The 57,671-nt window shown below is 73.3% G+C and carries 44 protein-coding genes and 1 riboswitch (1 of these 45 only partly in view); of the genes, 14 read left to right on the top strand and 30 right to left on the bottom strand.

Annotated elements, in window-relative coordinates:
• Both ACIRSU_RS30490 and ACIRSU_RS30485 read right to left on the bottom strand, forming a co-directional pair.
• Positions 1-409, bottom strand: the 5' portion of a protein-coding gene (locus ACIRSU_RS30490; RefSeq protein WP_403798899.1) for an inositol monophosphatase family protein. It extends 392 nt beyond the left edge of the window; only the first 409 of its 801 coding nucleotides appear in the window; the start codon lies at positions 407-409; its stop codon lies beyond the left edge, outside the window.
• 48 nt (positions 410-457) lie between these two features.
• Entirely contained in the window at positions 458-1,585 is a 1,128-nt protein-coding gene (locus ACIRSU_RS30485) for a ferrochelatase (RefSeq protein WP_403798896.1), read from the bottom strand.
• 131 nt (positions 1,586-1,716) lie between these two features.
• On the opposite strand from ACIRSU_RS30485, the gene ACIRSU_RS30480 reads away from it, so the two are divergent.
• Both ACIRSU_RS30480 and ACIRSU_RS30475 read left to right on the top strand, forming a co-directional pair.
• On the top strand, positions 1,717-2,994 hold the full coding sequence (locus tag ACIRSU_RS30480) for an MFS transporter (protein WP_403798894.1): 1,278 nt from the start codon (positions 1,717-1,719) through the stop codon (positions 2,992-2,994).
• Complete coding sequence (locus tag ACIRSU_RS30475; RefSeq protein ID WP_403798891.1) at positions 2,969-4,282, top strand: D-arabinono-1,4-lactone oxidase; 1,314 nt, start codon at positions 2,969-2,971, stop codon at positions 4,280-4,282. The genes ACIRSU_RS30480 and ACIRSU_RS30475 overlap by 26 nt, the downstream gene beginning before the upstream one ends.
• Positions 4,283-4,289: 7 nt before the next feature.
• Here the strand turns inward: ACIRSU_RS30475 and ACIRSU_RS30470 are convergent, their stop codons facing one another.
• The gene (locus ACIRSU_RS30470) at positions 4,290-5,051 is read right to left on the bottom strand and encodes a hypothetical protein (RefSeq protein ID WP_403798889.1); all 762 of its coding nucleotides are present in this window, start codon (positions 5,049-5,051) and stop codon (positions 4,290-4,292) included.
• A gap of 378 nt (positions 5,052-5,429) precedes the next feature.
• Between ACIRSU_RS30470 and sepH the strand changes: the two genes are divergently transcribed.
• On the top strand, positions 5,430-6,485 hold the full coding sequence (sepH, locus tag ACIRSU_RS30465) for a septation protein SepH (RefSeq protein ID WP_403798886.1): 1,056 nt from the start codon (positions 5,430-5,432) through the stop codon (positions 6,483-6,485).
• A gap of 73 nt (positions 6,486-6,558) precedes the next feature.
• Here the strand turns inward: sepH and ACIRSU_RS30460 are convergent, their stop codons facing one another.
• Positions 6,559-7,392 (bottom strand): sulfurtransferase, encoded by an 834-nt coding sequence (locus ACIRSU_RS30460; protein ID WP_403798883.1) that lies wholly within the window; start codon positions 7,390-7,392, stop codon positions 6,559-6,561.
• Between the two features lie 180 nt (positions 7,393-7,572).
• On the opposite strand from ACIRSU_RS30460, the gene ACIRSU_RS30455 reads away from it, so the two are divergent.
• Positions 7,573-8,358, top strand: coding sequence for a VOC family protein (locus ACIRSU_RS30455; protein ID WP_403798880.1), 786 nt, complete (start codon positions 7,573-7,575; stop codon positions 8,356-8,358).
• Here the strand turns inward: ACIRSU_RS30455 and ACIRSU_RS30450 are convergent.
• Genes ACIRSU_RS30450 through ACIRSU_RS30440 form a run of 3 tightly spaced genes read right to left on the bottom strand, consistent with a single transcriptional unit; the run spans position 8,355 to position 13,305 of the window.
• Positions 8,355-9,638, bottom strand: a complete 1,284-nt coding sequence (locus ACIRSU_RS30450; protein WP_403798877.1) for a polysialyltransferase family glycosyltransferase — start codon at positions 9,636-9,638, stop codon at positions 8,355-8,357. The two genes, ACIRSU_RS30455 and ACIRSU_RS30450, sit on opposite strands and share 4 nt — an antisense overlap.
• A gap of 3 nt (positions 9,639-9,641) precedes the next feature.
• On the bottom strand, positions 9,642-10,616 hold the full coding sequence (locus ACIRSU_RS30445) for a glycosyltransferase family 2 protein (RefSeq protein WP_403798875.1): 975 nt from the start codon (positions 10,614-10,616) through the stop codon (positions 9,642-9,644).
• Between the two features lie 40 nt (positions 10,617-10,656).
• Positions 10,657-13,305, bottom strand: coding sequence for a YfhO family protein (locus ACIRSU_RS30440; RefSeq protein ID WP_403798872.1), 2,649 nt, complete (start codon positions 13,303-13,305; stop codon positions 10,657-10,659).
• Positions 13,306-13,530: 225 nt separating this feature from the next.
• Here ACIRSU_RS30440 and ACIRSU_RS30435 point away from each other — a divergent pair, with 225 nt between their 5' ends.
• On the top strand, positions 13,531-14,529 hold the full coding sequence (locus tag ACIRSU_RS30435) for a GlxA family transcriptional regulator (RefSeq protein ID WP_403798869.1): 999 nt from the start codon (positions 13,531-13,533) through the stop codon (positions 14,527-14,529).
• 97 nt (positions 14,530-14,626) lie between these two features.
• Here the strand turns inward: ACIRSU_RS30435 and ACIRSU_RS30430 are convergent, their stop codons facing one another.
• From ACIRSU_RS30430 to ACIRSU_RS30415, 4 genes are all read right to left on the bottom strand, one after another.
• Positions 14,627-15,277 (bottom strand): thymidine kinase, encoded by a 651-nt coding sequence (locus tag ACIRSU_RS30430; RefSeq protein ID WP_403798866.1) that lies wholly within the window; start codon positions 15,275-15,277, stop codon positions 14,627-14,629.
• Between the two features lie 83 nt (positions 15,278-15,360).
• Positions 15,361-16,569, bottom strand: a complete 1,209-nt coding sequence (locus ACIRSU_RS30425; protein WP_403798863.1) for an alkaline phosphatase family protein — start codon at positions 16,567-16,569, stop codon at positions 15,361-15,363.
• Complete coding sequence (locus ACIRSU_RS30420) at positions 16,569-17,171, bottom strand: DUF5998 family protein (protein ID WP_403798860.1); 603 nt, start codon at positions 17,169-17,171, stop codon at positions 16,569-16,571. Before ACIRSU_RS30420 ends, ACIRSU_RS30425 begins: the two co-directional genes overlap by 1 nt.
• A gap of 44 nt (positions 17,172-17,215) precedes the next feature.
• Entirely contained in the window at positions 17,216-20,125 is a 2,910-nt protein-coding gene (locus ACIRSU_RS30415) for a GNAT family N-acetyltransferase (protein ID WP_403798857.1), read from the bottom strand.
• Between the two features lie 91 nt (positions 20,126-20,216).
• Between ACIRSU_RS30415 and ACIRSU_RS30410 the strand changes: the two genes are divergently transcribed.
• Complete coding sequence (locus ACIRSU_RS30410; RefSeq protein ID WP_356073485.1) at positions 20,217-20,498, top strand: HPr family phosphocarrier protein; 282 nt, start codon at positions 20,217-20,219, stop codon at positions 20,496-20,498.
• A gap of 174 nt (positions 20,499-20,672) precedes the next feature.
• Here the strand turns inward: ACIRSU_RS30410 and ACIRSU_RS30405 are convergent, their stop codons facing one another.
• The 4 genes from ACIRSU_RS30405 to ACIRSU_RS30390 form a co-directional block, all read right to left on the bottom strand.
• Positions 20,673-21,356: a GntR family transcriptional regulator gene (locus tag ACIRSU_RS30405; protein ID WP_403798854.1), complete on the bottom strand. Its 684-nt coding sequence runs from the start codon at positions 21,354-21,356 to the stop codon at positions 20,673-20,675.
• Between the two features lie 165 nt (positions 21,357-21,521).
• Positions 21,522-22,292 carry a M23 family metallopeptidase gene (locus ACIRSU_RS30400; protein WP_403798851.1) on the bottom strand — a complete coding sequence of 257 codons (771 nt, stop codon included), beginning with the start codon at positions 22,290-22,292 and terminating at the stop codon, positions 21,522-21,524.
• Positions 22,293-22,304: 12 nt separating this feature from the next.
• Positions 22,305-22,470: riboswitch (cyclic di-AMP (ydaO/yuaA leader) on the bottom strand.
• Between the two features lie 196 nt (positions 22,471-22,666).
• Positions 22,667-24,034 (bottom strand): M16 family metallopeptidase, encoded by a 1,368-nt coding sequence (locus ACIRSU_RS30395; RefSeq protein WP_403799291.1) that lies wholly within the window; start codon positions 24,032-24,034, stop codon positions 22,667-22,669.
• Positions 24,035-24,060: 26 nt separating this feature from the next.
• Positions 24,061-25,413, bottom strand: a complete 1,353-nt coding sequence (locus ACIRSU_RS30390) for a M16 family metallopeptidase (RefSeq protein WP_403798849.1) — start codon at positions 25,411-25,413, stop codon at positions 24,061-24,063.
• Positions 25,414-25,608: 195 nt separating this feature from the next.
• On the opposite strand from ACIRSU_RS30390, the gene ACIRSU_RS30385 reads away from it, so the two are divergent.
• Complete coding sequence (locus ACIRSU_RS30385) at positions 25,609-28,065, top strand: DNA topoisomerase (ATP-hydrolyzing) subunit A (protein ID WP_403798847.1); 2,457 nt, start codon at positions 25,609-25,611, stop codon at positions 28,063-28,065.
• 100 nt (positions 28,066-28,165) lie between these two features.
• Here the strand turns inward: ACIRSU_RS30385 and ACIRSU_RS30380 are convergent, their stop codons facing one another.
• Positions 28,166-28,828 (bottom strand): TetR/AcrR family transcriptional regulator C-terminal domain-containing protein, encoded by a 663-nt coding sequence (locus ACIRSU_RS30380; RefSeq protein ID WP_403798844.1) that lies wholly within the window; start codon positions 28,826-28,828, stop codon positions 28,166-28,168.
• Between the two features lie 90 nt (positions 28,829-28,918).
• On the opposite strand from ACIRSU_RS30380, the gene ACIRSU_RS30375 reads away from it, so the two are divergent.
• Positions 28,919-30,418, top strand: coding sequence for an FAD-dependent monooxygenase (locus ACIRSU_RS30375; RefSeq protein WP_403798841.1), 1,500 nt, complete (start codon positions 28,919-28,921; stop codon positions 30,416-30,418).
• Here ACIRSU_RS30375 and ACIRSU_RS30370 read toward each other — a convergent pair.
• Positions 30,415-31,482, bottom strand: coding sequence for a CobW family GTP-binding protein (locus ACIRSU_RS30370; protein ID WP_403798839.1), 1,068 nt, complete (start codon positions 31,480-31,482; stop codon positions 30,415-30,417). The genes ACIRSU_RS30375 and ACIRSU_RS30370 overlap by 4 nt on opposite strands.
• A gap of 172 nt (positions 31,483-31,654) precedes the next feature.
• On the opposite strand from ACIRSU_RS30370, the gene ACIRSU_RS30365 reads away from it, so the two are divergent.
• Both ACIRSU_RS30365 and ACIRSU_RS30360 read left to right on the top strand, forming a co-directional pair.
• Entirely contained in the window at positions 31,655-33,376 is a 1,722-nt protein-coding gene (locus ACIRSU_RS30365; protein ID WP_403798837.1) for an ATP-binding protein, read from the top strand.
• A 5-nt stretch (positions 33,377-33,381) separates the two neighbouring features.
• Positions 33,382-34,083, top strand: coding sequence for a response regulator (locus tag ACIRSU_RS30360; protein WP_403799289.1), 702 nt, complete (start codon positions 33,382-33,384; stop codon positions 34,081-34,083).
• Positions 34,084-34,204: 121 nt separating this feature from the next.
• Here ACIRSU_RS30360 and ACIRSU_RS30355 read toward each other — a convergent pair whose 3' ends face one another.
• The 3 genes from ACIRSU_RS30355 to ACIRSU_RS30345 form a co-directional block, all read right to left on the bottom strand.
• Positions 34,205-35,812, bottom strand: coding sequence for a cation acetate symporter (locus ACIRSU_RS30355; RefSeq protein WP_403798834.1), 1,608 nt, complete (start codon positions 35,810-35,812; stop codon positions 34,205-34,207).
• Positions 35,809-36,291, bottom strand: coding sequence for a DUF485 domain-containing protein (locus ACIRSU_RS30350; protein ID WP_403798833.1), 483 nt, complete (start codon positions 36,289-36,291; stop codon positions 35,809-35,811). Before ACIRSU_RS30350 ends, ACIRSU_RS30355 begins: the two co-directional genes overlap by 4 nt.
• 180 nt (positions 36,292-36,471) lie before the next feature.
• On the bottom strand, positions 36,472-38,589 hold the full coding sequence (locus ACIRSU_RS30345; RefSeq protein ID WP_403798830.1) for a type IIA DNA topoisomerase subunit B: 2,118 nt from the start codon (positions 38,587-38,589) through the stop codon (positions 36,472-36,474).
• Positions 38,590-39,022: 433 nt separating this feature from the next.
• Between ACIRSU_RS30345 and ACIRSU_RS30340 the strand changes: the two genes are divergently transcribed.
• Entirely contained in the window at positions 39,023-39,253 is a 231-nt protein-coding gene (locus ACIRSU_RS30340; RefSeq protein ID WP_403798827.1) for a hypothetical protein, read from the top strand.
• Positions 39,254-39,412: 159 nt separating this feature from the next.
• Here the strand turns inward: ACIRSU_RS30340 and ACIRSU_RS30335 are convergent, their stop codons facing one another.
• The 7 genes from ACIRSU_RS30335 to ACIRSU_RS30305 form a co-directional block, all read right to left on the bottom strand.
• Entirely contained in the window at positions 39,413-40,231 is an 819-nt protein-coding gene (locus ACIRSU_RS30335) for a serine protease (RefSeq protein ID WP_403798824.1), read from the bottom strand.
• Positions 40,232-40,390: 159 nt separating this feature from the next.
• Positions 40,391-41,938, bottom strand: coding sequence for an RNA polymerase sigma factor (locus ACIRSU_RS30330; RefSeq protein WP_403798821.1), 1,548 nt, complete (start codon positions 41,936-41,938; stop codon positions 40,391-40,393).
• 431 nt (positions 41,939-42,369) lie between these two features.
• On the bottom strand, positions 42,370-43,254 hold the full coding sequence (locus ACIRSU_RS30325; RefSeq protein WP_403798818.1) for a FadR/GntR family transcriptional regulator: 885 nt from the start codon (positions 43,252-43,254) through the stop codon (positions 42,370-42,372).
• 160 nt (positions 43,255-43,414) lie between these two features.
• The gene (locus ACIRSU_RS30320; RefSeq protein ID WP_403798816.1) at positions 43,415-45,388 is read right to left on the bottom strand and encodes an ATP-binding cassette domain-containing protein; all 1,974 of its coding nucleotides are present in this window, start codon (positions 45,386-45,388) and stop codon (positions 43,415-43,417) included.
• Positions 45,389-45,566: 178 nt separating this feature from the next.
• Entirely contained in the window at positions 45,567-46,337 is a 771-nt protein-coding gene (locus ACIRSU_RS30315; protein WP_403798814.1) for an NUDIX domain-containing protein, read from the bottom strand.
• A 141-nt stretch (positions 46,338-46,478) separates the two neighbouring features.
• Positions 46,479-48,539 (bottom strand): glycogen debranching N-terminal domain-containing protein, encoded by a 2,061-nt coding sequence (locus ACIRSU_RS30310; RefSeq protein WP_403798811.1) that lies wholly within the window; start codon positions 48,537-48,539, stop codon positions 46,479-46,481.
• Positions 48,540-48,717: 178 nt separating this feature from the next.
• A complete protein-coding gene (locus ACIRSU_RS30305) occupies positions 48,718-50,166 on the bottom strand; it encodes a DUF4192 domain-containing protein (RefSeq protein WP_403798808.1) in 1,449 nt (482 codons plus the stop codon).
• A gap of 134 nt (positions 50,167-50,300) precedes the next feature.
• Here ACIRSU_RS30305 and ACIRSU_RS30300 point away from each other — a divergent pair, with 134 nt between their 5' ends.
• Entirely contained in the window at positions 50,301-52,484 is a 2,184-nt protein-coding gene (locus ACIRSU_RS30300; RefSeq protein ID WP_403798806.1) for a RecQ family ATP-dependent DNA helicase, read from the top strand.
• Positions 52,485-52,700: 216 nt separating this feature from the next.
• On the top strand, positions 52,701-53,327 hold the full coding sequence (locus ACIRSU_RS30295; RefSeq protein ID WP_403798805.1) for a hypothetical protein: 627 nt from the start codon (positions 52,701-52,703) through the stop codon (positions 53,325-53,327).
• Between the two features lie 61 nt (positions 53,328-53,388).
• Here the strand turns inward: ACIRSU_RS30295 and ACIRSU_RS30290 are convergent, their stop codons facing one another.
• From ACIRSU_RS30290 to ACIRSU_RS30280, 3 genes are all read right to left on the bottom strand, one after another.
• Positions 53,389-53,997, bottom strand: coding sequence for a hypothetical protein (locus ACIRSU_RS30290; RefSeq protein ID WP_403798802.1), 609 nt, complete (start codon positions 53,995-53,997; stop codon positions 53,389-53,391).
• 178 nt (positions 53,998-54,175) lie between these two features.
• Positions 54,176-54,886, bottom strand: coding sequence for a ribonuclease HII (locus ACIRSU_RS30285; protein WP_403798799.1), 711 nt, complete (start codon positions 54,884-54,886; stop codon positions 54,176-54,178).
• Between the two features lie 311 nt (positions 54,887-55,197).
• Positions 55,198-55,842 (bottom strand): TetR/AcrR family transcriptional regulator C-terminal ligand-binding domain-containing protein, encoded by a 645-nt coding sequence (locus ACIRSU_RS30280; RefSeq protein WP_403798796.1) that lies wholly within the window; start codon positions 55,840-55,842, stop codon positions 55,198-55,200.
• A 148-nt stretch (positions 55,843-55,990) separates the two neighbouring features.
• Between ACIRSU_RS30280 and ACIRSU_RS30275 the strand changes: the two genes are divergently transcribed.
• Positions 55,991-57,526: an MFS transporter gene (locus ACIRSU_RS30275; RefSeq protein WP_403798793.1), complete on the top strand. Its 1,536-nt coding sequence runs from the start codon at positions 55,991-55,993 to the stop codon at positions 57,524-57,526.
• Positions 57,527-57,671: the final 145 nt, after the last annotated feature.

Genomic DNA, 57,671 nt, shown 5'->3' with positions numbered 1-57,671 from the left:
CGCCGCCGCCGAGGACCGCGTGGAAGGTCTCGCCGCGCATCGGGACCTCCACGACGCCGACGACGGTCTCGCCGTCCCGCTCGGCGGCGATGGAGACGGACCAGGTCGGCAGCCCGTAGAGGTAGTTCACGGTGCCGTCGAGCGGGTCGATGACCCAGCGCACCCCGCTGGTGCCGGGGGTGGCCGCGCCCTCCTCGCCGAGGAACCCGTCGTGCGGGCGGTGCTCGGCGAGGAAGCCGGTGATCAGCTTCTCGGCGGCGATGTCCATCTCGGTGACCACGTCGATGGCGCTCGACTTGGTCCTGGCCACCGCCAGGTCGTCGGGCCGCCCGTCGCGCAGCAGGGCGCCGGCGTGGCGCCCGGCCGCCAGGGCCAGGTCGAGAAGTTCCTGCAGCAGGGGATCGGTCACGGAAACGGTCTCCTTGTGCGTGCGGATCACGGGTGCGAGCGAGTCGGGTCAGGCGTACGGGCTGTCGGCGCCTGCCGCGGCCGGGCGCTCCGCGCGGGCGGGGCAGCAGCCGATCGGGCAGAGGTCGTGGGACGGCCCGAGCGCGCCCAGGGCGCAGCGCTCGACCCGCTGTCCGCGCTCGCCGGCGGCGCGCTCCAGGACGAGCTCGCGCACGGCCGCGGCGAACCGCGGGTCGGCCCCGACGGTGGCCGAGCGCCGCACGGGAAGCCCGAGCTCGGCGGCCTTGGCGGTGGCCTCGGTGTCGAGGTCGTACAGGACCTCCATGTGGTCCGAGACGAAGCCGATCGGCACCATGACGACGGCCGGGGCCCCGGCGCCGTGCAGTTCCTCCAGGTGGTCGCAGATGTCGGGCTCCAGCCACGGGATGTGCGGGGCGCCGCTGCGCGACTGGTAGACGAGCTGCCAGGGGTGCTCGACGCCGGTCTCCTCGCGGACCGCGTCGGCGATCAGCCGGGCGACGTCGAGGTGCTGCTTCACATAGGCGCCGCCGTCGCCGTGGTCGGCGACGGGGCCGGAGCTGTCGGCGGCGGAGTCGGGGATGGAGTGCGTGGTGAAGGCCAGGTGGGCCCCGTCGCGCACGGACTCGTCGAGCTCGGCGAGGGAGGCGAGGACGCCCTCGATCATGGGCCGGACGAAGCCGGGGTGGTTGAAGTAGTGCCGCAGCTTGTCGACGCGCGGCAGCGGCAGCCCCTCCGCCTCCAGCTCGGCGAGGGAGTCGGCCAGGTTCTCCCGGTACTGCCGGCAGCCGGAGTACGAGGCGTACGCGCTGGTGGCGAGGACGGCGATGTGGCGCCGGCCGTCGGCGACCATCTCGCGCAGGGTGTCGGTGAGGTACGGCGCCCAGTTCCGGTTGCCCCAGTAGACCGGCAGGTCGAGGCCGGCCCCGGCGAAGTCGGCGCGCAGCGCGTCGAGCAGGGCGCGGTTCTGGTCGTTGATGGGGCTGACGCCGCCGAAGAGGAAGTAGTGCTGCCCCACTTCCTTCAGCCGTTCCTTGGGGATGCCGCGGCCGCGGGTCACGTTCTCCAGGAACGGGACCACGTCGTCGGGGCCCTCGGGGCCGCCGAAGGAGAGCAGCAGCAGGGCGTCGTACGGGGCGGGATCGAGCTCGTCGGACATGGCACCGATCCTCCCACCCGGGTCCGACAGCCGAGGTCTCGGCCCGACTGAAAAAGTCGAGTGACCAAATCAGTTCAACACCGTAGGCTTTAGCTATTAATTACACGAGCCACGGAAGCCCGGAGATCCCCTTGCCCAGTCCCTATCGCGCGATCTTCGCGGCACCCGGCACCCGGGCCTTCTCCGTCGCGGGCTTCCTCGGGCGGATGCCGCTGTCCATGATGGGCATCGGCATCGTCACGATGATCTCGCAGGTCACCGGGCGGTACGGGCTGGCCGGCGCGCTCTCCGCGACCCTCGCCATGTCCGCCGCCGTGCTCGGCCCGCAGATATCGCGCCTGGTCGACCGGCACGGTCAGCGGCGGGTGCTGCGCCCGGCGACCCTGATCTCGCTCCTGGCGGCCGCGGGACTGCTCCTGTGCGTGCAGTTCGGAGCGCCGGACTGGACGCTGTTCGTGTTCACCGCCTTCGTCGGCTGTGTGCCGAGCCTCGGCGCGATGACCCGCGCCCGCTGGGCGAACATCTACCGGGGCGAGGCCCGGCAGCTGCACACCGCGTACTCGTGGGAGTCGATCGTCGACGAGGTGTGCTTCATCTTCGGCCCGATCATCTCCATCGGCCTGTCGACCGTGTGGTTCCCGGAGGCCGGTCCGCTGCTCGCCGGGGTCTTCCTCGCCATCGGAGTCTTCTGGCTGACCGCGCAGCGCGCCACCGAGCCCGCCCCGCACCCGCGCGAGGGGCACTCCGGCGGCTCCGCGCTGCGCTCCCCCGGCCTGCAGATCCTGACCCTGGCCTTCGTGGCCACCGGCGCCGTCTTCGGCTCGGTCGACGTCGTGACCGTCGCCTTCGCCCAGGAGCAGGGCCACAAGGCGGCGGCGAGTCTGGTGCTGGCCGTGTACGCGCTCGGCTCCTGCGTCGCCGGCGCCGTCTTCGGACTGCTCCACCTCAAGGGCGATCCGTCGCGGCGCTGGCTCGTGGGGGTGTGCGCGATGGCCGTGAGTATGATCCCCCTCCTACTGGCCGGGAACCTGCCGTTGCTGGCCGTGGCGCTCTTTGTCGCGGGCCTGTCCATCGCGCCGACGATGGTGACCACGATGGCCCTCGTCGAAGCGCACGTACCGCAGACCAAGCTGACCGAGGGCATGACCTGGACAGGGACCGGGCTCGCGATCGGTGTGGCGCTCGGCTCCTCGGCCGCCGGCTGGGTGGTCGACGCGTCCGGAGCGGAGTCGGCGTACGTGGTGCCCGTGCTCTCGGGCGCGGTCGCGGTCGCGGTGGCGCTCCTGGGCTTCCGCCGGCTGGGCAGGCCGGCGCCGACGCGGGAGGGGCAGCGTGAGCAGGACGAGCACACAGGGGTCGCGGGGGCAGGGGTCGGGGAGCGCCGTGACGACGGGCAGCCCGTGGCGTAACTGGGCGGGGAACGTCACCGCCCGTCCGGTGCGGGAGGTCAGCCCGGCCTCCGCCGAGGAGGTCGCCGACGCGGTGCGCAGGGCCGCCGAGGACGGCCTCGCGGTGAAGACGGTCGGCACCGGCCACTCCTTCACCTCGATCGCCGCCACCGACGGCGTGCTCATCCGGCCCGGGCTGCTCACCGGCATCCGCCGGATCGACCGCGAGGCGATGACCGTGACCGTGGAGTCCGGCACGCCGCTCAAGCGGCTGAACGTGGCGCTGGCCCGCGAGGGCCTGTCGCTCACGAACATGGGCGACATCATGGAGCAGACGGTGGCCGGCGCCACGTCCACGGGCACCCACGGCACCGGCCGCGACTCGGCGTCCATCGCCGCCCAGATCCGCGCGCTCGAACTGGTCACCGCCGACGGGCGCCTGATGACCTGCTCGAAGACGGGGACCGAAGAGGAACGCGCGGTCTTCGCCGCCGCCCGGATCGGCCTGGGCGCGCTCGGCGTGGTCACGGCGATCACCTTCGCCGTGGAGCCGGTCTTCCTGCTCACCGCGCGCGAGGAGCCGATGTCCTTCGACCGGGTGACTTCGGAGTTCGACGCGCTGCACGCGGAGAACGAGCACTTCGAGTTCTACTGGTTCCCGCACACCGACAACTGCAACACCAAGCGCAACAACCGCAGTCAGGGCCCCGCCGCCCCGGTCGGACGGCTCGGCGGCTGGTTCGAGGACGAGTTCCTCTCCAACGGCGTCTTCCAGGTCGCCTGCGCGCTGGGCCGCGCGGTGCCGCCGGTCGTCCCGACGGTGGCCAGGATCTCCAGCCGGGCGCTCTCGGCCCGTACCTACACGGACATCCCGTACAAGGTCTTCACCTCGCCGCGCCGGGTGCGCTTCCTGGAGATGGAGTACGCGCTGCCACGGGCGGCGGCGGTCCCGGCGCTGCGCGAGCTCAAGGCGATGATCGAGCGCTCGCCGCTGAAGGTGAGTTTCCCGGTCGAGGTGCGTACGGCGCCCGCGGACGACATCGCCCTGTCGACGGCCTCGGACCGGGAGACCGCGTACATCGCGGTGCACCTCTACAAGGGCACGCCCCACCACGGCTACTTCACCGCGGTCGAGCGGATCATGACCGAGCACGGCGGCCGGCCGCACTGGGGCAAGGTGCACACCAGGGACGCGGCCTACTTCGAGAAGCTCTACCCGCGCTTCGCGGAGTTCAGGGCGCTGCGGGACCGGCTGGACCCGGAGCGGCGCTTCGGCAACGACTACCTGCGGCGGGTGCTGGGCGACTGACGGGCGGTCACCCGGCCGGGGGCGTCCCGGTGCTCGCCGGCGGGGTGGTCGGAGGCTCGGTCGTGGGCTCTTCGGTGGGTTCGGTGGTGGGTTCGGTGGTGGGTTCGGCGGTTCCGGTGGACGCGGAGGGCGTGGGCGTCGGGGTCCCGGTGGGGTCGGGGACGGCCGAGCCGGTACCGCCGCCGCCGGGGGTACGGCCCGGGGACGGCGCCCCTGGACCGGCACCCCGCTCCCCCTCCGGCTTCCGTGGCGGCGGCTCGTCCTTCCCGGTTCCACCGCCCCGCACCGCCGAGCCGAAGGTCGTGCTGCCCTTGGTGCCGCCGAGGTCCTGACCCGAGGTCAGCTCGTACGCGGTGATGCCGCCCATCGCGAGCAGGAAGACCGCGGCGGCGGCAAGGGCGGGGCGCTTCCAGCCGCGCATCCGGGTGCCGTGCGTGGTGGGCTCGCCGAACTCCCCGGTCTCCGGGGCCCGCTTCGGCTGCCTCGCCGGGGCGGTGGCGCGCATCTGCTCGCCGGTGCGCTTGAAGAGGTGCTGGAGGACGGGGCCGCCGCAGGTGGCGATGACGCTGATCACACCGGCGCCGAGGATGGTGCCGTAGACACCGAGGCTGGAGGCGAGCTTGGCGGCGACCACGGCGGCGACGGCGCTGCCCGCGACCTGAGGGACGCTCAGGTCGAAGCGTTTCCTCACTTCCGTGTTGCCGCGACCCGTGCCGCTGTGCGTGCCGTTGTCCGGCGTGTGGCGCATGTCCAGCCCCTGCTTGTTCATCAGTTCCACCGTGCACCCAGAAGGGACATATGGGCGAAGGGATTAGTTCCGTTTCCGGTGGTTCTGTGAAGAGCGACACCCGGCACGCCGGAGCCCGCAGACTCAACTCCCGCGCACCCCGAGAAGTTGGGCGGCGCGCCTGTCCACCCACATGGCCCGAATGGAGTACTGTGGCGAGCCCTGGGTCCGGATTCCCTCATGGGTGTCCGCACGGCGACCCGCGACTCAGTGTGACGGCCCGTCACTCTGTGTCGTGAACTGGTAACCGTGCCATAACGGCGGTTCAGGGTCCAGGCCCGACACGCCGGGCAACTCGGCAGGGTTGTGGCAGGCTGCACCCGGGCAGGCCACACTCGACTAGCGGAAGCAGCGACGCACGTGACGTCGGCAGGCACCACCCGGGAGGTTCCCATGCCCGAACTGCGTGTCGTGGCCGTCTCGAACGACGGCACACGACTGGTGCTGAAGGCTGCGGACAGCACGGAGTACACGCTTCCGATCGACGAGCGGCTGCGTGCCGCGGTGCGCAACGACCGCGCGCGGCTCGGCCAGATCGAGATCGAGGTCGAGAGCCACCTCCGCCCCCGTGACATCCAGGCCCGGATACGTGCCGGTGCCTCCGCTGAGGAGGTCGCGCAGCTCGCCGGCATCCCCGTCGACCGGGTACGCCGCTTCGAGGGCCCGGTGCTCGCGGAGCGCGCGTTCATGGCCGAGCGCGCCCGCAAGACCCCCGTGCGCCGGCCCGGCGAGAACACCGGACCGCAGCTCGGCGAGGCGGTGCAGGAGCGACTGCTGCTGCGCGGCGCCGAGAAGGACACCGTGCAGTGGGACTCCTGGCGCCGGGACGACGGCACCTGGGAGGTGCTGCTCGTCTACCGGGTGGCCGGCGAGGTGCACACGGCGAGCTGGACGTACGACCCGCCGCGACGGCTCGTCCAGGCCGTCGACGATGAGGCGCGCGCCCTGATCGGCGAGACCGACGACACCCTGGCCGCCGTACCGGAGCCGAGCTTCCCCTTCGTCCCGCGGATCGCCCGGCTGCCCCGGGACCGGCCACTGGACCGCGCGCTCGACCGCCAGATCGACCGGACGCCTGCCCCGGCGCCCGAGCCGGAGGAGGAGCGCGACTCGCTCACCAGCCTCCTGGAGGCCGTGCCGAGCTTCCGCGGCGACATGGTCGTCCCGGAGCCGTCCGACACCGAACCCTCCGACGAGGTCGAGGCGGCGGAGCCCCCGGCCCCGGCGGCCTCCGCGGGCGCCGGCTCCGCGTACGCGGACGTCCTGATGCCCCGCGCGGTCTCGGGCCACCGCGACCGGCTGCACGGTGCCACCGACCGCCAGGCCGAGGCCGACGGCGTCCGCCCGGGCCGCCGCGCGGCGGTTCCCAGCTGGGACGAGATCGTCTTCGGCACGCGCCGCAAGAAGCAGGAGTGACCCACGCAGGTCGTACGAGAAGGGGCCCGCGCCACGCCGGTGGCGCGGGCCCCTTTCGCGTGCGGGCCGCCTACTACTGCGGGTCCGGGCCCTTGGCGACCGGGCGGGCCGGATCGGCGGACCACTCGGACCAGGAGCCCGCGTAGAGGGCCGCGGGGAAGCCGGCGATCTTCAGGGCGAGCACCTCGTGGGCGCCGGAGACGCCGGAGCCGCAGTAGACGGCGACCTCCGGTGCCTCGGCCGCGCCCAGGGCGGTGAAGCGGCCGGTCAGCTCCTCGGCCGACAGGAAGCGCCCGTCCGGTCCCACGTTCTCCGTGGTCGGCGCGGAGACCGCGCCCGGGATGTGGCCGCCGACCGGGTCGATGGGCTCGACGTCGCCGCGGTAGCGCTCCGCGGCCCGTGCGTCCAGGAGGAGGCCCGAGCGGGCCAGGGCGGCCGCGCCGTCGGCGTCGAGCAGTCCGAGGGCGCCGGCGTCCGGCTTCGGCTGGAAATCGCCCGGTGCGGGCGCCGGGGTCTCCTGGGAGAGCTCACCCGTCCAGGCGGTGAGGCCGCCGTCGAGGACCCGCACGTTCGGGTGACCCGTCCAGCGGAGCAGCCACCAGGCGCGGGCCGCTCCCCAGCCGAGGCCGCCGTCGTAGACGACGACCGGGGTGTCCGCGGAGACACCCGCGCGGCGCATCGCCGCGCCGAAGACCTCCAGGTCGGGCAGCGGGTGCCGGCCGCCCTTCCCGGGCGGGCCCGCCAGCTCGGTGTCCAGGTCGACGTAGACGGCGCCGGGCAGGTGCCCGGCCGCGTACTCGGGCCCGCCGGGCGGGCCACCGAGGGTCCAGCGGACGTCCAGCAGGACCGGGGGCGTCGCCCCCGCCGACTCGCTCAAGAGTTCGGTTGCGGAGATGATGGGCTTCATAGGTGCCATCCTCGCTCAGCGCCCGGGGCGCGAGAGCCGCTTCGGGGTGCGAACATCGGCGGGGCCGTACCGCTGCCGCATGTGTACGGAGGGCCCGCGGCGGGCAGTGACCCGCCGCGGAGCCTCCGTACAGCCCGCCGGCCCCCACCTCGTACGGCCACTGGCGAGGAGAGAGTGACGATGACCGAGGCGACTCGGCGCACCCCCGGCACACCCTGTTGGGTGAGCCTGATGGTGCATGGACTTGACGCGACGCAGGAGTTCTACGCGGCGCTGTTCGGCTGGGAGTTCGTGCCGGGCCCCCAGCAGCTCGGCCCGTACGTGCGCGCGCTGCTCGACGGCAGGGAAGTGGCCGGGATCGGCCAGCTGCCGCCGGACCGGCATCTGCCGATCGCCTGGACGACCTACCTCGCCACCGACGACGCCGACGAGACGGCGGAGACCATCCGCTGCTGCGGCGGCACGGTCGCGGTCGGCCCGCTCGACGCGGGCGAGGCCGGACGGATGGTGATCTGCTCGGACCCGGCCGGCGCCGTCTTCGGCGTCTGGCAGGCCGAGGCCCACCACGGCACGGCGGCCGCCGGACCGCCCGGCACACCGGTCTGGAACGAGCTGCTCACGTACGAGACGGCCCCGGTCGGCAAGTTCTACCGGACGATCTTCGACTACGAGGTGGAGCCCCTCGTCTCCGCCGACCTCGACTACCTGACCCTGCACCTCGACGGCCGGCCGGTCGCCTCCCTGCACGGCGTCGGCACGGCACTGCCCCGGGACCGGGGCGCGCACTGGATGACGTACTTCGAGGTCGAGGACGTGGACGCGTCGGCCCGCCTGGTCGCGGAGCTCGGCGGCCAGGTGGTCCGCCCGCCGCGCGAGGGCACGGCGGGGCGGCTCGCCCTGGTGGCGGACCCGGAGGGCGCGGTCTTCACCCTCGTACGGTCCGCGAGAGAGGGCGACAGCGACTAGGACCGCACCGGAACGGGAAGCTCCAGCTCCGCGAGGCGCTCCTCGGGGAAGTGGAGCGCGGCCGCCGGTCCGGTGGCGTGCTCCGTGACGTACCGGAGCGTCTCGGCCCGCAGCCCCGGGTGCGCGGTCGGCCGCATGCAGTGGGCGACCGCCCGCAGCAGCGGTGCGAGGCTGTCGGGCGCAGCGCCGGGGACGCGGGGTGCGGCGCCGCTCTCCAGGTCGGGCACGATGTGGTCGACGACGGTGAGCGGGACGCGGTTGCTGTTCTCGTACGGGGTGAGCCGGGCGAGGACGGTGTCGGTGCCGACGCGCGCGACGGGCACGCCGAAGTAGACGGCGGCGGTGAGCATGGCGGTGGAGAAGCAGCCGACGACGAGCCGCGGGCGGCAGCGCTCGTAGAAGGTCTCGGCGAGCAGCGGCCCGTCCACGACGGTGAGCGTGACTCCGGTCCGGGCGGCCTCCTCCTGCAGCGCGTTCGAGTAGCCGGCCGGGGCGGTCGGGTGCGGCTTGAAGACGACCGAGCGGTGGCCGGCCGCGGCGGCGCCACGGAGCATCCGGACGTGCAGCTCCTCTTCCTCCTCGACGGTGAGGATGCCGAGGACGGCGAGGTACTGGCCGAGCAGCAGCGCCCCGGGCCCGGCGGCGGCCGCCTCGGCGAGCTGCGGGTCGTCGCCCGCGTCCGCCGCGATCTCCCGGAGGACGGCGCGGAAGGCGTCGTCGGGGACGAGCTCCGAGCCGACCCCGTACTCGGTGAGCAGCAGCGGACGCAGGCCCGGCACCAGGTCGAGGTGGAGGACGCGGCGGACCCGGCAGGCGATCGACTGGGGCAGCTCGTCGCGGGTGGGGCCGTAGCTCATCAGGCCGTCGGCGTAGACGTGCACGGCGCTCTCGGCGAAGACGGCGGCGAGTGCCTTGGCCGGGTTGACCTGGATGGACTCGACGATCACCTCCACGGTGGCGGTGCCGAGGCGCCAGGCGGTGCGGAAGACGCGCTGCCAGAGCGGTGCCTCCTCGGGGCGGGGCGCCCAGGAGCTGGGGTGGTGCGGGTGGACGGCCTCGTTCCAGTCGACGACCTCGTCGAAGCGGCTCGCGATCCGGTCGTAGCCGGTCATCGAGTCGAGGCGGACGGCGGTCTCGGGGATCTCGGCGTTGTTCGAGACGAGGAGCAGCCGGCGGGCGTGGCCGGGGCCGCCGAACTGTCCGGCGTCGATCGCGGCGGCCGCGGTGGCGGCTCCGTAGAGCGTCGACACCTGGAAGATCTGAACGCGGTCGTGCGCCATGGGTCAGGCGGCCTTTCCGGTGTCGCGCAGGCTCCTGAGCAGGGTGCTGCGGGTGGTGTCCATGGTCGCGAGGGTCTCGTCGAGGACCGGCTGCGGCATCCGGCGCAGCGCGTCGGCGACATCGCGCCGGAGCCGCTTGGCCACGGCCGGCTCGTACTGGTCGGCCTTCGCCATGTGGAAGGCGATCATCGCGCAGTAGGTGCGGACGGCCTTGGGCAGGAAGCGGTCGGCGTCGCGGTCCCGGGAGACCTCGTCGAGCAGCAGGTCGTACGAGGGGATGAAGTCCAGCTGCCGGTTGTCGGTGATCTGGGTCAGCGAGGTGGTGACGCCGCGCCGGTAGAAGACGCCGTGCAGGGAGAGCGCCGCGTAGGTGCGCGCGGTGAGGTGCAGCCGCCAGATCCAGAGCCGGTCCTCGGCGGTGCGCAGCTTCGTCTCGAAGCGCGAGGCTCCGTTCTCGAAGAGCCGGGCGCTGTAGATGCCGAACGGGACGAAGGGGTAGTCGACCATCGTCACCATGCTGGCCGGGGCGATGCCGTCCCGGGGGTCCATGACGGTGTCGCGTTCCTTCGCCGGGGCGTAGCGGATCTGGCGGTTCCGGTCGGTCGACAGGACGTGGTCGGTACGGGCGAAGTCGACGCCCAGGCGGTGGATTCCGTCGACCATCGCGCGCAGGTGGCCGGGGGCGTACCAGTCGTCGCCGTCGAGGAAGGTGAGGTAGTCGCCGGTTGCGGCGTCGATGCCGGTGTTGCGGGCCTGCGCGACGCCGAGGTTGGTCTCGTGGCGGATCACGGTGGCCTGCGGAATGCGGTCCTTCCAGCGGTCCAGGAAGTCCGGGGTGTCGTCCGTGGAATGGTCGTCGACCAGCAGGAACTCGATGTCGGCGCCGTCGGGGTCCGCGTTGTCGGCGAGGCTGCGCAGGGTGTCGGGGGCGTAGGGCCCGACATTGTGGAAGGGCACGATGACGGACAGTTTCGGCACTCGGAGATCCCCAACTCGCGTACAGGTACTGGCGGGCAGACTAGACAGCGCTCTTCTCCGTCGAACGAGCCGCGTGTGCACGAGCGGTGAACTCTTGCCGTCCTGCGGGTTCACGGGAGTGGCGGCGCCGGCGCCGGTGGAGCAGTGCGGTGGCGAGCAGCGCCAGCAGGGCGGCCGCGCCGGCCGCGCCACCGAGCCTGAGGCCCGGCGGCCGGAACGAGCAGGTCACGGAGGTGGCCTTGCCGTCGAGGGGGACGGCGAGCAGGCCGAGGCGGTCCCGCGCGGGCGCCAGGGGCGCGTCGCCGGCCGCACAGCGCCAGCCGGAGATCCGGGGGACGGCGAGGACGGCGGTGCCGGTGCTGCCCGGGGGCAGTTGAGCGGTGATGGTGTGGCCGGTGGTGCGCACGTCGGTGGCGCCGGTGGCGGTGAGCTGCTCGACGGCGGCGGCGAGGCGGGCGGTGACGAGACAGCCGACCGGGTGCGCGGGCAGCCTGAGCCGGGGCGTGGCCTTCGGTTCGGGGCGCAGGTCGATGCGCACGGTGCCGGTGGCCGGGGTGGTGCCGAGCGGCTGCATGGGGCCGAGGACGGCGGGCAGCTTGCCGGCGAAGCCGACGGCGGCTCCGTCGCGCAGGGCGGCGGTGCCCTGGTACTCGGGTGCCCACAGCCACACCTGGGAGCCGGCCGGGCACGTCGCGGTGAGGGTGGCGGTGCCGTCGGCGGCGTCCGTACGGCGCGGGGCGGCCGGCACGTCGTACACCCGGTGGCCGAGGAGCTGTTCCTGTTGGGTGAAGGCGGAGTCGGCCGGCTGCTCGTCGCCCTGCGGATGCACCGTCACGAGCGGCGGTACGGGGGTGTCGGCGACGCTGATGGCGGCCTCGGGCAGCCGGTCGAGGGCGAGCGGGGCCGAGGGCGTGGAGCGCATCCGGGTGCCGATGGAGAAGATCGCGTCGGTGACCGGGTTGTCCAGGCTGACCGGGTGGCGGCCCTTGGCGTAGTAGCCGAAGCCGAGGTCGGCCAGCATGCGGGAGTACGTGTCGGCGGTGAGGCTGCTGTAGTAGTCGGCGCCCTCGCCGCCGACGAGCAGCACGTCGTTGCCGCCGGGGACCTCGCCGGGGTCGGTGCGGTGGCGCGGCCAGGCGTCCTTGGCGGCGACCTCGCGGGTCATGTCGGTGTGCCAGGGGCCGATCCGGGGTGCCCAGGAGACCTCGCTCAGCTGCTGCTCCTCGATGCGCTTGCCGGTCACCAGGGTCTCGCCGGCCTGGGCGGCGAGGAGGAGCACGACGGCGAGGACGGGGAGCAGCCGGCCGCCCCGGCGCCGCCCGAGTACGGCGGAGAGGGCGGCGAGTACGGCCAGGACGGCGGCCGCGGCGACGGCGGGGTAGGTCCAGCGGTCGATGTCGACGCTGTCCTCGGCCGCCCGCGCGACGAACGCGACCAGCGCGGCGCCGCCGAGCAGCGCGCAGATCCCCGGCAGCCCGCGGGCGACGGACAGCCAGGCCGCCATCAGCAGCAGCCCGCACAGCACGAAGGTCTGGCGGTAGGGAATGCCGTTGGGCGAGGCCCCGGCGTGCCAGAGGAGATGGGTCGGCTCCCACTGCAGGGAGAGCGCGACCAGGACTATGGACACGGTCCAGCCGACGCGGACGCGAACGGCGACCGCGCTGTTGAAGGGCAGCGTGAGGGCGAGGGCGAGTGCGGGCGTGCCGATGAAGAGCGCGGGGGTGGCCACGCTCGCGGTGGCCGGCAGGAAGCGGGCGAGGACGTCCGTCCAGGCGGCCGGCGCGAACTCGGTCGGCGGGGTCGGGTCGGCGACCTTGGTGGCCAGGAAGATGACGGTGACGAGCGGGGCGGCGAGCCCGATGCCGATGAGGACGGTACGGGCCGCGCGCAGCAGCCCGGTCAGGCGCGGGCGGCCGGCGGCGACGCCCTTGGGACGCTCGGCTCCGGTGTCCTCGGCCGCGCTGTCCTCGGCCGCGCTGTCCTCGGCCGCGCCGTCCTCGGCTGTCAGGAGCCGGACGACGAGGACGACGGCGGCGCCGATCGTGGCCATGTACGCGGTGTAGAAGTTGGCGAACCAGGCGAGCGCGACGACCAGCGGCCCGAGGACCGGCCGGCGCCCCTTGCGGGCCCACTCCCCCACCAGGCAGAGCAGCGGGAAGGCGACGAGCCCGTCGAGCCACATCGGCACCGTGGCGGCGTAGTTGAAGGTCCAGCCGGAGAGCGCGTACGCGGTGCCGAGAACGGCCGCGACCGGCCAGGGGCCGCGCCTCAGGGTGAGCAGCAGGGCTGCCATCGCGGCGGCCGCGGTGGAGATCTTGGCGGCGGTGACGACGTACAGCGCGAGTTCGGTGCGGTCGGCCGGGAAGAGGACGACGAGCAGGTCGAAGGGGCTGCTCAGGTAGGTGCCGAAGTCGCCGAGGAAGTTGGATCCAAAACCCGATGTCCAGTTCAGGAAGAGATCGCCGTGGGTCTCTCCTAGAAGCAGCCTGCGCCAGTAGGCGTGGAACGGGAGGTACTGCTGGCCCAGGTCGACGATGTTTCGGGTGTGGGATCCGAACGGGTAGCTCCTCGCGAGCCGTCCGGCGAGACAGAACAGCAGGCCGGTGAGCACGGCCGCCCCGGCCGCCGCCCGCAGCCGCGGCCGGGACGGCCGGGACGGGGAGGGCTCGGTCTCGGCTGCGGGTGGCACACGTCCTCCAGAGTCGGTTCTGCTCGGTGAGCGCCGGTACCGGAGTACCGGCGCAGACAGGCATTACCTCCGAGCCGTGCGACCCGCGACCGATCAGCAGGAGGTCCCGCGGTTCACCGGAGGTGAACAGCCGGTGCCCCCGCGACGCCTCGGCGTGTCGGCATCGTCATCTAACATGCCGATCCGGACATCGCATCGGCATACGCACCCAGGCGGAGAGAACCAGTGACCACCCCCGGACGGCTCCTCGTCATCGTCCTCTTCGAGGGCGTCGACCTCCTCGACGTCACCGGGCCGCCCGAGGTGTTCGCCCTGCTGCGGCGCGAGACGGACGACGCGGACGGCTACGAGGTCGTGCTCGCCGCCGAGTCCATGGCACCTGTCACCACCTCCGCCGGCGTGCGCGTGCTGCCCGACCTCACCTTCGCCGAGGCGGCGACGCGGCGCATCGACACGCTGCTCGTGCCCGGCTCCGTCGAGACGGACGCCGACCGCCGGGTGCGAGCCCTGGTCGACCCCGTGGTGGTCGGCTGGGTCCGGACGCTCGCCGAGCGGACCCGGCGGGTCACCTCCGTCTGCGTCGGCGCGCACATCCTGGCCGCGGCCGGGCTGCTCGACGGCCGACGGGCCACCACCCACTGGTCGACGGCACAGCAACTCGCCGCCGAGCACCCGGAGGTGGAGGTCGACGCCGACCCGATCTTCATCCGGGACGGCGACGTGTGGACCGGCGCCGGCATCAGCTCCTGTCTCGACCTGTCGCTCGCGCTGGTGGCGGAGGACTTCGGCGAGCCGACGGCCCTGCGGGTGGCGCGACAGCTGGTCATGTACCTGAAGCGGCCCAGCGGCCAGAGCCAGTTCAGCGTGCCGCTGGAGCCCGTCTCCACCACCCGGCGCGTCGAGGACCTGCGCCACTACGTCACGCGGCACATCGACGGCCCGCTCACCCTCGCGGAGCTCGCCGCGAGCGCGCACGTCAGCGAGCGTCAGCTCACCCGGATCTTCAAGGCGGAACTCGGTACGACCCCGAGCGCGTACGTCGAGTCGGCGCGCGTCGAACGCGCCCGCCATCTGCTGGAGTCCACGGACGCCACCCTCGAACGGATCACGTCGACCTGCGGGTTCGGCACGACCGACACGCTCATCCGGGCGTTCCGGCGGCGGCTCGACACGACGCCGATGGAGTACCGGCGCCGCTTCCGTACGGTGCCCGACAACGGCTAGGCGCCACTTCCGTACCGTTCCCGGACACGGTCAGGCGCCATGTCCGCACCTTCCCGACAACGCTCAGACGCCCCTTCCGCACCGTTCCCGACAACGGTCAGGGGACGTCGGCGACCGGCAGGACGTCCGGGGAGAGCGCGGCGGCGCGGGCGGTCGCGGCCGTCATGCGGCGCCGGTGGTGGCGCCGGCACAGCACCTCGTAGCCGACCTCGTCCCCGCCGTTGACGTCGCCGACGACGACCTGCGCGCCCTCGACGACCATCACGCCGCCGACCGTACGCGCGTTGTGCGTGGCCCGGGCGCCACACCAGCACAGGGCCTCGACCTGGAGGACCTCGACCCGGTCGGCGAGCTCGACGAGCCGCTGCGAGCCCGGGAACAGCTTGGAGCGGAAGTCGGTGGTGATGCCGAAGGCGAAGACGTCGAGCTCCAGGTCGTCGACGACCCGGGCCAGCTGGTCGATCTGCTCGGGCGCGAGGAACTGCGCCTCGTCCGCGATGACGTAGTCGCAGCGCCCGCCCTTCGACAGATGGCTGACGAGGTACGCGTAGAAGTCGAAGCCGTCGGCGGCCTCGACGGCGTCGGTGACCAGGCCGAGCCGGGAGGAGAGCTTGCCCTCGCCGGCGCGGTCCTGGCGGGTGAAGATCATGCCCTGGAGGCCGCGTGCTGAGCGGTTGTGCTCGATCTGAAGAGCCAGGGTGCTCTTTCCGCAGTCCATCGTTCCGGAGAAGAACACCAGCTCGGGCATGGCAGGTCGAGGACCTTTCGGGATTCGGGAGAGAAGGGGCGGAAGGGGACGGGAGGGGGCGGGAAGGCGGGGCGGGCCGGGGCTCAGGAGCGGACTTCGAGGAGCGGCACCAGTTGCTCCGCCGGGGTCATCGACCCGTGCATGCCCACCATGGCGGACTCGTTCGGCTCGTTGACGGAGGCCGTGATGGCCAGGTCGTCCTGGGCGGCGGCGACGACGTCGCCGATCCGGCCGTACACCCGCTCGTCGACCTGCTCGCCGAACCAGCCGAGGGCGATGGCCTCGTCGCGGCCGGCCACCCAGAAGCGGTCGCCGATGACCTCGCGCCAGCAGGTGAGGACGTCGGCCTCGGCGCCGGGGACGGCGTAGACGTGCCGGGCGCGGCCCTCGCCGCCGAGCAGGGCGACGCCGGCGCGCAGCTCCCAGTCCTCGTCGAAGTCGATCCGGTGGTCCTCGTCGAAGGGGATGTCGACCATGCCGTGGTCGGCGGTGACGTAGAGGGCCGCGTGCGGCGGGAGCTGTTCGGCGAGCCGCTGCACCAGCCGGTCGACGAACATCAGCTGGCCGCGCCAGGCGTCGGAGTCGATGCCGAAGCGGTGCCCGGCGCCGTCGAGCTCGCTGTAGTACGTGTAGACGAGCGAGCGGTCGCCGACGGCGAGCTGCTCGGCGGCGAAGTCCATCCGCTCCTCGCCCGAGAGGCGGCCGTGGAAGGTGCCGCCGCTCAGCGCGATCTTGGTGAGCGGGGTGTCCTGGAATATCGGCGAGGAGACCTGGGCCGTGTGGACGCCGGCTTCGTGGGCGAGCTGGAAGACGGTGGGGTACGGCTGCCAGACCCGCGGCGCGGTCCACGGCTTCCAGCGGAGCTGGTTCATCAGCTCGCCGGTCTCCGGGTTGCGCACGGTGTAGCCGGGCAGACCGTGGGCGCCGGGGTGCAGGCCGGTGCCGACCGAGGCGAGCGAGGTCGCGGTGGTGGCGGGGAAGCCCGCGGTGAGGGGCTGTCCGGTGCCGCCGCGCGAGCCGGCGAGCAGCGAGGTCAGGTAGGGCGCCTCGTCGGGGTGGGCCTTGATCTGCTCCCAGCCGAGCCCGTCGATGAGGAAGACGCAGTTGCGGTCGGCGGGCGTGAGCTCGGCGATCCGGGCGTCGAAGCCGGGCACGCCCTGACCGGCGACGAGCGTGGGCAGCAGGTCGCCGAGGGCGCCGGCGCCGTACGCGGGCAGCGGCGCGGTGGCGGGGTCGAGCGGAATCGGTTCGTCGTCCGGCCAGCCCTGGGCGACGGTGGTGGGCTGGACCATCAGCGGGTGGCGGGGGTGGACGGGCCCGCGGCGGTGGCGGCGGACAGGGCCTGGGCGAAGGCGAGGGTCTGCCGGACGGTGTCGGGGCCGTCACCGGCGTCGCTGACCCGCAGGCTGAGGTCGTCGGCGGTGGAGCTGCCGGTGTAGCCGTGGTCGGCGTCGCAGTTGGGGTCGCCGCAGGCGGCCGGCTCCAGGTCGATGCGGGAGACGGCGCCCCAGCCGATGGTGAGGACGACCTCGCGGGGCAGGGTGCCCGGGGTGTACGACTCGGGGTTGGCGACGACCCGGCTGACCACGATCGACGAGATCCGGTCGAGGTTGACGGACTCGGTGGAGGTCGTGGCGTACGGGGTCGGCGAGCTGTTGTCGGCGGACTGCTCGTCGGTGTGGCTGACGATGAACCGGTTGGCCGTCAGGACGAGGACGGTGACGTGGCGCCGCACCTCGTTGGCGTCGAAGGTGGTCTCCTGGTGGACCACGTACGACGAGACGGCCTCGCCGCCTACGGCGGCCTCCACCGCCTCGGCCACGAGGGCCGGGTAATAGCCGCTGCGCTCGATCGCCGCGCGCAGCCCCTGGGTCGTCGTACCGGTCTTCGCCATGGACTCCATCCTACGGGGCTGTGGGGCCCCTTCCGGCCTGCCCGTCAATAGCTGGGCGGCAGCCGGCGCGGGCCGAGGTCGGTGGTGGGCGGGGGCGGGGCGAGCCGGAGGGTGGCGCCGAGGACGGAGAGGCCGCGCGGCGCGACCACGACGGGTTCGAGGGAGACGGCGACGACCTCGGGGTGGTCGTCGACGAGGCGGGAGACGCGCAGCAGCAGCTCTTCGAGGGCGGGGGTGTCGACGGGTGCGGAGCCGCGCCAGCCGAAGAGCAGGGGCGCGGTGCGGATGGAGCGGACGAGTTCGGCGGCGTCCCGGTCGGTGGCGGGAACCAGCCGGTGGGCCATGTCGCCGAGGAGCTCGGAGGCGGCTCCGGCGAGGCCGAAGGAGAGCACGGCGCCGACGGCGGGGTCGATCGCGGCGCGCACGACGGTGTCGACACCACGCGGCACCATCGCCTGGACCACCGGCTGGAGCTCCTCGGGCTTGCCGAGGGTCTCGGTCAGCTCGGCGTACGCGGTGCGCAGCTGCTCCTCGGTGGCCAGGTCGAGCCGGACGCCGCCGAGGTCGGGGCGGTGGCGCAGATGGGGCGCGGTGGTCTTGAGGGCGACGGGGAAGCCGAGGCGGGCGGCGGCCCGGACGGCCTCGTCGGGGGTGGGCGCGGGCAGGGTGGGGCGGACCTCGATCCCGTACCGGCCGAGCAGCTCGGCGGTCTCCTCGGCGCCGAGGGTGACACCGCGGGCGTCGGCGGCGCTCTCGTCGAGGGCCCGTTCGATCAGGGCGGCGGCACCGGTCTCGTCGATCCGCTCGAACTCGGGCACCCGGCCGGGGTCGGCGGCGGACTGGCGGCGCCACTGGGCGTAGCGGACGGCTTCGGCGAGGGCCCGGACGGCGCGCTCGGCGGCGGGGTACGCGGGGATGGCACCGGGGGTGGGACTCTCGTCCGCTCCGACGACGGCCGCGTCCGTCGCGTCCGTCGCGTCGGCCGCGTCGGCCGTTTCGGTGGCGGACGGTCCGAGGGCGGGCTCGGCGGCGGGTCGCGCGGGTCTCGGCGGGCGGGTGCGGGTGGCGGCGGACAGGGCCTCGGCGAGGGCGCCCATCTCGACGTGGACGACGACGACCGGCTTGGCCGGTCCGGGCGCGGCGGCGACGGCGGAGCGGAGGGCCGCTGCGAGGACCTCGCCGTCGCCGGACTCGGTGGCTCCGTTCTCCCCCACCCAGGGGATGGCGGTGACGACGACGGCGTCGCAGGCGTCGTCGGCGAGGGCCGCGGTGAGTGCGGCGCGGAAGTCGGCGGGGGCGGCGCCGGTGGTCAGGTCGAGGGGGCGGAGCGGGCGCAGGCCCTCGGTGAGGCAGGCGTCGTAGGCGAGCAGGCCGAGGGACTCGGAGTTGCCGAGGATGGCGACCCGGGGTCCGGCGGGCAGCGGCTGGTCGGCGAGGAGCAGTCCGGCGTCGACGAGTTCGGTGACGGTGTCGACGCGGATGACCCCGGCCTCGCGCAGCAGCGCGGAGACCGTGGCGTACGGGATACGGGTGACGGGGACGCGGTGCCCGGGCGGGGCGCTGCCGCTGTGCCGGGCGCCCTTGACGACCACGACGGGCTTGACGGCGGCGGTGCGGCGGGCGAGCCGGGTGAACTTCCGCGGGTTGCCGATCGACTCCAGGTAGAGCAGCACGACGTCGGTGGCGGGGTCGTCGTACCAGTGCTGGAGGAGGTCGTTGCCGGAGACGTCGGCGCGGTTGCCGGCGGAGATGAAGGAGGAGACTCCGGCGCCGTGCCGGTGCAGTCCGGCGAGCAGGGCGATGCCGATGGCGCCGGACTGGGCGAAGAGCCCGATGCGTCCGGCGGCGGGCATCTGCGGGGCGAGGGAGGCGTTCAGCCGGACGGAGTCGGCCGTGTTGATGATTCCGAAGGCGTTGGGCCCGATGATCCGCATGCCGTACGAGCGGGCCTGGCGGACCAGGGCGCGCTGGCGCTCGCGGCCCTCGGCGCCGCTCTCCGCGTATCCGGCCGAGAGCACGACCAGGCCGGGCACGCCGTGCTCGCCGCAGTCGGCCACGGCTTCGGGGACGCGCTCGGCGGGCACGGCGACGACGGCGAGGTCGACCGGCGCGCCGATGTCGCCGACGGACCGGAAGGCGGGCACGCCCTCCAGCTGGTGCGGACCCTCCCCCGGGCCGGTCTCGCCCAGGGCGGCGTTGACGGCGTGGACGCGGCCGGTGAAGCCGCTGTCGAGCAGGTTGCGCAGCACGGTCCGGCCGACGCCGCCGGGGGTGCGGCCGGCGCCGATCACGGCGACGGAGCCGGGGGTGAGCAGCCGCTGTACGGAGCGGGCCTCGGCGCGCTGTTCCCGGGCGCGCTGGACGGCGAGGGAGCGGTCGGTGGGCTCCAGGTCGAGGTGGAGGCGGACGGCGCCGTCTTCGAAGCTGCGCTTCTGGGTGTAGCCGGCGTCCGTGAACACCTTGATCATCTTGGTGTTGGCGGGCAGCACCTCGGCCGCGAACCGCCGGATCCCGCGCTCGCGCGCGACCGCCGCGATGTGCTCCAGGAGGGCGGAGGCGACCCCGCGGCCCTGGTGCGCGTCCTGGACCAGGAAGGCGACCTCGGCCTCGTCGGCGGGGAAGGAGGCCGGGCGCCCGTCGGGGCTGATCCGGTCGTAGCGCACGGTGGCGATGAACTCGCCGCCCACGGTCGCGGCGAGGCCGACCCGGTCCACGAAGTCGTGGTGGGTGAAGCGGTGCACGTCCTTGGCGGACAGCCGTGGGTAGGGCGCGAAGAAGCGGTAGTACTTCGACTCGTCCGAAACCTGCTCGTAGAAGCTGACGAGTCGCTCGGCGTCGTCGGCGGTGATCGGGCGGATGCGCGCGGTGCCGCCGTCCCGGAGGACCACGTCCGCTTCCCAGTGGTCCGGGTACGCGTGCTCCGGCTGTTCGGGCTGTTCCGACGCGCTCTGCATGGGGAAAGCGTACGGCCGGGGTACGACAGTGACACCGGTCGCGTGTGAGAGACTGGTCTAGACAACCGCTGAATGTTGAAGGGCTACCACCATGGCTGAGCGCCGCGTCAACGTCGGCTGGGCCGAGGGCCTGCACGCCCGCCCCGCCTCCATCTTCGTCCGTGCCGCCACGGCCTCCGGCGTCCCCGTGACGATCGCCAAGGCCGACGGCAACCCCGTCAACGCCGCGTCCATGCTCGCGGTGCTCGGCCTGGGCGCGCAGGGTGGCGAGGAGATCGTGCTCGCGTCGGACGCCGACGGCGCCGAGGCCGCGCTCGACCGCCTGGCGCGGCTGGTCGCCGAGGGTCTCGACGAGCTCCCCGAGACCGTCTGACCCGACTTCCCCCCGTCCTCCCCGACGGCGGATCGGAAAACGAGCCGCGCCCACCGGTCATCCGGCGGGCGCGGCTCTTTTCAAATCAGCACGGAAAAAGGTACGGGAATTCATTTCGGGCAGCCTGAAACAGAGCCCGTCGAATTGCCCGCCTCTTTGTATACGGTGCGCACGTTAATTCCGCGCTCCCGCATTGTTTACGGCATGTTGCGAAACCCTCACACGGGTCCGCTCCGGATGTTTCAGCCGGAGTCGCGGCGCCGCCCGCTCCACGTGCAGCGCGGTGAGGGCCCGGGCCCGCTCGGCGTCGCCGCGCGCCACGGCGTCCACGATCGCACCGTGCTCGGCCCAGGAGTCCGCGGGCCGGTCGGCCGGCTCGGCCGCGTACATCCAGGCGATCTTCTGCCGCAGCTGGGTGAGCAGCGCGGTGAGCGGCGGGCTGCCGGAGGCCTGCGCCAGCGTCTCGTGGAACCAGCCGTCCAGGGCGCGCAGGTCCTCGCTCCAGCCGTGCCGGGCCCGCTCCTGCCCCAGCCTGACCAGGCCGCGCAGGACCTTCAGGTGGGCCTCGGTGCGGCGCTGGGCGGCCCGGTGGGCACCGAGGGGTTCGAGCAGGGAGCGCATGTCGAGCAGGTCGGCGGCCTCCTGCTCGCCGGGTTCGGCGACCTGGGCGCCAGCGTGCCGGCGGGTGATGACGAAGCCCTCGGACTCCAGGGTGCGCAGCGCCTCGCGGACCGGGACGCGGGAGACTCCGTAGCGGCGGGCGAGCTGTTCCTCCGTCAGTCTGGCGCCCCGCGCGTACACACCGGAGACGATGTCGTCCCGGATCGCCGTGCATACCGACTGCGCGGGAATGCGCATGTCCGACCTCCGCTTTTCTCCACGCTGAACCCCGTCGGGCGTAGCCCGTTCGGCGACTCTATTGCAGGACGCGGGAATTTCCGATGCCGACCGGTAATTCAGGGACGAAAAAAGCCCCGGCTCGTTCGAGCCGGGGCTTCTTCGCGCTGAGCGGGGAGTCGGACGTCAGACGTCGACACCGCGGGCGCGCAGGTACGCGACGGGGTCGATGTCCGAGCCGTACTCGGGGCTGGTGCGGGCCTCGAAGTGGAGGTGCGGGCCGGTCGAGTTGCCGGAGGAGCCGGAGACGCCGATCTGCTCGCCGGGGGTCACCTTCTGGCCGACGAAGACACGGATGGCGGAGAGGTGACCGTACTGGGTGTACGTGCCGTCGTTCATCCGGATGACGATGTTGTTGCCGTACGCGCCGCCCCAGCCGGCCTCGACGACGGTGCCGGAGCCGACGGCGACGACCGTGGTGCCGTAGGCGGCGTGGAAGTCGATGCCGGAGTGGTGGCCGGAGGACCAGAGCGAGCCGCCGGTGTTGTAGCCGGTGGAGACGTACGAGTGGGCGACGGGGGCCTGGAAGGAGTTCAGGCGCTTGCGCTCGGCCTCGCGGGCGGCACGCTCCTTGGCCTGGCGGATCTCCTTGGCGCGGGCCTCGGCCTTGCGCTTCGCCTCGGCGGCGGCCTTGACGCGGGCGGCGGCCTCGAAGGCCTGCTTCTCCTGGGCGGCGGCCTGGGCGTCGACGTGCTCGGTGAGGGACTCCTCGGTGATCACCTGGGTGAGACCGGTGTCCTCCGGGGAGGGGCTCTCCGTGTCGGCGGCGAGCGCCGGGGAGGCGAGGGTGCCGATGACGCCGGTGGTGGCGAGCGTCGCCACGCCGGCGATGCCCGCGCCACGGCGCGTCAGACGGCTCGGACCACGATGCTTCCCGGTGGCACGGGTGAACGCCATGAAGTGGCTGATCCTTTCCTTCCCTCTCGCCTACCGGGTTAGCTGACGGGTTCGGAGCAGGAAGGTCTCCTACGGGCCCCTCCGCGCGGAGCGAAGGCGTCCGATTCACCCCAGGGACTTCGTGTGGGTCCCCGGCTCCCCAGGCTCGCGCCTTGCGGGGACTCGGCGATGACTGTCCGTTCGCCGCGGGTGCGGCGTGGTGCAACGGGCGAACAGTCGCGTCGACGCTAGGCCGATCTTCAGTCAATCGCCAAACAGACGCGCCAGTTTGTAAGACTTGCCACAGGGCATTCACCAACACTCGCCCGCAATACGGACAAATAGCGAGGACCCTGACGAACCAGGTCGTCAGGGTCCTCGTGACGAGGGCTCAATCAGCCGGTGACGACGGTCACTTCACCGATGCCGAGCGCCCGCACCGGCTCCTCGATCTGCGAGGCGTCGCCGACCAGGACGGTGACCAGCCGGTCCACCGGGAAGGCGTTGACCACGGCCGCGGTCGCCTCCACCGTGCCGGTCTCGGCCAGGCGCGCGTACAGGTGCGCCTGGTAGTCGTCCGGGAGGTGCTGCTCGACCTGGTCGGCCAGCGTGCCCGCGACGGAGGCGGCGGTCTCGTACTTCAGCGGGGCGACACCCACCAGGTTCTGCACCGCCACGTCGCGCTCGGCGTCGGTCAGACCCTCGGCGGCCAGGGTGCGCAGCACCTTCCACAGGTCGTCAAGTGCCGGGCCGGTGTTGGGAGTGTCCACCGAGCCGCTGATGGCGAGCATCGCCGCGCCGTGGCCCGCGTCGTCCGAGCGCAGCACCTGGCCGAAGGCGCGCACACCGTACGTGTAGCCCTTCTCCTCGCGCAGGACGCGGTCCAGGCGGGAGGTGAGCGTGCCGCCGAGGCAGTACGTGCCGAGCACCTGGGCCGGCCAGACCCGGTCGTGGCGGTCGGCACCGACGCGGCCGATGAGCAGCTGCGTCTGGACGGCGCCCGGACGGTCCACGATGACGACCCGGCCGGTGTCGTCGGCCGTGATGGGCGCCATGGGGCGCGGCGCGGCCGGCGCGCCGGTCCAGGCGCCGAGGGTCTCGGCGAGCACCTTGTCCAGGTCGACGTCGGTGAGGTCGCCGACGACCACGGCGGTGGCCGCGGCCGGCCGCACGTGCGCGTCGTAGAAGGCGCGGACGGCGGCGGCGTCGATCGCCTCGACGGTCTCCTCGGTGCCCTGGCGGGGCCGGGACATCCGCGAGGAGGCCGGGAACAGCTCCTTGGAGAGCTGCTTGGCGGCCCGGCGGCCCGGGTTGGCCGTCTCGTGCGGGATCTCGTCGAGCCGGTTGCGCACCAGGCGCTCGACCTCGGACTCGGCGAACGCCGGGGCGATCAGCGCCTCGGCGAGCAGGCCGAGGCCCTTGGACAGCCGGGAGACCGGGACCTCCAGGGAGACCCGTACGCCCGGGTGGTCGGCGTGCGCGTCGAGGGTGGCGCCGCAGCGCTCCAGCTCGGCGGCGTACTCCTCGGCGGAGTGCCGGTCGGTGCCCTCGGACAGCGCCCGGGCCATGATCGTGGCGACGCCGTCGAGGCCCTCGGGCTCGGCGTCCAGCGGGGCGTCGAGGAAGATCTCGACGGCCACCACCTGCTGGCCGGGGCGGTGGCAGCGCAGCACGGTCAGGCCGTTGTCGAGCGCGCCGCGCTCCGGGGCCGGGAAGGCCCAGGGCTTGGCGATGCCCGGCTGGGGCTGCGGGTGGAAGTCCATGCTCGTCAAAGACGCGGCAGCGTCGGTCACTGCTCCGCTCCCTCTTCCTCGTCGCTGTCGTCGGCGTCGTCGGTCTGGCCCACGGGCTCGTAGACCAGGACGGCGCGGTTGTCCGGGCGCAGCCGGGCCTTGGCGACCTCCTGCACCTCCTCGGCGGTGATGTCGAGGACCCGGTCGACGGCGGTCAGCGCCAGCTGCGGGTCGCCGAACAGCACCGCGTACCGGCACAGTTCGTCGGCGCGGCCGGCGACCGTGCCGAGCCGGTCCAGCCACTCGCGCTCCAACTGGGCCTGGGCGCGCTCCATCTCCTCGGGCGTCGGGCCCTCGGCGGCGAACCGGGCCAGCTCCTCGTCGACGGCCGCCTCGATCTGCGGCACCTCGACGCCGCCGGACGTCTTGACGTCCAGCCAGCCGAGCGAGGGCGCGCCGGACAGCCGCAGCAGGCCGAAGCCGGCGGTGACGGCCGTGCGGTCGCGGCGGACCAGCCGGTTGTGCAGCCGGGAGGACTCCCCGCCGCCGAGGACGGTCAGGGCCAGGTCGGCCGCGTCGCACGCGCGCGTGCCGTCGTGCGGCAGCCGGTAGGCGGCCATCATCGCGCGGGCCGGGACCTCCTCCTCGACGACCTGGCGCAGCTGCTCGCCGATGACCTCGGGCAGCTCGCCGGAGCGCGGCTCGGGCTTGCCGTCGTGGCCGGGGATGGAGCCGAAGTACTTCTCGATCCAGGCGAGGGTCTGCTCCGGGTCGATGTCGCCGACGACCGAGAGGACCGCGTTGTTGGGCGCGTAGTACGTACGGAAGAAGTTCCGCGCGTCCTCGAGCGTGGCGGCGTCGAGGTCGGCCATGGAGCCGATCGGCGTGTGGTGGTACGGGTGGCCCTCGGGGTAGGCGAGGGCGGTGAGGCGCTCGAAAGCGGTGCCGTACGGCACGTTGTCGTAGCGCTGGCGGCGCTCGTTCTTGACGACGTCGCGCTGGTTCTCCATGGACTCGTCGTCCAGGGCGGCGAGCAGCGAGCCCATGCGGTCCGCCTCCAGCCAGAGCGCGAGCTCCAGCTGGTGGGCGGGCATGGTCTCGAAGTAGTTGGTGCGCTCGAAGCTCGTCGTGCCGTTGAGCGAGCCGCCGGCGCCCTGCACCAGCTCGAAGTGCCCGTTGCCGTGGACCTGCTTCGAGCCCTGGAACATCAGGTGCTCGAAGAGGTGGGCGAGGCCGGTGCGGCCCTTGATCTCGTGGCGCGAGCCGACGTCGTACCAGAGGCAGACCGCGGCGACCGGGGTCAGGTGGTCCTCGGAGAGCACGACGCGCAGGCCGTTGGACAGCCTGTGCTCAGTCGCTGTCAGGCCGCCGGAGCCGGCCGAGGCCGTGGCCGTGTGACCCATGGGCATGTACGTCCCTTCGATCGCTGTGCGGAAAGTGCGGAGCGGAAAGTCCTGCCACTGTATGCAAGCGCGCCGCCACCTGGCGAAGTTCCCGACCGCTTCGGATGTCCCTCTTCCGGGTCGAGGTCGGCGTTGTCGGTGGCACGGTCCACAATGGTCCGCGTCAGATCAACCCTTGTTGGTGAAGGAGCCGCAGCCGCGATGGCCCGCCGCAGCACGAAGACACCGCCGCCGGACGACGCGTTCGAGGAGCGAATCCTCGACATCGACGTCGTCGACGAGATGCAGGGCTCCTTCCTCGAGTACGCGTACTCGGTGATCTACTCGCGCGCGCTGCCCGACGCCCGCGACGGCATGAAGCCCGTACAGCGCCGCATCGTCTACCAGATGAGCGAGATGGGCCTGCGGCCCGAGCGCGGCTTCGTCAAGTGCGCCCGCGTCGTCGGCGAGGTGATGGGCAAGCTGCACCCGCACGGCGACGCGTCGATCTACGACGCGATGGTGCGCATGGCGCAGCCGTTCTCGATGCGGCTCCCGCTGGTCGACGGCCACGGCAACTTCGGCTCGCTCGGCAACGACGACCCGCCGGCCGCCATGCGGTACACGGAGTCGCGGATGGCCCCCGCCGCGCTCCTCATGACGGAGTCCATCGACGAGGACACCGTCGACTTCGCCCCGAACTACGACGGCCAGGAGCAGGAGCCGGTCGCGCTGCCCGCCGCGTACCCGAACCTGCTGGTCAACGGCGCCTCCGGGATCGCGGTCGGCATGGCGACCAACATGCCGCCGCACAACCTGGGCGAGGTCATCGCGGCCGCCCGGCATCTGATCCGCCACCCGAACGCGGACCTGGAAGCGCTGATGCGCTTCGTGCCCGGCCCGGACCTGCCGACCGGCGGCCGGATCGTCGGCCTGTCCGGCATCCGGGACGCGTACGAGTCGGGCCGCGGCACCTTCAAGATCCGCGCGACGACCACGATCGAGACCGTGACGGCCCGCCGCAAGGGCATCGTCGTCACCGAACTGCCCTTCACGGTCGGCCCCGAGAAGGTCATCTCCAAGATCAAGGACCTGGTCGGCTCGAAGAGGCTCCAGGGCATCGCCGACGTCAAGGACCTCACGGACCGCAACCACGGCCTGCGCCTGGTCATCGAGGTGAAGAACGGGTTCGTGCCGGAGGCCGTCCTGGAGCAGCTCTACAAGCTGACGCCCATGGAGGAGTCCTTCGGCATCAACAACGTGGCGCTGGTCGACGGCCAGCCGCTCACGCTGGGCCTCAAGGAGCTCCTGGAGGTCTATCTCGACCACCGCTTCGACGTGGTCCGGCGGCGCTCCGAGTTCCGCCGCGGCAAGCGGCGCGACCGGCTCCACCTGGTGGAGGGCCTGCTCGTCGCGCTGATCGACATCGACGAGGTCATCCGGCTGATCCGGGAGAGCGAGAACTCCGCGGAGGCCAAGGCGCGCCTGATGGAGCGCTTCTCGCTGAGCGAGATCCAGACGCAGTACATCCTGGACACCCCGCTGCGCCGGCTCACCAAGTTCGACCGCCTGGAGCTGGAGAGCGAGCGCGACCGGCTCACCGAGGAGATCGAGGAGCTCACCCGGATCCTGGAGTCCGACGCGGAGCTGCGCAAGCTGGTGTCGGGCGAGCTGGCGGCGGTCGCCAAGAAGTTCGGCACCGACCGGCGCACGGTCCTCCTGGAGTCGGCTGGCGCGCCGGTCGCGGCCACGTCCCTGGAGGTCGCGGACGACCCGTGCCGGGTGCTGCTCTCCTCCACGGGCCTGCTCGCCCGTACGGTCACCGAGGCGCTGCCGGCCGTGCACGACGGCAAGCGGGCCAAGCACGACGTGATCGTCTCCTCGGTGGCCGCCACCCAGCGCGGCGACATCGGCGTGGTGACCTCGGCCGGCCGGCTGCTGCGGGTCGCCGTGATCGACCTGCCCCAGCTGCCGGACACGGCCGCCGCGCCGAACCTGGCGGGCGGGGCGCAGCTGTCGGAGTTCGTGTCCCTGGAGACGGACGAGACGGTGCTGTGCCTGACCACCCTCGACGAGGAGTCGCCCGGCCTGGCGCTCGGCACCCTGCAGGGCGTGGTGAAGCGCGTGGTGCCGGACTACCCGGCGAACAAGGACGAGCTGGAGGTCATCACCCTCAGGGAGGGTGACCGGATCGTCGGCGCGACCGAGCTGCGCACCGGCGAGGAGGACCTGGTCTTCATCACCTCCGACGCCCAGCTGCTGCGCTACCCGGCTTCCCAGGTCCGGCCGCAGGGCCGTCCGGCCGGCGGCATGGCGGGCATCAAGCTGAGCGCGGGCGCCGAGGTCCTCTCCTTCACGGCGGTGGACCCGGCGGCGGACGCGGTGGTGTTCACCGTGGCCGGCTCGACGGGCACGCTGGACGCCGGCGCGCCCACCTCGGCCAAGCTGACCCCGTTCGACCAGTACCCGCGCAAGGGCCGCGCGACCGGCGGCGTGCGCTGCCAGCGCTTCCTGAAGGGCGAGGACGTCCTGGTCCTGGCCTGGGCGGGCGCCACCCCGGCCCGCGCCGCGCAGAAGAACGGCACCCCGGTGGAGCTCCCGGAGCCGGACCCGCGCCGCGACGGCTCGGGAACGCCGCTGGCGCGACCGGTGGACGTACTCGCCGGCCCGATCGGCTAGCGGGCGCCTTTCCCGTACGAACGCCCCTTGTCCCGCGTGATCGCGAGGGACAGGGGGCGTCGTGGTTTCCGCGGTGGGGGTACGGGTCGGGGCCGGCCCGTCAGGAACGGGCGGGCGCGTACGTCGCCTCGATACCGGCGACGATCAGCCGCAGCCCCTCCTCGAAGCGGTCGTCGTAGTCGGCGAAGAGCTCAGCGCCGGCCGCGGCCGCGAGCGGGTAGTCCGCGAGCCGCTGGGCGCGCTCCTCGACTTCGAAGCCCTCGCGAGGCTCGCCGGGCACGGGCTCGGTGCCCTGCTCCTCCGTGACGAAGCCCAGCGTGAACATGTACGCCGTGGTGCTGGCCCGCACCGCCTCGCGCAGTGAGAAGCCCGCGTCGACGAGGGCGCCGAGCTGGTGCTCCATGTCGGCGGCGAAGTCGGTGCCGGTGAAGCGGGCGCCGCTGTAGACCTTGGCGCCGTCGCGGTAGCGCAGCAGCCCGGCGCGCAGGCCGCGGTTGGCGGCGAGGAGCCGCTCCTGCCAGGTCAGCTCGCCGTCCGGCCGGGCCGCCGGGTCGGCGACCATCCGCCGGTACATCACCGTCGCCATCTCGTCGAGCAGCGCCTGCTTGTTCTTGAAGTGCCAGTAGAGCGCGGGCGCCTGGACGTTCAGCTCCTGGGCGATCGCGCGCAGCGTCAGGCCGTCCAGGCCGCGCTCGTTCAGCAGGCGCAGGGCGGTCTCCGCCACCGTCTCTGGTTCCAGCCGGGTCGTCTTCTTGGTCGCCACTCCGCCACGTTATCCCCTTGACAGCTTAACGGCGTTAAGGAACTCTGGGCATGGCGACACCTTAACAACGTTAAGGAACGAGAGGGCGGCATGGACACGAGGACGGACAGCGGCATGGACACGGACGTGCTGATCGTCGGAGCGGGACCCACCGGACTGGTGCTCGCGATCGACCTGGCCCGCCGGGGCGTGCGCGCCCTGCTCGTCGAGAAGGCGGACCGGCTCTTTCCCGGCTCGCGCGGCAAAGGACTTCAGCCGCGCAGCCAGGAGGTGCTCGACGACCTCGGCGTGCTGCCGGCCATCCACGCGGCGGGCTCGCTCTATCCGCGGATGCGGCGCTGGGAGGGCGCCGAGCGGCAGGGCGAGTGGGACATGATGGAGCGCGCGGAGCCGACCGAGCGGATCCCGTACGCGAACACGCTGCTCATCCCGCAGTCACGCACCCAGGAGCTGCTCCACGCCCGCCTGGCCGAGCTGGGCGGCGAGGTCCGCTTCGGCACCGAGCTCACCGGCCTCCGCCAGACCGAGGACGGAATCGAGGCGGAGCTCTGCCGAGGTGGAGCGGCGCACGAGACCGTGCGGGCGGCCTACCTCGTGGCGGCCGACGGCGGGCGCTCCACGGTCCGCAGGGCGCTCGGCATCGGGATGACGGGCGAGACCGTCGACCCGCGTCCGATGCTCGTCGCCGACGTCCGGCTCTCGCCCGAGGCGATCGTCGACCGCGCCAACTGGCACGTCTGGCCCGCGGCGCCGGGCGGCGGCGTGGCGCTGTGCCCGCTGCCCGGCGGGGACCGGTTCCAGCTGATGGCCGGCTTCGAGGAGGAGACGGCCGTCGTCGACACCGCGCCCCAGGCGGTCCGCGCGCTGCTCGCCGCACGCACCCCGCTCGCCGCGGAGGACGTCGTCGAGGTGCTGTGGGCCTCGGACTTCCGCGCCCGGGCGGCGATGGCGGACCGTTTCCGTGCAGGCCGGGTCTTCCTCACGGGCGACGCGGCCCATATCCACTCGCCCGCCGGCGGCCAGGGCCTCAACACCGGCATCCAGGACGCCTACAACCTGGGCTGGAAGCTCGGTCAGGTGCTGCGGCACGGCGCCCCGGCCACGCTGCTCGACTCGTACGAGGCCGAGCGGCTGCCCGTCGCCGCCGGCGTCCTCGGAATCAGCACCCGCATCCACCGGGCGAGCGCGGAGGGCGAGAACACCCAGCGCGGCGAGGAGGTCCAGCAGCTCGGCCTCGGCTACCGGGACTCGCCGCTCACCGTGGAGACGCGGGCCGGGCTCGCCGAGGACGCGCTGCGCGCGGGTGACCGGGCGCCGGACGGCCCGTACGGCGACGGCCGCCGCCTCTTCGACCTCTTCCGGGGTCCGCACTTCACCCTGCTCGCGGTCGGCGCCGGGCTCCCGGCCCGGCCCGTGGCGTCCGCGCGCATACGCACGGCCCGGATCGCCGCGTACGAGGCGTACGGCACCGGGCTCTTCCTGATCCGCCCGGACGGCTACGTGGGCTGGGCCGGTGCGACCGACGACGGCCTGGAAGCCTATCTGGCCGCGGTGGGCGCCGCGCCCGCACCGGTGACCGCCAGGAGCTAGGGGGCCGTCGGCCCGTCCGGCTCGCCGCCGTCCTCGCCCGGCTGCCGCACGTATCGCAGCACACCCCACATGCTGTGCTCGTCGGGCACGTCCTCGGGGCCGTTCTGCTCGCAGGCGGCGAGTTCCTTGCGCAGGGCGGCGGCGTCGACGCCGCTGCCGATGAGGACGAGCTGGGTGAGCCGTTCCTCGCCGGCCGGCCAGGGCTCGGGGTAGAAGCGCAGGAAGCGGCCGACGGCGTGGACGCCGTAGCGGTGGTCCGGGTCGGCGGTGCCGAAGTCGACGAAGCCCTTGATGCGGTAGAGGCCCTCGGGGCGCGAGTCCAGGAAAGCCATCAGGCGGCGCGGGTGCAGCGGGACCGACGTGCCGAGGGAGACGGTGTCGTAGTGGGCGTGCGGGTGCGCCTGCGGGTCGTCGTCGCCGTAGAGGACGTCCTCGATGGACATCTGCCCGGCGATCTCACCGTCCGGGACCACCCGGTCGAAGAGCAGCTCGGGGTCGATCCGCCCGTGCGCGGCCACCACGACCGCCGCTCGCGGCGCGAGACCGGTGACCGTGTCCCGTACGGCCCGCAGCTCCTCCGCCGCCACCCGGTCGGCCTTGTTGACGACGACGAGGTCGGCGACGGCGAGGTGCCGGTCGGTCTCCGGGTGGCGGGTGCGGGTGGCGGCGAACTCGGCCGCGTCCACCACCTCGACCAGGCCGCCGTACACGATCCGCTCGTTGTCGCTGGCCAGGACCATGCGGACGAGCTCCTGCGGCTCGGCCAGTCCGCTGGCCTCGATGACGATCACGTCGAGCCGCAGCTCGGGGCGGGTCAGCACCTCCAGGTACTCGTCGAGCTCGCTCGCGTCCACCGCGCAGCACAGGCAGCCGTTGCCGAGCGAGACGGTGGAACCGACCTGGCCGGCCACCGTCATGGCGTCGATTCCGATGTCGCCGAAGTCGTTGACCATGACCCCGATCCGCGTCCCGCGCGCGCTGCGCAGCAGCTGGTTGAGCAGGGTGGTCTTCCCCGCCCCGAGAAACCCGGCCAGGACGACGACGGGAATCTGCTGGGTGCTCAAGGGTCATGCCTCCGGCTGTCGGATACGGGTGGGTGCGCGTACGCGCGTGTGCGAAGCCCCCAGAATAGGCAGGGGCCACCCGGGATCCGGGCCGCGGCGTCGGCCCGGATCGAGGCGCCGTCCTGGAGGGACCATTTCCGGTCGGCGCCCTCGTCCCCGTACCGTTTCCGCCATGAGCCCCGGATCGACCCCAGCCGCGCGGCCGCCCGTCCGCCGGCGCAGGTTCGGGTGGCCGCGGCGGATGTTCTCGCAGGTCCTGCTGATGCAGCTGGCCGTCGCGACCGGCGTGACGGTGCTCGCCACCGGGCTCTTCCTGGCCCCGCTCAGCGCCCAGCTGGACGACCAGGCCATGCGCCGGGCCCTCGCCATCGCGGAGACCGCCGCGACTCCGCGGACGGCCGCCGCGCTGACGAGCACACCGCCCTCCGCGCGGGGCCCGGTGCAGACCGAGGCCGAGCGGATCCGGCGCTCCACCGGCGCCGAGTACGTGGTGGTCATGGACACCCGTGGGGTGCGCTGGTCGCACCCGGACGCCGAGCGGATCGGCGAGGTCGTCTCCACGGACCCGAGCGACGTGCTCGCCGGCCATCAGGTGATGGAGATCGACAGCGGCACCCTCGGCCGCTCCGCCCGGGGCAAGGCGCCGCTGCGCGACGAGCACGGCGAGATCGTCGGCGCGGTGTCGGTGGGCATCGAGTACGACAGCGTCCGCGACCGGCTCGTGGCCGCGATCCCCGGGCTGCTCCGGTACGCCGGCGGCGCCCTGGCGGCCGGCGCGCTCGCCGCGTACCTGATCTCCCGCCGCCTCCAGCGGCAGACCCACGACCTGGCCTTCTCCGACATCTCGGCGCTGCTCGCCGAGCGCGAGGCGATGCTGCACGGCATCCGCGAGGGCGTCGTGGCCCTCGACAGGACCGGCCGGATCCGGCTGCTGAACGACGAGGCGCAGCGGCTCCTCGGTCTCGGGCCCGAGGCCACCGGGCAGCCCCTGGACGAGGTGCTCGGCGCGGGCCGCACCGCCGACGTGCTCGCGGGCCGGGCCACCGGCGAGGACCTGCTGACCGTACGCGGCGGCCGGGTGCTGATCGCCAACCGCATGCCCACGGACGACGGCGGCGCCGTCGCCACCCTCCGCGACCGCACCGAGCTGGAGCGGCTCGGCCGCGAGCTGGACTCGACCCGAGGTCTGATCGACGCGCTGCGCGCCCAGGACCACGAGCACGCCAACCGGATGCACACCCTCCTCGGGCTCCTGGAGCTGGAGATGCACGAGGAGGCGGTGGAGTTCGTCAACGAGGTGGTCGGCGTGCACCGCGCGACCGCCGAGCAGGTCACCGAGAAGGTCCACGACCCGCTGCTCGCCGCGCTCCTCGTCGGCAAGGCCACGGTCGCCGCCGAGCGGGGCGTCTCGCTGCGCATCGCGCCCGGCTCGCTGCTCCCGGACCGGCTCGTCGACCCGCGCGAGCTGGTCACGGTCGTCGGCAACCTGGTCGACAACGCGCTGGACGCCGCCTCCGGCACGCCGTACGCGCGCGTGGAGGTCGATCTGCGTACCGAGGGGCGGACGGTCGTCCTCCGGGTCACCGACAGCGGCCCGGGCGTGCCCGACGAGCGGAGCGAGCTGATCTTCACGGAGGGGTGGAGCACCAAGGAGCCGCCGGCGCACGGCAAGCGCGGGCTCGGGCTCGCCCTGGTCCGCCGGCTCGCGGAGCGCCAGGGCGGCAGCGCCACGGTCGGCACCGGCGCGGACGGTGGCGCGGAGTTCACCGTCGTGCTGCCGGAAGCGCTGGGCGACGCGCCCGGCGCGCCGGGCGCCGTTCCCGAGCCCGGCGCGGCCGGTCCCGAGGAGCCGCTCGCACCCATGGCCGTGACGGGCGAGGAGGAGGCGCGATGAACGCCGTGATCGACGTCCTCGTCGTCGACGACGACGTCCACGTGGCGCGCATCAACGCCGCGTACGTGGCGAAGGTGCCCGGTTTCCGGGTGGCAGGCATCGCCCACTCGGCGGCCGAGGCCCTGGCCCGGCTCACCGAACTGGCCGCGGCCGGCACCCCGGCGGATCTGCTCCTGCTCGACCACTACCTGCCGGACGGCACCGGGCTCGCGGTGGTACGGGAGCTGCGCGCCCTCGGCCGGCCCTGCGACGTGATCATGGTGACCGCGGCCCGCGACGTGGCCACCGTCCAGGCGGCGATGCGGCACGGGGCGCTCCAGTACCTGGTGAAGCCGTTCAGCTTCGCCGGGCTGCGCGCCAAGCTGGAGGCGTACGCGGCGCTGCGGCGCACCCTCGACGGCGGCGGCGAGGCGGAACAGGCGGAGGTCGACCGGATCTTCGGCGCGCTCTCCGCCGTCGCCGTCGCACCGGAACTGCCGAAGGGCCACTCCCCCACCACGGCCGAGCTGGTGCGGCAGGTGCTGCTCGCGGCCGGGGGGCCGCTGTCGGCGCAGGAGATCGCCGAGCGGGCCGGGGTGAGCCGGCAGACCGCCCAGCGCTATCTCAAGCTCCTGGAGCGGACCGGCCGGGTGCGGCTCTCGCTGAAGTACGGCGAGACGGGCCGCCCCGAGCACCGGTACGTGTGGGCCTCCTCGGCCACGCGCTGATCCCGCCGGACTCCCTTCCGGACCCGCTTCCGGGCCTGCTTCCGGGCCTCTCCGGACCTGCTTCCGGGCCCGCGCGGGCCTCAGACCGCTCGGACCCGCGGTCCGAGCGGACCGCTCCCGCTCAGACCGCGCCCGCGCCGGTGAGCGCCCGGACCTCGGTCTCGGCGTGCTTGGCCTCGTCCGGCGGCTCGGCCGAGGTGACCGTACCGACCCAGCCCGCGAGGAAGCCGAGCGGGACGGAGACCAGGCCCGGGTTCTGCAGCGGGAAGAGCTGGAAGTCGACCCCGGGGAAGAGCGATTCGGGGCTGCCGGAGACGACCGGCGAGACGAGGACGAGCAGGACGGCCGGGATCAGTCCGCCGTACACGGACCAGACCGCGCCCTTGGTGGTGAACCGCCGCCAGAACAGCGAGTAGAGCAGCACGGGAAGGTTCGCGGAGGCGGCCACGGCGAACGCGAGGCCGACCAGGAAGGCCACGTTGAGGTCGCGGGCGAGCAGCCCGAGGCCGATCGCGGCGATCCCGATGCCGCCGGCGGCCACCCGGGCGACCGTCACCTCGCTGTGCTGCCTGGCGTGCCGGCGGCGCAGCGTGGCGTAGAGGTCGTGGGCGACCGACGCGGAGGAGGCGAGGGTGATGCCGGCGACCACGGCGAGGATGGTGGCGAAGGCGACGGCCGCGACGACGGCGAAGAGCACGGTGCCGCCGGTGGAGCCCGCTCCGCCGCCGAGGTCGAGGGCGAGCAGCGGTACGGCGGTGTTGCCGGCGGCGTTGGAGGCGCGGACCGTGTCGGGGCCGACCAGGGCCGCCGCGCCGAAGCCGAGCACGATCGTCATCAGGTAGAAGCCGCCGATGAGGCCGATGGACCAGACGACGGAGCGGCGGGCGGCCCGCGCGGTGGGCACCGTGTAGAAGCGGGACAGGATGTGCGGGAGTCCCGCGGTGCCGAGCACGAGGGCGAGGCCGAGACTGACGAAGTCGAGGCGGGCGGTCCAGTCGCCTCCGTAGCGCAGTCCGGGCGCGAGGAAGGCCGTGCCGTGGCCGCTGCGTTCGGCCGCCGTGGTGAGCAACTGCCCGAAGTCGCCGTGGAAGCGGATCAGGACGAGCACGGTGAGGGCGATCGTGCCGGCCATGAGGAGCACGGCCTTGACGATCTGGATCCAGGTGGTGGCCCGCATGCCGCCGAGCGACACGTAGACGACCATGAGCGCGCCGACGCCGATCACCGTCCAGGCGCGGGCGGCTCCGCTGGTGCCGCCGAGCAGCAGGGCGACCAGACTGCCCGCGCCGACCATCTGGGCCACCAGGTAGAGCACCGAGACGGTCACGGAGGAGGCGCCGGCGGCGATCCGGACGGGTCGCTCGGTCATCCGGGCGGCGACGACGTCGGCGAGGGTGAAGCGGCCGCAGTTGCGCACGAGTTCGGCGACCAGCATCAGCACGACGAGCCAGGCGACCAGGAAGCCGACGGAGTAGAGCATGCCGTCGTAGCCGAAGAGTGCGATCAGGCCGGAGATGCCGAGGAAGGAGGCGGCCGACATGTAGTCGCCCGCGATGGCGAAGCCGTTCTCCATGGGCGAGAAGAGCCGGCCTCCGGCGTAGAACTCCTCGGCGGAGCCGTGCCGGTCGCGGCTGACCCAGGTGGTGATCGCCAGGGTGACCGCGATGAAGACGCTGAACAGGACGAGGGCCAGGGTCTGGTGGTCGCCGGTCGTCTGGTGTCCGGTCATCGCCGCACCCCCCGGGTCATCTCCTGGGTGTCCCAGCGCAGGTCGAGGGCGGCCTGGTCGCGGCGCAGCCGGGCGTGCCGGGCGTAGGCCCAGGTGAGCAGGAAGGTGGTCGCGAACTGGCCGAGTCCGGCGACCATGGCGACGTTGACCGCGCCCAGGACCGGGCGGGCCATCAGGGCGGGGGCGGCGGTGGCGGCGACGACGTACGCCAGATACCAGAGCAGGAAGGCGAGCGAGGCCGGGAAGACGAAGCGGCGGTATCGGCGGCGCACTTCCTGGAAGGCGGGGCTCCGCTGGACCTCCAGATAGATGTCCGCAGCGGTGTGGACCCGGGCCTGGGCGGCCGGAGCCTGCTGGCGGGGGACGGCGCCGGCCGCCGGCCCCTCCCCGTCATGCTCGCCCCAGCCGGCGGCGAGCTCGTCGTACCAGGGGTCGTCGATCCGCACCGTCGCGGGATCGAGCCCGTCCTGCTTCTCCACCGGTGAACTCTCCTTGTCAGCGAACCGTTTCGGCCGCGTGCCCAAGGATGGACAGACTGGGCGGATACCGGACTCTTCTCCCGCTTTCTTCACCCCATCAGGTGATGGCATCCCGGGAATGACTGACCGGCCCGTCCGACAGTCGTATCGGGGCGGGCCGGTCAGTGAGGGAGTCTGGGGTCAGGCGTCGATGCGCGAGCGGTCCAGGGTCGCCGCGGAGCTGGTGATGAACTCCTTGCGCGGGGCCACGTCGTTGCCCATGAGGAGGTCGAAGACCTGCTCGGCCGCCTCCAGGTCGCCGATGTTGATCCGGCGCAGGGTGCGGTGGCGCGGGTCCATGGTGGTCTCGGCCAGCTGGTCGGCGTCCATCTCACCGAGGCCCTTGTAGCGCTGGATGGCGTCCTTGTAGCGGACCCCCTTGCGCTGGAGCTCCAGCAGGGTCTGGCGCAGCTCGTTGTCGGAGTACGTGTACACGTACTTGTCCTGGCCCTTCTTGGGCTGGACCAGCTCGATGCGGTGCAGCGGCGGCACGGCGGCGAAGACACGTCCCTGCTCGACCATGGGGCGCATGTAGCGCTGGAACAGGGTCAGCAGCAGCGTGCGGATGTGGGAGCCGTCGACGTCGGCGTCGGTCATCATGATGACCTTCCCGTACCGGGCCGCGTCGATGTCGAAGGTGCGGCCCGAGCCCGCCCCTATGACCTGGATGATCGCTCCGCACTCGGCGTTCTTGAGCATGTCCGAGACGGAGGACTTCTGGACGTTGAGGATCTTGCCGCGGATCGGGAGCAGTGCCTGGAACTCGCTGTTGCGGGCGAGCTTGGCGGTGCCGAGCGCGGAGTCTCCCTCGACGATGAAGAGCTCGCTGCGCTCGACGTCGTCGCTGCGGCAGTCGGCGAGCTTGGCGGGCAGCGAGGAGGACTCCAGCGCGGTCTTCCTGCGCTGCGCCTCCTTGTGCTGACGGGCCGCGATCCGGGTACGGGCGGCGGCGACGGCCTTCTCCAGGACGGCGCGTGCCTGCGCCTTGGCGTCGCGCTTGGTGGAGGTCAGGAACGCCTTGAGCTCCCGGGCGACCACGTTGGCGACGATCCGGCGGGCCGCGGAGGTGCCGAGCACCTCCTTGGTCTGGCCTTCGAACTGCGGCTCGGCGAGGCGGACGGTGACGACGGCGGTGAGCCCTTCGAGGGCGTCGTCCTTGACGATGTCGTCCTCGGCGACGCGCAGCAGCTTGGCGGCGCGCAGCACCTCGTTGACCGTCTTGGTGATCGCCTGCTCGAAGCCGGAGACGTGGGTGCCGCCCTTGGGCGTCGCGATGATGTTGACGAAGGACCTGACCGTCGTGTCGTAGCCCGTGCCCCAGCGCAGGGCCACGTCGACGCCGAGCTCGCGGGTGACCTCGGTGGGGGTCATGTGGCCGCGGTCGTCGAGGACCGGGACGGTCTCCTTGAAGGTGCCCTGGCCGGTGAGGCGCAGCACGTCGCAGACGGCCTTGTCCTGGGCGAGGAACTCGCAGAACTCGCTGATGCCGCCGTCGAAGCGGAACGTCTCCTCGCTCTTGCCCACGCCGTCGAGGTCGCGCTCGTCGCGGACGACGATGGTGAGGCCGGGGACGAGGAAGGCGGTCTGGCGGGCGCGCTGGTGCAGCGTCTCCAGGGAGAGCTTGGCGTCCTTGAGGAAGATCTGGCGGTCCGCCCAGTAGCGCACCCGGGTGCCGGTGCGGGTCTTGGGGACGCGCTTGCCCTTGAGCAGCCCGCCGGCCGGGTCGAAGGGGCTGTCCGGGCCGGCCTCGGTGAAGATGCCGGGGACGCCGCGGCGGAAACTGATCGCGTGGGTCGCGCCGTTGCGGTCCACCTCGACGTCGAGGCGGGCGGAGAGCGCGTTCACCACGGAGGCGCCCACGCCGTGCAGACCGCCGGAGGCCGCGTACGAGCCGCCGCCGAACTTGCCGCCGGCGTGCAGCTTGGTCATGACGACCTCGACGCCGGACAGACCGGTCTTGGGCTCGACGTCGACGGGGATGCCGCGGCCGTTGTCGCGCACCTCGACGGAGCCGTCGTCGTGGAGCACGACGTCGATGTGGTCGCAGTAGCCGCCGAGGGCCTCGTCGACGGAGTTGTCGATGATCTCCCAGAGGCAGTGCATCAGACCGCGGCTGTCGGTCGACCCGATGTACATACCGGGGCGCTTGCGGACGGCTTCGAGCCCTTCGAGGACGAGCAGGTGCCGCGCGGTGTAGTTGGAACCGTCACGGTCTGCGGTCAGCAGCGCACTGGACGGCACGGACGTCTCGGCGGTCACGCGGTTCGCTCCTCGCTGAATTTGAAAACTGGCCCCGTGGGGTAAGGCCCGGCGTCGGTCACCGGTCAGAGGGTACCGATGCCTGGTAGAGCCGTTGTCACGCCACCCTCCTGATGACTCATGCTAGTCCAGAGTCGTATGGATGTTCGATCCCTCGATGGGGTGACGCAAACATCACGTTCCCTTCCGGGCATGAACCATTTAGCCTCGGGGCACGTCCTCATGAACAACCGGCAACCCGCCGGGAGGGCACGACCACACACAGCAATGCGAAACCCGTAGAGCAAGCGCAATACGGCTCATTCGCCGCCAACCGGCAGCAGACAGCCACCTTGGGAAAAAGTTTCAAGGAAAAGCCACGAGCGGGAACGTTTTCGGCCTGGTTGGATGTTGACCCTGGTACGACAGCTCGTCGAGCTAGAGAAGAGGCGACGTGACTACTGTTCTGACCCCCGCGACCCCCCTGACGGCCGCTGACCGATGCGACCGCTGCGGCGCCCAGGCATACCTGCGCGTCGTGCTGATCAGCGGTGGTGACTTGCTCTTCTGCGCTCACCACGGGCGCAAGTTCGAGCCGGAACTCAAGAAGATCGCCGCGGATATACAGGATGAGACGGACCGGCTCACGGACGTGCCGGCCCGCACCCAGGGCGACGACCACTGACGCCTCGCATCCCGACGAGCCACGGGCCGGTTTCCTGACGACCGGCCGACGGGCGGCCGCCCCCGCTGTACGAGGGGGGTGGCCGCCCGTTCTCACACCGTCACCGTCGACTGACGCGGAGTCACCGGCACGGGGCGCGGGCCGGCACGGGACGGCGCGTCAGAAGCGGTTCGGCAGCACCGCGGAGACCCGGGTGTAGACGCCGGGGTTCTCCGCCTGCCCACAGCCGCTCCCCCACGACACCAGGCCGATCAGCCGCCCCTTCGCCACCAGCGGACCACCGCTGTCGCCCTGGCAGGCATCCCTGCCCCCGCCCGGGTCGCCCGCGCACAGCATCGTGTCGCCCCGGTACGCGGCCCCGGAGCCGGCCGGGTACGCGCGCTCACAGGACGCGTCGGGCAGCACCTGCACCCGCGCCGAGCGCAGCGACGTCGCGTACGTGCCGTTGCCGGTCGTGTCGCCCCAGCCGTACACGTCCGCCGACGTGCCCACGGCGAGCGCCGGATCGTCCCGAGCGGCGACCTCGATCACGTACGACGAGGGCAGCGCCTGCTCCAGCGTGACGACGCCCAGATCCCCGGAGTTGGTCGAGGGGTCGTAGTCGGGGTTCACCCACGTGTCGGCGACCCTGATCTCCTGGCCGCCCTGACCACGCAGCGAGCTGCGGCCCGCGATGACCGCGAAGTCGCGCAGCTGCCAGGGCTCTCCGCCCAGCGCGTCCCGCCCCAGGCAGTGCGCCGCGGTGAGCACCTTGGTCGGGGCGACGACCACGCCGCCGCAGAACTGCCCCGCCCGCGTACCTCCGAACCGGTCACGGCTGGACAGCGCCACGACCCACGGCGCCTCGGTGATCTTGATCGGCGTGCCGCCGACCACGACGCTGTCGGCGGACGCGGGAGCAGCGGCGGCGAGCGGCGCCACGGCCGCGGCGACCAGGCCCAGGGCACCGGTCAAAGCTCGGGCGATGGGACGACGCATGGAGTCTCCTGACTCTCCGGTGATGTCGTTTCACCCAGCGTCGTCCAGGCGCGCGCGCCGCGCACGCGCGGACATGCCGAAGGGCCCGGTTCCCCGCGGGGAACCGGGCCCTTCGGCATGTCTCGGATCAGTGGACCCGTCGATCAGCCGACCAGTGGATCAGTCGAGGTAGTCGCGCAGCACCTGCGAACGCGACGGGTGACGCAGCTTCGACATCGTCTTCGACTCGATCTGACGGATGCGCTCACGCGTGACGCCGTAGACCTTGCCGATCTCGTCGAGCGTCTTCGGCTGCCCGTCGGTGAGGCCGAAGCGCATGGAGACGACGCCCGCCTCACGCTCGGAGAGCGTGTCGAGGACGGAGTGCAGCTGTTCCTGCAGCAGCGTGAAGCTGACCGCGTCGGCCGGGACGACGGCCTCGGAGTCCTCGATGAGGTCACCGAACTCGCTGTCGCCGTCCTCGCCCAGCGGGGTGTGCAGCGAGATCGGCTCGCGGCCGTACTTCTGGACCTCGATGACCTTCTCCGGGGTCATGTCGAGCTCCTTCGCCAGCTCCTCCGGGGTGGGCTCGCGGCCCAGGTCCTGGAGCATCTGGCGCTGCACACGGGCGAGCTTGTTGATGACCTCGACCATGTGCACCGGGATACGGATGGTGCGGGCCTGGTCGGCCATGGCGCGGGTGATCGCCTGACGGATCCACCAGGTGGCGTACGTGGAGAACTTGTAGCCCTTGGTGTAGTCGAACTTCTCGACCGCGCGGATCAGACCGAGGTTGCCCTCCTGGATCAGGTCCAGGAAGAGCATGCCGCGGCCGGTGTAGCGCTTGGCCAGCGAGACCACCAGACGGAGGTTGGCCTCCAGGAGGTGGTTCTTGGCCCGGCGGCCGTCCTCGGCGATGATCTCCAGCTCGCGCTTGAGCTTCGGGGCGATCTTGTCGGAGTTCGCCAGCTTGTCCTCGGCGAACAGACCGGCCTCGATGCGCTTGGCGAGCTCGACCTCCTGCTCGGCGTTGAGCAGCGGGACCTTGCCGATCTGCTTGAGGTAGTCCTTGACCGGGTCGGCGGTGGCACCGGCGACGGCGACCTGCTGGGCCGGCGCGTCGTCCTCGTCCTCGTCGGACAGGACGAAGCCCTTGCTCTCGCCCTCGGTCTCTTCTTCGTCCTTGCCGGGCGCGACGTCGTCCAGCAGGTCCTCGGCCTCGAGGAGCTCTTCGTCGTCCTTCTTGGCCGTGGTCTTCTTGGCGGCCGTCTTCTTGGCGACGGTCTTCTTGGCCACCGCCTTCTTGGCGACGGTCTTCTTCGCCGCGGCCTTCTTGGCCGGAGAGCCGGCCTCGTCGGCCGGGTCCGCGCTCTCGGCCGCCGAGGCCGTGGTGGCGGCCGCGACGCTCTTCGTCGCGGTCGTCGTCCTGGCGGTGACGGTCTTGGTGGCGGTGCGCTTGGCCGGGCTCTTCGCTGCGACGCTCTTGCGGGTGCGCTTCGGCGACTCCGCTGCACTGACCATCAGCGTCACACCCTCTTCCTCGAGGATCTGATTGAGGCTGCGCAGAACATTCTTCCACTGGGTTGGCGGAATCTGGTCAGCCTCGAAGGCCCGACGCACGTCATCGCCGGCGATCTGCCCATCAGCCTTTCCCCGCTCGATGAGCGCCATCACAGATGCGGACTCGGCGATCTCCGGCGGGAGCGTACGGGATGTGCTGGCCGACACGAACAACCTCTCGGAACGATGGAAAACGGCTTCCGGCCCCGCCCTGGATCGGACTGGAGCCGACGACCGTCGACGGGGAATGAGCCGACGGCGCGGGCTGGGCCGGGGAACTGCACAGCACCGTGAGCGGCTGCTGTATTCCTTCCTCGGCTGTCACCTCTTAGGTCATCGCGCGGCTTCGAGGAGCGTTACGCCCAATCCGCGTGGCCCGAGTCACACCTCAATTGTGGCGAATCCGTCAGGAAACATCCGGAAGCGGCATGATCGACCCGCCCTGCCCCACACCATCGCGCCCGCCAGGCACGGCCGGCGGGCACGCCTCGGTGCCGCCGGACCCTGGCACACCCGGGGACGGGGCTCCGCCCCCGGGCTCCGCTCGGGTCCGGCGGCACGCGATGCGGGCGGCACGGCGCGGTCGGCCACGGCGTGGATCAGTGCTCGCGGGGAGCCGGTACGACGCGCTCCACCTCGGGGTGGACGGTCAGCAGCTGGCGCATGGCCGTCTCGGCGCCGAGGGCGTCGCCGGCGGCGAGGGCGTCGACGATCCGGGCGTGGTGCGAGAGGCAGCCCTCGCTGGGGCGGTCACAGCCGGTGGCGGGGGCTCCGGAGACCTGGAGGGCGGCGCCGACGATGCCGGAGAGGTGCTCCAGCATGCGGTTGCCGGCGAGCTGGATGAGCAGAGCGTGGAACTCGGTGTCGGCGCGGGAGAAGGTGATCGCGTCACCCTGGGCGTACGCGTGCCCCATGATCTCGACCATGTCGGCGAGGCGCTGCTGGACGTCCTCGCGGCCGTGTCCCGCGGCGAGCCGGGCGGCGAGCGGCTCGATGATCCAGCGCAGCTCGTTCAGCTCGCGCCGCTGGTCGTCGCGCTGCGGGCCGAAGGCGCGCCACTCGATGATGTCGGGGTCGAGCAGGTTCCAGTCGCTGACCGGCCGGACCCGGGTGCCGACGTTGGGGCGGGCGCTGACCAGGCCCTTCGCCTCCAGGACGCGCAGGCTTTCGCGGACGACGGTGCGGGAGACCTCGAAGCGCTGGCCGATCTCCTCGGGTACGAGGGGACGGTCGGCGCCGAGGTCGCCGGAGACGATCATCTGGCCGAGCTGCTGGACGAGCTGCCCGTGCAGTCCGCGGCCGCGGCTGCCGGCGGCCCGGCGGCCGACCCGGCCGAGGTCGTCCGCCCCCTCCCAGGAGGGCGGGCCCACGCGCTCGGCCGCGGGGGCCTCCGCGTAGGGGTAGCGGTCGAGATCGCCCGCGGCGCCGAGGCCGGACTCGACGGGGCGGGCGGCGGTCATCATCGTGTGCGCAAGGGTACTCACGCATCCTTTGTCGGCGTGGCTCCCGTGCCCCTTGAGGTCTTTGGTGAAAAGCACACGAAAGGGTGATCGGCACCTGCTACACAATTGACGATTAATGGGGCATAAACGGCCTTTTCCAAGGTAGTTGCCGCCGAAGCGGAACTTTTCGATCCGATTGTGATCACCAACGGGCTCTGCTGCGCAGTCCGCTGAGCACATAGGCACAGAGCAGGACCGTCAACGTCAGGGCCAGCGCCACTCCCACGGGCTGCCCGACCACCCGCACCGCCCCCATCACCCACCGGTCCGCGGCCGTCGACCACTCCACCCGTGCGAACTCGCGCAGCCGGGCCGGGAGTCCGGCCAGCGAACGGCCGGGCACCCCGGAGAGCAACTGCCGCAGCGGTGGCGCGAAGACGACGGGCACGGCGAGAACCGCGGCGACTCCGGCGGCCGCGGCCCGGAAGACACCTGCCCCGAGCACCCCGGCCCAGGCACAGCCGGTCACCAGGCCGAACCAATTGGCACACAAGGTGGGCCAGTTGTGCGGTACGGGGATCAACTCGCCGCCGTAGACGAGGCGCAGTGCCTCCAGATCGGCCACCACGACGAGCACCGCGAGCACCGCCCCGACGACCGCCGCGACCGCGAGCTTCGCCAGGAGCAGGCCCAGTCGGCGCGGGACGGCGCCGCGTCCGGTGGTGAGCGCCGGGTAGCGGTACTCCTCGCCGAACGAGAACGCGCCGAGCAGCCCCGCCCCGAGCGCCGCCGGGGGCAGCGGGGAGAGCCCGGGCCAGCCGGCCAGGACCGCGGGCAGCGGAGTGCGTCCGCTGCGCGCGAGCAGCACGGCGAGCACCACGGAGATCAGCAGCACGCCCACGGCCACGAGCGGGGTGGACGGCACGCCGAGGAGCCGGCGGACCTCGTAGCGCACCGGCCGGAGCGGAGAGCGGTGGGGCGCACGACGGGAGGCGCGGGGGCGGAGGGGCCGGGCGGCCGGGGCCTCGGAAACGGGGGGCGCCGGGGTCTCGGAGGGAGGGGGTGTGCGGGTCTCGGGGACTGAAGGCGTGGGGGTTCCGGCGGCGGAGGCCGAGGGGCCCCCGGGCGGGGAGGGGGTGACGGCGCTGGGGACGGCCGGGCGGGTTTCGCCGGCCCGGCGGGGCTCACCGGCAGGGCGGGGCTCGACGGTCTGCCCCGTCCCGCCGGTTCGGCCCCACCCGCCGGCCTGGCCTGACCCGCCGGTCTGTCGCGGCCTACCGGTCTGTCGCGGCCCGCCGGTCACACCGGTCTCACCCGTCTCGTCGGCGAGCCGGTGCAGGAGCACGCCGTTGCGGAACGCGGCCTCTCCGACGGTGGCGCAGTCGCTGCCGTACACCGAGATCCGGTTGCCGCCCTCCGCCACCACCTCCACCGGGCGGCGAGCGGCGCGGGACTCCTGGGCGAGGACGGCGGCGAGCCGGGCCGCGTGCGGGGTGCGCACGGCGACCCGGGGGCGCAGCCGGGTGCGGGCGAACTCGGTGGCGTCCTGGTCGGCGACCAGCCTGCCCCGGTCGAGGGTGACGACCCGGTCGGCGTTGCGGGCGGCGTCCTTCGGGTCGGTGGTGGTGTAGAGGACGGTCCCGCCCTCGTCGGCGTGGGTGCGCAGGAGTTCGTAGAGCCAGGCGCTCTCGCGTACGGAGAGCCCGGCACCCGGCTCGTCGAGGAGCAGCGCGTGCGGGTCGCCCAACAGGGCGGAGGCGAGGCCCAGTCGGCGGTCCATGCCGAGCGGGAGGGTGCCGATCCGCTGGTCGTGCACCCCGATGAGCCCGACGGCCCGGAGCATGTCGTCGGCTCGGACGCCGGGGACCCCGACGGCGGCGCAGAGCATGCGCAGCTGGCTGCGCACGGTGCGGGAGGGGTGGCCGGGCACGTCGCCGAGCAGTACGCCGACCTCCCGTGCGGGCTGGGCGACGCGGTGCAGCGGGCGGCCCCGGAAGTAGGTGACGCCACGGCCCGGTTCGAGCTGGAGCATCAGTCGCAGGGCGGTGGTCTTGCCGGCGCCGGCCGGCCCGAGCAGGGCGGTGACGGCGCCCGGCCGGGCCTCGAAGGTGAGATCGTCCACGGCGGGCGGAAGGTCCCGGCGCGGGGTGCTGGTGAGTCCGATGGCCTGGAGCATCGCTTCTCTCGCGGGTAGGTGAGACCGCTCCGCGGCAGGGCGGCTATCCCAGCAAGATAACGCCCCATTTCGGACTTTTGGTGCATGGTTGGCGGCTCGGAGCCGCCGGAGAACCGGCTCCGGAGCGCGCCCCGCCGGTCGGGACACGACGAGTCCGTCCGGAGCGGCCGGGACGCCGCTACACCTCCGGGCGCAGCATCGGCGGGTTCAGGAGCGTGGCCCCACCGGCGCGGAACAGCTGGGCGGGGCGGCCGCCCTGACGGGTCGTGGTGCCGCCCGCCGGCACGAGGAAGCCGGGCGTGCCGGTCACCTTGCGGTGGAAGTTGCGCGGGTCGAGCGCGACGCCCCACACCGCCTCATAGACCCGGCGCAGCTCGCCGACCGTGAACTCGGGCGGGCAGAAGGCGGTGGCCAGTGAGGAGTACTCGATCTTGGAACGGGCGCGCTCGACGCCGTCGGAGAGGATCCTGGTGTGGTCGAACGCGAGCGGCGACGGCTGCTCGCCCTCGTACTCCGCCACGCCGTCCGGGCCGATCAGCTCCTCGACCGGCGCCCAGCGCGCGCTGTTGGCGTCTCCGCCCGCGCGCGGCGCGGGCAGGTCGGGAGCGAGGGCGAGGTGGGCCACGCTCACCACCCGCATCCGTGGATCGCGGTCGGGCGCGCCGTACGTCGCCAGCTGCTCCAGGTGCGCTCCGTGTCCGGGTACGGGCGCGGGCGTGCCGGGGTCGTGGACGCAGAGGCCCGTCTCCTCGACCAGCTCGCGCGCGGCGGCGGCGTCGAGGTCCTCGTCGGCCCGGACGAATCCGCCCGGCAGCGCCCAGCTTCCCTGGAACGGGGGCTCGCCCCGTTTCACGACGAGGGCGCACAGGGAGTGGCGCCGCACGGTGAGTACGACCAGATCGACGGTGACAGCGAAGGGCGGAAAGGCCGACGGGTCGTAGGGAGGCATGCGGCGATCATAGTCGTCTTCCTGACGATAAACACTCCTGCGGGGAGGATCGGCCGCCACTTCTTCCCTCCCCCGCCCCCACCCTCACCCCCGGTTCTTCCGTTGTGTGCCGCTCGCGGCCGGGGACATGCCCGTGGCGGGTCAGACGCCCAGCTGGAGGCCGGGCGCCGCCTCCTCGACCATGCCGAGGCCGAGCCGGCCGACACGGGCGGCGAACGGCTCGCCCGCGACCCGGAGTCCGGAGAGCCGGACCTCGCCGAGCGGGGCCGAGCGCAGCGGTTGCAGGGCGACCGTGCGGCCGGGTGCGTCGGGGCGGACGCCGACGAGGGTGGTGAGGAGCTGCACCCCGGCCGCGGCGGCGACGGCCGCGGGCCGGCAGGCCGCCGGATGCGGCGCCGGCACTGCTCCGGGCGTCCGCCGCTCGCCGGCGAACATCTCGGGCAGCCGGTGGTCGAAGGCGTCCGCCGCGTCGAGGATCCCGCGCAGCAGCGCGGCTGCCTCGCGCTCGTGTCCCGCGGCGGCGAGGCCGGCGACCGCGACGGCGGTCTCGTGCGGCCGGACCGTCCCCGAGCGGTGGCCGAACGGGTTGTAGCCGGGTTCCTTCTCGCCGAGGCCGCGCAGCCCCCAGCCCGAGTCGAGACCCGGGGCCGTGAGCAGCCGGGCGAGCCGCTCGGTCTGCGCCTTGTCGAGCAGCCCGGGCGCCGGGCTGCCCGCGGCGGCGAGCCCGGTGTCGAGCAGGTGCGCGGCCCAGCCGCCGAGATGGGGCAGCGGACGGCCGTCGGCCGTGCGGGCGAGCGCGGGCCGGCCTCCGGACGGGTCGTCGAGCCAGAACCGGTCGCGGAACCGCGCGCGCAGTGCCCGCGCCCACTCCCGCCACGCGTCGCCGCCGGGGCGCCCGCCGGCGTCGAGCAGATCGGCGCCGAGCAGGGCCGCGCGGTGCGCGTGGGCCTGGGTCTCGGCCCGGGCCGGCCCGGCGGGCCACGGGTCCGGCACGAAGCCGCTGCCGTCCAGGGCCCCGCGCAGCCAGTCGAGGCAGCGCTCGGCGACCGGGAGCAGCTCCGCGAGGTCTGGCTCGGGCAGCCCCCAGCGGCGGGCCTCGGCGAGCACGACGGGGAAGGCGAGGGTGGCTTCGACGCCGGTGCAGCGGGGCGGCAGGTGGGGGCCCGCGTCCCGGAGCGGCCCGGGGATGCGTCCCGATTCGGGGCCCGGGCCATGCAGTTGGGTGCGGGCGAGGGCGCGCAGGGTGGTGGCGGCGAGCCGGGTGCCGAGGGGCAGGACCATGCGGGCGGCCCAGAGGGCCTCGGCGGTGACGGGCCCGCAGCGCCAGGGCACTCCGGCGGCGAGGTGGACGCCGGCGGGGTGCGCGGGGTCGCGCTGGAGCAGTGCGCGCAGGTCGGCGACGGAGGTCCGCAGCAGCGGCCCGAGCCGAGGGTCGTCCCCCTCGGCGACGGCGTCGGCGAGGACGTGCCCGCCCGGCCGGCCGCCGCCGGAGCCGGGCGCGAGGGCGCGGCCGGCCCGCTCGGCCCGGATGCGGAGGGTGAGGACGAAGCTGCCTCGGGGGGCCAGTGCGGCCTCCCAGCGGAGCAGTCCGGCGGCGGCGAGGGATTCGCTGGGCGGCGGGTCGGCCGAGACGGCGACGGCGGTGCCGTCGCCGTCCGTCCAGCGGAGCCCGGTGCCGTGGACGCTCGCGGCGAGCTCGGGCCCCGGCCGCCCGGCCGCCACCGCGCCCAGGTCCGCGAGATCCGTGCCCAGAGCGAGCTCCACCGGGAGCCGCAGCGGGCGGGCGGACGAGCTGCGCAGGGTGATCCGCTCGGTGCCGTCGGCCTCGCGGGTCCGTTCGACGACGAGTCCGGGGTCGGGCCCGGTGTCGCCGGGCGTACGCAGGACGGCCAGGAAGTCGGCGCGGTCGGCCGTGGTCGTCCGGCCGTGGAGCGGGACGGGCTCGCGTCCGGCGATCCGCAGGACGCAGCGGGCGAGGAGCCGGCGCCCGGCGAGGAACACCCCGTCGAGGCCGGTCCCGGTGAGCTGGCCGTGCCGGGGGCTGACGGCGAGGGCGGGCAGGGCGACGCCGACGAGCGTGTCGTGCGCGGCGGGGAGTTCCACGGGGCGGCTCGCCCCGTGGCCCGGTCCCTGGGGCGGGGCTCCGGTGCGGGACGGAGGTCCGGCGGAGGGTCCGGGGGCCTGGGCGGGGCTGGGGGCCATGACGCGTGTACGGCGCTCTCTGTGCGGTCCGGGCTGCTCGGCCGGGCCCGGCGGCGACCGGGCTCGGGGCCGAGCGGGCGGTCCCGGCGGTCCGCGGGTCCGGCCGTGGGGCGGCGCCACCGCTCCCGCGGTACCGCCACAGAGGTGAACGCCGCCGCGGGCCGACGGGTCACGGCCCTCATTCTCCGGTCCTCGCGTCGCGCCGGCCGGTGCGGGGCGCGGCCGCGTTCCGGGGCCGCGCGGGTGGCGTCTGGGCGCGCGGGGCCCGCGGGCCGGCTGCCGTCGTCCGCAGCCCGGCCTGCCGTGCGGCCCGCCGCGCGACCGTACGGGCCCGCCGCCGGGACCGGGTCGTGCCGGCCACGGGGTCGGACACGGGGTCGGGGTCAGCCGGCTCGCCATGGGCCTCCTCGTCCTCCGGGCGCTGACCGGCGGCGAGACGGGCGGCCCGCTCCTTGCGCAGGCACTCGCGGAGCGACTCGGGGTCCAGGCCCTCGTTGCACGCCTGATGGAGCAGGCGGGCGAAGAGGTAGTGGGGGTCGGTCTCCAGGGCGAGGCCGAGGGCGACCCGGGCGGAGGGCTCGTCGCCGAGGGACCAGGCGACCCAGCCGGCCAGGGTCAGCGGGGCCGCCGCGTACTCCTGGTACGGGGCGACGCAGCGCCGGGCCAGGGCCCGCCAGAGCCGCAGGGCCGCGGCGGCCTCGGGGCCTTCCATCCATTCGGCGGCCTGGTCACGGGTTTCGCGGTCCTGCAGTCCGAGGATGAGCGTGGCGGCCTCGTCGGCGCTGAGCAGCGCGTCGTCCCTCTCGTCGGCCGCGGTTGTGGCGGGCGGGAGGGCGCTCCGGCGGGAGGCGGCGCCGCCCGCCGGACCGGTCGGCTTCGCGGGCGGCGCGGAGTACCGCTCGACAAGCCTGCGGATGAGGCCGAGGGTGGTGTCGCGGGTCTCCTGCCGGGCGAGGGTGCCGACGGATCCGTCGAGGATCCTGGGCACGATGACGTTGGCGGCGTCGTTCAGCGCCGCGCGCTGCGCCGCGTCGTACTCGGTGCCGCGGGGCTTCAGCCGGGCCTCCATCTCCTTGAGCGTGCCGCGCACCTGGATTCCCGCGTAGGCGGCGGACGCGGCCATCACCGACGTACCGGAGAGGGCGAGCGGGGTGCCGTCGGGCGAGCAGCAGACGGCGTTGGGGCAGACGTACGAGAAGTAGAGGCCGTCGGAGATGCAGAGGGCTTCGAGGACGGGGATGTCGAGCGCGCCGCAGGCGGTGCGCAGGCGCTGGGCGAAGGGGCGCAGCCGCTCCGTCACCTGGCGGCCGGTCTCGCCGGGCCTGGGCTCCTGGCAGAGGAAGACGACGATGGCGTCGGGCCGGTCGCCGCGCCGGGCGCAGCCTTCGACGAGGCATTCGGCCAGGTGGTCGGCGATGGCGGGCCATTCGTGCGGTGAGCCCGGGATGCCGACGCGGACCCGGCCGCCGAAGCGGCCGCGCTCGCCGTGCAGCGCGACGAGGACGACGGAGTCGCTCGGGTGGAATCCGAGCATGAACGGCAGGGCGTCGGCCAGCTCGGCGGGCCCGCGCAGGGTGATCTGCTGGGTCGAGGACGGTCCGTGGGATTCGTGGTGGTTCGTGTTCATGGTCACGACGGTCCCGCGAGCACCCTCGATCGCGAAACCCCTGTGGATAACTCCCCGGGCCGGCGTCGCCGAGGTTATCCACAGGTGCGGCGGCTCGTTCGCGCATTGTCCGACCGATCAGGTTGCATGGGGGCATGAACCACGCAGATCGCACCGAGGACCGTGCCGCCCTCCGCGCCGCCGCCGACGCCGTGCTCGCCCGTCTCGTCTCGGACCCGACGGGCACGGCGAGACTCCGCGAGGACCAGTGGCGCGCCATCGAGGCGCTGGTGGCGGACAGACGCCGGGCCCTGGTCGTGCAGCGGACCGGCTGGGGCAAGTCGGCGGTGTACTTTGTGGCGACCTCGCTGCTGCGCGAGCGCGGCGCGGGTCCGACCGTGATCGTCTCGCCGCTGCTCGCGCTGATGCGCAACCAGGTGGAGGCGGCCGCGCGGGCGGGCATCCGCGCGCGCACGATCAACTCGTCGAACACGGAGGAGTGGGACACCGTCCAGCAGGAGGTGGCGGCGGGCGAGGTCGACGTGCTCCTGGTCTCGCCGGAGCGCCTCAACAACCCCGACTTCCGCGATCAGGTGCTGCCCCGGCTCGCGGCCGCCACGGGTCTTCTGGTGGTCGACGAGGCGCACTGCATCTCGGACTGGGGGCATGACTTCCGGCCCGACTACCGGCGGCTGCGGACGATGCTCGCGGAGCTGCCGGGCGGGGTGCCGGTGCTCGCCACGACGGCGACGGCGAACGCCCGGGTGACCGCGGACGTCGCCGAGCAGCTGGGGACGGGCGCGGACACGGACGCGCTGGTGCTGCGCGGGCCGCTGGACCGGGAGAGCCTGAGCCTCGGGGTGGTGCGGCTGCCGGACGCGGCGCACCGGCTCGCCTGGCTGGCGGACCATCTCGACGAGCTGCCCGGGTCCGGGATCATCTACACGCTGACGGTCGCCGCGGCCGAGGAGGTGACGGCCCATCTGCGCCAGTGCGGGCACACGGTCGCCTCGTACACGGGCCGGACGGAGAACGCCGACCGGCAGCAGGCCGAGGAGGACCTGCTCGCGAACCGGGTGAAGGCGCTGGTGGCGACGTCGGCGCTCGGCATGGGTTTCGACAAGCCGGACCTGGGCTTCGTCGTGCACCTCGGTTCGCCCTCCTCCCCCATCGCCTACTACCAGCAGGTGGGCCGCGCCGGGCGCGGGGTGGAGCACGCGGAGGTGCTGCTGCTTCCGGGCAAGGAGGACGAGGCGATCTGGAAGTACTTCGCCTCGGTGGCGTTCCCGCCGGAGGAGCAGGTGCGCCGCACCCTCGACGTGCTCGCGGCGGCCGGCCGGCCGCTGTCGCTGCCCGCTCTGGAGCCGCTGGTCGAGCTGCGCCGGACCCGGCTGGAGACGATGCTGAAGGTGCTCGACGTGGACGGGGCCGTCAAGCGGGTGAAGGGCGGCTGGGAGAGCACGGGCCGGCCGTGGGTGTACGACACGGAGCGGTACGCGTGGGTGGCCCGGCAGCGGGACGCCGAGCAGCAGGCCATGCGGGAGTATGCGACGACCGGCGGCTGCCGGATGGAGTTCCTGCGCCGTCAGCTGGACGACGAGGCGGCCGCGCCGTGCGGGCGCTGTGACAACTGTGCGGGCGTCAGGTTCGACGCCAAGGTCTCCGACGCGGCGCTGGACTCGGCCCGGGGCGAGCTGGGCCGGGCGGGCGTGGAGGTGGAGCCGCGCAAGATGTGGCCGACCGGACTGGCCGCCGTGGGCGTGGATCTGAAGGGCCGTATCCCGGCGGGCGAGCAGTCGTACCCGGGCCGGGCGCTCGGCCGGCTCTCGGACATCGGCTGGGGCAACCGGCTGCGGCCGCTGCTCGCCGACACCGCGCCGGACGCCGAGGTGCCGGACGACGTCGTGCAGGCGGTGGTGCGGGTGCTCGCCGACTGGGCGAAGGGGCCGGGAGGTTGGGCCTCGGGCGGCGCGGACGCCCTGCCCAGGCCGGCCGGTGTGGTGACGGTCGCCTCGCACCGCAAGCCGCGGCTCGTGGGCTCGCTCGGCCGGCGCATCGCCGAGATCGGCCGGATGCCGCTGCTCGGCTCCGTGGAGTACGCGCCGGAGGCGGAGGAGCTGCGGATCTCCCGTACGAACAGCGCGCAGCGGGTGGTCGGGCTGCAGCGGGCCCTGGCCGTTCCGGACGATCTGACGGGGCGTCTGGCCGCCGCGGGTGGCCCGGTACTGCTCGTCGACGATCTCGCTGACAGCGGCTGGACGTTGGCAGTGGCCGCGAGACTGCTGCGGCGGGCGGGAGCGGAGGGGGTGTTTCCGCTGGTGCTCGCCGTCCAGGCATGAAACGGGGCGTGAATAATGGGTAACTGGGCAGGGATATGAGAGTCATACCGGTTCATTCCAGTCAGCGGCCTCAATTGCTCGTTGCCGCCCGCGCACGCGCCAGGAAGAATTGGGAGTCCACCCCGCACGGCTCGTACGCGGTCCTCCTGGACCGTGCCGTTGTGCACCCTCGTCCCACCCTGCCCGCGGAGCGGGCGCGTATCCGAAGGGAGGATCGTGACCCTCGGATTCGCTCCGTCCTCGACCGTACCGGCCGCCCCGTCGTCCGGGTCGGCCAGCCGCCTCGCCCGGATACTCGAACCGGCCGAGTGGGCGGCCGCGGGGATCCCGCTGCTGCGCAGTCCGCGTGAGGTCGTCAGCGGCCTGCATTCCCGTCACATGCCCACGCCGTCGACGGCGGTCGTCGCCGTGCTCGACCACGAGGAACGGCTCGCCGCCAGCGCCTCGTTCACCCGCCGCACCGCGCCCGCGGACGGCTGGGAGTTCCGCAACGCGCTCCTCGCGCACCTGCGCCGGGTCATCCCGCACGATCTGCGGCGGCGCGCCCCGGTGCGCACGGCGGTGCTGCTCTACTGCCGGGACGGCGACGAGCGCTGGACGGAGGAGGACGGGGCCTGGATGTGGGGGCTGCGGGACGCCTGCACGCTCCACGGGCTGCGCTGCGGTGCGTACATCACGCTGACCCGTGGCGGCTGGCAGGTGCTCGGCGACGGCCGTGGCGGACGCCGGCCCGGCTCCGACTCGCAGCCGGCGCCCCTGGGCGAGGACTCCGCCCTCGACCAGCTGGTGCCGCGCATCGCGAGCGGCGCTCCCGAGCCGCTGCGCCGCGCCGCCGCCCGCTGAGCGAGCGGCCCCGGATGTCCGCCCGGCCGCCCGAGGGCGGCCGGGGTGCGGACGATGGAGGTCAGACGCCGGCGCCGAGGGCGGCGCTGACGCGCTGCGGGTCGCCGCAGACGATCAGCAGGGCGGACGCCCGCTTCATCGCCTCGGGCAGCCGGAGCGCGATGTCCTCGTCGGAGCCGCCGTTGACGGCGACGACCACCACGGGCCGTGCTGCGGCGCGGGCCACGGCGGCCGCGTCCGCGAAGAACACGTCCTCGCGGGCGTCCTGCTGCGCCCAGTAGGCGGCCTCGCCGAAGGACAGCTCGTGCGCCGCCCACGGGTGCTGCTCGCCGGTGGTGAGCACCAGGACGTCGCCGGGGGCGCGGCCGGTGTCGAGCAGCAGGTCCACCGCCTCCTCGGCGGCGTCGACGGCACCGTCGGCGGGAGCCGGGATCAGCTGGATCTGCGGTCCGGACGCCTGGTCGGAACGATTCTCCGCGTGGGTGGACGGACGCGGCGGCGGCGGCGCGGGCCGGGCCGGACCGGGGCCGGGACGCCCGGGTCGCGGCGAGGCCGCGGAACGCGGGCCGGGTACGGGTCGAGGGGTCGGCACGGGGCGGCCGGCGGCCGCGGTCGCGCGGGGACCCTGGGCACTCTCGTGAATCTGAGGCTCCTCGGGGATGAGAGGCATGGGTTGATGTCTATCAAACGCCGTCGCGCGAGGCTCCGGCGGGTGGGCGCACAGGCACGCCCCGGCCGTTGGACGGTGCCTGCGGAAGTCTCCCTCACGGGTTGCCCCATGGGTCGTCCGCCGCAGGATCCGGGCCCAGAGGCCGGAAGTTCAGGGGTCGGCCGTGGTCGGCCGCACGTCAGAAGTCGAAGCCGAGTTGGCCCCCGCTCTCCAGCGCGGCCGCCTCGGCGGAGAGGCGCACCTTCTTGAGGTGGCACCATCGGGGCATGGCGTCGAGGTACGACCAGGAGAGCCGGTGGTACGGGGTGGGGCCCAGCTCCTCCAGCGCCGCCTTGTGGACCGGCGAAGGGTAGCCCGCGTTGGCCGCGAAGGCGTAGGCGGAGTACTCCTCCGCCTCGGCCTCCAGCTCGGCCATCATCAGGTCGCGCCGGACCTTGGCGAGCACGGAGGCGGCGGCGACGGCGATGCAGGACTGGTCGCCCTTGATCACCGTACGGACCTGCCAGGGGCTGCCCAGGTAGTCGTGCTTGCCGTCCAGGATCACGGCGTCGGGGCGGACCGGCAGGCCCTCCAGGGCGCGGACGGCGGCCAGCCGGAGGGCGGCGGTCATGCCGAGGTCGTCGATCTCCGCGGGCGAGGCGTCACCCAGCGCGTACGCCGTGACCCACCCCTCGAGTTCCACGGCGAGCGCGGTGCGGCGCTTGGGGGTGAGCAGCTTGGAGTCGGTGAGCCCGGCGGGCGGGCGGCGCAGGCCGGTGACGGCGGCGCACACCGTGACGGGACCGGCCCAGGCCCCTCGCCCGACCTCGTCGACCCCGGCGACGATCTTGGCGCCGGTGGTGGCCCGGATCGATCGTTCGACGCTGTGGGTGGGTGGTTCGTACGGCATGGCGCCTAAAGATTACGCCGATGGATACCGCCCTGGGTACCCGGTTTCCCCTTGGCCGCCCACGCCCGGCCGAAACCCGCCCCGCACCGCCGGCGAGACTGCCCCCGCCCCCGCCCGGACGCCGCCCCGGACGCCACTCCGAACCGCCACCGGAGCCGGCCCCGGCACGCGCCCCGCCACCCGCACGACGGGCGGATCAAAGGGCGAGACAACGCGCGGTACAACGGGCGGAACAAAGGGCGGAACAAAGGGCGGGACAACGCGCGGTACAACGGGCGGAACAAAGGGCGGGACCACGGGCAGGGCACCGACTAGGCGGGCCTCAGCAGCGGCATCATGACCAGGTCGATCAGCCCGGTGAGCTCGCTCTCCGTCCATTCGCTGCCGCACACCTTCGAGCGGTACATCATCATCGCCGGGACCACGTCGTAGACCATCTCGTCGGCCGCGGCCGCGCGCACCTCGCCGCGCGCGATCCCGCGCTGCACCACCTCGCGCAGCAGCCGCTGCGAGGGCTCGACGACCCGGTCGACGATCAGCTCGTGGAAGCGCTCGGCGGCGGCTTGGTTGTCGCACTCGTGAAGCACGGCGCGCAGCGCGATACCGGGCTTCGAGTACATCGCGGCCCGCACCCGGCGGCACAGCTGGAGGAGGTCCTCGCGGGCGCTGCCGTGGTCCGGCGCCTCCCCGAACGGGGGGAGTCCGGTCCTGAGCGCGTCGGCGACGAGTTCCTCCTTCGAGGACCACCGGCGGTACACGGCGGCCTTGCCGGTCTGGGCAGCGGCCGCGACACCCTCCATCGTCAGCGCATTCCAGCCAACCGCGCCGAGCTGGTCCAGGGTCGCGTCGAGAATGGCACGTTCCAGTACCGGGCCGCGTCGGCGCGGTGCCGGGCCGCCGCCAGGCTGAGCAGCGGCCGCCGGCCCGGAGTGCGAACCGGAGTGCGAAGTAGCCATGAATGCCTCTCTCTTGAGTCTCCGTCGAGACGAATCGGTTCTCTTCACGACACCACCCAGTGAACGCTTGCGTTCCTTAGCGGGCTCTCACTACCGTGGAAAACAGTGAACGGATGCGTTCACTACATTCTTCCGTGGGGGACACACCGTGCCAACGACTCCACACGCCTCCCGCAGCCCGAACCGGCCACCCGGAATCGCCCTCGCCGTCATCGCCGCCTGCCAGTTGATGGTCATCCTGGACGCGACGATCGTGAACATCGCGCTGCCGCACATCCAGGACGCCCTCTCCTTCTCCACCACCGGCCTGTCATGGGTGCTCAGCGCCTACACCCTCACCTTCGGCGGTCTGCTGCTTCTCGGCGGCCGGGCCGGCGACATCCTGGGCCGCCGGCGGGTGTTCCTGACCGGCATCCTCGTCTTCACCCTCGCCTCGCTGCTCGGCGGTTTCGCCCAGGAGCCGTGGCAGCTCCTCGCCGCCCGCGCGCTCCAGGGCGCAGGCGGCGCCATCGCCTCGCCGACCGCGCTCGCGCTGATCACCACCACGTTCCCCGAAGGGCCGCAGCGGAACCGGGCGTTCGGCGTCTTCGCGGCCGTATCGGCCGGCGGCGGCGCGATCGGCATGCTGGCCGGCGGCATGCTCACCGAGTGGCTCGACTGGCGCTCGGTGCTGTTCGTCAACGTCCCGATCGGTCTGGCCATCGCCTTTCTGACACCGCGTTTCATCGACGAGTCCGAGCGGCACCCGGGCCGCTTCGACCTGGCCGGCGCGCTGACCTCCACCGTCGGCATGTCCGCGCTCGTCTACGGCTTCATCCGCGCCTCCGAGGAGAGCTGGACGGACGGGCTCGCCCTCGGGGCGTTCGTCGCGGCCGTGCTGCTGCTCGCCGCCTTCGTCGTCGTGGAGTCACGGGCGCGCGAACCCATCACACCGCTGCGGATGTTCGCCGACCGCAACCGTTCGGGCACCTACGTGTTCATGCTCAGCCTGGCGGCCGCCATGCTCGGCATGTTCTTCTTCATCGTCCTGTTCGTGCAGAACGTGCTCGGCTTCGGCCCGATCCGGGCCGGCCTCGCCTTCCTGCCGGTCACCGCAGCCATCGGCGTCACGTCCGGGCTCGCCCAGCGGCTCCTGCCGGTGTTCGGCCCCAAGCCGTGCATGCTGGCGGGCGCGGCGCTCACCGGCACCGGTCTGTTCTGGCTGACCTTGATCACCCCGGACAGCTCCTACCTGGGTGGAGTCCTCGGGCCGATGGTCACCTTCGGCTTCGGCATGGGCCTCAACTTCGTCACCGTCACGCTGACCGCCGTCTCCGGCATCGCCCCGCACGAGGCCGGCGCGGCCTCCGGACTGCTCAACGCCACCCAGCAGGTGGGCGGTTCGCTCGGCCTGTCGATCCTGGTCACGGTCTACGGCACGGCCAGCCGGGACGAGGAGAAGCGGCAGATGCCAGACTTCCTCGCCCAGGCGACCCCCGGGCAGAAGGCCGCGTTCGTCAAGGAGCAGCAGCTGCCCGCGCCGTGGTCGCACGACGTGCTGACGGCCGGCATCACCAGCGCGTTCACCGCCGCCGTCGTGATGGCGCTCGTCGCCCTCGCCACGGCCGCGGTCGTGCTCCGGGTGCGCAGGAGCGACCTGGCGGCCCTCAGCGGTGCGGCGGAGGCAGCGGGACCGGCCGTCTGACCCGGTGGGGGGGGGGGCCCCCCCCCCCGGGGGGGGGCCCCCCCCCCCCCCCCGGGGGGGGGGGGGGGGGGGGGGGGGGGCCCCCCGGGGGGGGGATTTCTGCGGGCCGGTTTTAGAGCGGCGCTCTATCAGGCTCAGTGGCCCA

Origin of the sequence: Streptomyces sp. NPDC101160 (assembly GCF_044768205.1) — a bacterium.
In the GTDB taxonomy this organism is placed as follows: domain Bacteria; phylum Actinomycetota; class Actinomycetes; order Streptomycetales; family Streptomycetaceae; genus Streptomyces.
The sequence above is the reverse complement of the archived record's forward strand: the minus strand, read 5'-3'. Positions and strand labels throughout refer to the sequence as shown.

Excerpts from the sequence above, each read along its gene's own strand:
- ACIRSU_RS30485 (WP_403798896.1), bottom strand. The coding sequence starts at position 1,585 with ATGTCCGACGAGCTCGATCCCGCCCCGTACGACGCCCTGCTGCTGCTC.
- ACIRSU_RS30470 (WP_403798889.1), bottom strand. The coding sequence starts at position 5,051 with ATGAACAAGCAGGGGCTGGACATGCGCCACACGCCGGACAACGGCACG.
- ACIRSU_RS30460 (WP_403798883.1), bottom strand. The coding sequence starts at position 7,392 with ATGAAGCCCATCATCTCCGCAACCGAACTCTTGAGCGAGTCGGCGGGG.
- ACIRSU_RS30455 (WP_403798880.1), top strand. The coding sequence starts at position 7,573 with ATGACCGAGGCGACTCGGCGCACCCCCGGCACACCCTGTTGGGTGAGC.
- ACIRSU_RS30450 (WP_403798877.1), bottom strand. The coding sequence starts at position 9,638 with ATGGCGCACGACCGCGTTCAGATCTTCCAGGTGTCGACGCTCTACGGA.
- ACIRSU_RS30430 (WP_403798866.1), bottom strand. The coding sequence starts at position 15,277 with ATGCCCGAGCTGGTGTTCTTCTCCGGAACGATGGACTGCGGAAAGAGC.
- ACIRSU_RS30425 (WP_403798863.1), bottom strand. The coding sequence starts at position 16,569 with ATGGTCCAGCCCACCACCGTCGCCCAGGGCTGGCCGGACGACGAACCG.
- ACIRSU_RS30420 (WP_403798860.1), bottom strand. The coding sequence starts at position 17,171 with ATGGCGAAGACCGGTACGACGACCCAGGGGCTGCGCGCGGCGATCGAG.
- ACIRSU_RS30415 (WP_403798857.1), bottom strand. The coding sequence starts at position 20,125 with ATGCAGAGCGCGTCGGAACAGCCCGAACAGCCGGAGCACGCGTACCCG.
- ACIRSU_RS30410 (WP_356073485.1), top strand. The coding sequence starts at position 20,217 with ATGGCTGAGCGCCGCGTCAACGTCGGCTGGGCCGAGGGCCTGCACGCC.
- ACIRSU_RS30405 (WP_403798854.1), bottom strand. The coding sequence starts at position 21,356 with ATGCGCATTCCCGCGCAGTCGGTATGCACGGCGATCCGGGACGACATC.
- ACIRSU_RS30400 (WP_403798851.1), bottom strand. The coding sequence starts at position 22,292 with ATGGCGTTCACCCGTGCCACCGGGAAGCATCGTGGTCCGAGCCGTCTG.
- ACIRSU_RS30395 (WP_403799291.1), bottom strand. The coding sequence starts at position 24,034 with ATGGACTTCCACCCGCAGCCCCAGCCGGGCATCGCCAAGCCCTGGGCC.
- ACIRSU_RS30390 (WP_403798849.1), bottom strand. The coding sequence starts at position 25,413 with ATGCCCATGGGTCACACGGCCACGGCCTCGGCCGGCTCCGGCGGCCTG.
- ACIRSU_RS30385 (WP_403798847.1), top strand. The coding sequence starts at position 25,609 with ATGGCCCGCCGCAGCACGAAGACACCGCCGCCGGACGACGCGTTCGAG.
- ACIRSU_RS30375 (WP_403798841.1), top strand. The coding sequence starts at position 28,919 with ATGGACACGAGGACGGACAGCGGCATGGACACGGACGTGCTGATCGTC.
- ACIRSU_RS30365 (WP_403798837.1), top strand. The coding sequence starts at position 31,655 with ATGAGCCCCGGATCGACCCCAGCCGCGCGGCCGCCCGTCCGCCGGCGC.
- ACIRSU_RS30355 (WP_403798834.1), bottom strand. The coding sequence starts at position 35,812 with ATGACCGGACACCAGACGACCGGCGACCACCAGACCCTGGCCCTCGTC.
- ACIRSU_RS30335 (WP_403798824.1), bottom strand. The coding sequence starts at position 40,231 with ATGCGTCGTCCCATCGCCCGAGCTTTGACCGGTGCCCTGGGCCTGGTC.
- ACIRSU_RS30320 (WP_403798816.1), bottom strand. The coding sequence starts at position 45,388 with ATGCTCCAGGCCATCGGACTCACCAGCACCCCGCGCCGGGACCTTCCG.
- ACIRSU_RS30315 (WP_403798814.1), bottom strand. The coding sequence starts at position 46,337 with ATGCCTCCCTACGACCCGTCGGCCTTTCCGCCCTTCGCTGTCACCGTC.
- ACIRSU_RS30310 (WP_403798811.1), bottom strand. The coding sequence starts at position 48,539 with ATGGCCCCCAGCCCCGCCCAGGCCCCCGGACCCTCCGCCGGACCTCCG.
- ACIRSU_RS30305 (WP_403798808.1), bottom strand. The coding sequence starts at position 50,166 with ATGAACACGAACCACCACGAATCCCACGGACCGTCCTCGACCCAGCAG.
- ACIRSU_RS30300 (WP_403798806.1), top strand. The coding sequence starts at position 50,301 with ATGAACCACGCAGATCGCACCGAGGACCGTGCCGCCCTCCGCGCCGCC.
- ACIRSU_RS30290 (WP_403798802.1), bottom strand. The coding sequence starts at position 53,997 with ATGCCTCTCATCCCCGAGGAGCCTCAGATTCACGAGAGTGCCCAGGGT.
- ACIRSU_RS30285 (WP_403798799.1), bottom strand. The coding sequence starts at position 54,886 with ATGCCGTACGAACCACCCACCCACAGCGTCGAACGATCGATCCGGGCC.
- ACIRSU_RS30280 (WP_403798796.1), bottom strand. The coding sequence starts at position 55,842 with ATGGCTACTTCGCACTCCGGTTCGCACTCCGGGCCGGCGGCCGCTGCT.